Raw genomic sequence first — 55443 nt, 5'->3', positions numbered from 1 at the left:
CGTCCAGCCCGATGGACCGAACAGCTTCCAGCAGAACATCAATATCGGAAACATCCCTCTGATGTGTGAAATACGCGTCAAACAGAGCTAGTTTCAATGGATGCTGCCGACCAAACCCTTCCGTCCAATCCAGCAACTGATGCGCCGCGAATGTATTCACCATTCTGCTGTCTTCGTCGAAGTTGAAGGTAAAGCCGAGCTCAGCGCCGATCGAGGTAAGCCTGTCCCGGGCCTGCTGGCTTTGGTCACCGGTCGTGCCGTATTTCTCCATGATATGCTCGCGCAAATTCTGGCCCTCGGGCGGCATGTTCGGGTTCAACTCGAACGGATGCCAGCGAAGCCGGGCAAGAACACCCTGTTGCTGCAGCGCTTCTTCAAGCTGCCGAAACCCGACAACACACCAGGGGCACACAACATCCGAGACGATATCGATCTGAACGATTGGGCGGTTATCGGGCGGGGTCATCTGCGGCTCCTGTCAGATCATTAGCGTGTTGTCCGGTAGCATAGATAAGGTCGCGGTGAAGGTTTTTGAACCGGAGTGTTTTTGCCTCTTCACATCGCGCACACCAACGTCTATACGCCGCTTTACCAAGTCATTGGCAGTGCGGTCGTGGCGGAATTGGTAGACGCGCAGCGTTGAGGTCGCTGTGGGGTAACACCCGTGGAAGTTCGAGTCTTCTCGACCGCACCAACTCTCAGTGAAAAATAAGAAATTGATGAAAGGTGCGAAGATTGCATCCGCTCTTTTGTCCACTGAGCGAGGCCCGAAAGGGCTGTCGAAGACAGCTATGCCAAGTGAAATAGACGCTTTCAGAACTTGAATCAGTTCCACTTTGTGGACGTTCATCGGGATGTTGAGGATGCTGTCCGGTAGCGCCCCCCGGGGGTGTTTGCTTGGTCGGCCATTCTGAAACACGAATAGGCCACAGCCTTGCTGAGCCTGACGTTTCAGGTGTTCAGGTGACGGGCCCCGACGTCAGCAGCGCCCGCAAGTTGTAGGCGCAACCTGACCCGTGACCTGAACTCCAAGTCTGTTCCAGCGGGTTCTCTCTACACCTTCTGGAAATAGACACCCACACCATCGATTTCATTGATCGCGGGTGGCTGATACCCCACTTCGTCAAGATAATCATGCACGGCAGCTTTGGCTGCGGGAACCACATGATAGTCGTCAACGATGATCCATCCACCTTTCGAGACTTTGCCGAAAAGGTGCCGCAAAGGATCTATGGTTGATTCATACATGTCACCGTCAAGACGCAGCACGGCGATCTGCTCGCTGGGTACCAGTGGCATGGTGTCTTTGAAGAAGCCTTCAATGAACACAACCTGATCATCCAGAAGCCCGAACTTTTCAAAATTTGCCCTTACTGTATCAGCTGACACGGCCAGGGCGTCGTACTTGTGAAAGTCAGACCCTTTGTCCTCTGGGTAAAGCTCTTCATTTGGCTCGGGCAGGCCCTGAAACGAGTCGCATAGAACGACACGTCGGTCATTCTGGCCGTACGCAAAGAGAACCGCCTTCGCAAAGATGCTGGCACCGCCACGCCATACTCCGGTTTCGACAAAATCGCCGGGAACCCGGTTGCCAATGACGGATTCTACCATGGCGCGAACATTGGCCAATCGCTTGCTGCCCACCATCGTGAACGCAACAGACGGCCAATCCCAGCCGTATTCACGGTTTTTGGAGTCATAATCCGGTTTGGTGTCTCCAAACAGAATTGGTGGGTCTTCATAGATCGTGCCATCCAGGGCACGGGCAACCGTGGTCAGATATTGTTCCCGAAGTTCCGCGAGCATAAATTATAACCTTGCATAGATGTCTGGCTGGTTCTGACCTCTCTGCTGTAAAGTTTCAATAAGAATCGCGGGAAATCGCCTGGAGGGTTGGCTAAATGGAGTCACATTTCCTGTGAACTGCGTTTTTTTCAACTTAGACGTGCCTTAGCTTCCAGCTCTGACGTGCAGAGTGAAACATATCGTTTTTGACGCTACGAATTACGCGAATGTTTGCGCCAACTTCAGCATCAGGCTTGGCGAATATGATCTGATCCGCCCCATTTTCGAGGTCGTGAAACAACTGCCCTGCGTTTCTTTCTGCCTTGGATGTTCAGGAAGCTTGTAAACTCAAGCCTTTCAGGTGATGAAGCAACAATCCATCAGGTAAGGGCATTATGGTGAACAAATTTAGGGAGGCTATCTCAACTGCCTTGCACTCAATTTCAGGCGGTTCGAAAAAGAAGAAAGTTCAACCGATTGTCTGGTCAGAGCGGAACAGGTGCACCGTTGGTGGCGTCAGTTTTTTCGCCACTGTCGAGCGTGCAGAATACCACGACATCACATCGAACGATAACGAGTTTCTGCTGGTGAAAACCCGCGAAATGATCGAGGCCGAACTCGATTGTACTTCTAAGATTGATGTTCGCAATATCGTCGATATCGGAGTATGGCAGGGCGGGAGCGTCGCGCTCCTCGATCGTGTTTTTCAGCCTGAAAAATTGGTTGCAGTTGAATATTCGACGCGCGAACTGCCTCATCTTGACGCCTATATCGAAAGGTATTCGCGGCAGGATAACGTGCGCCTTTACAAGGGGATAAGTCAGGCGGACATCAGTCGGTTTGGTGAATTGCTGGACGTAGAGTTCGGCGACGAGAAAATTGATCTCGTCATAGATGACGCTTCGCACCAGTATTTGGAAACCTTGTTGTCATTTAACCTCGTTTTTCCGCGCATGTCGGAAGGGGGCGTCTTCGTCATTGAAGACTGGCAATGGTCCACGATGGAAGAACACTACAATTCGGACTATTTCGACGGGAAAGAGGGGCTGGCGAACCTGGTGCTTCAGTGCGTCATGTCCTGCGCCTGTCGCCCGGACATCGTTCGTGAAGTCATCGTCAAAAATCACTCTGTGATGGTTGTTCGGGGCTAGGCTGAACTGCAAAGCGGTGCTTTTGACATTACCGACATTGCCCGCAACAAGGGCGAGGTTATTCCCCTGGTACTATAGAGTCGCGTTGTGTCGGTGGGCGTGCTCTGCTGTCACGATGCCAATTGTTGTAAGGCTGTGTTTCTCGGATCCGGCTTGGTGAGATGGCGGGCGAGACGCATGAATGGAACTTCGACAGCGTAGTAGATAACAGTTGCAACTGGTATTGTTACGGCAAGGGTAATCGCGCAGACGACGGGCACCACAAGATCCGGATTGTCCGTAAGTGTTGCAGCCCATCGGGTCAGGTTTGTGTTATAGATAAGAAACGGATGCATCAGATATAGGCTGTAACTGATCTTTCCAAGAAAGCGGGTAAAAGGGTTATAGAGAAAAAAAACGGGTCGAAGTGCCTGCGATAGCGCTAGGCTTGCAAAGGCAAAGCCCCAGCCCAAAACCAGTGCGAGTGGAACCGGTTTGTTTAGCGTTTGTGCTTGGTCAAGAACCGGACCAAACAGATACATGTAAATCAACCCGGCGACCCCGGCACCGAGCGCTAAATAGCCGACGGGGCGCTCGTATGACTTAGGTGTCCAACGGTAGGCGCACCAAACGATCAGGCCCAACGCAAAGTACGGGGCGTTCGTGAAAAAACTGGTCCAATAGTAAAAATCGGGAACTTCACCCTGACCAGATAAGTTTACATACGCCCATCCCAAGCAGGCGAGCAAAAAGAGAAACATCGCTGACCAAATGCTCCGCCAAATCCAAAGGAAGGGGAACAGAAGATAGAAGATTGCTTCGACGCCGATTGACCAACCCGCCGGAACAAGACTGGTTTGTTCACTGGGGACAAACCCGAACAGAAATGTAATATTCCTGATGATCGTACCTGTTTCGGCCTGGACCCCTATATACAGCCAAGCAAAGAGCATCAGGTAGAAGAGTGGGGCAATTCGAAAAAAACGGCGTAAGGCATAGGCCCAGCTTCGATCAAAGGACACTCCCTTTTGGTAAGCCAGCGACATAGACATCGCGCTTATTATGAAAAACAGCGGCACTCCCATCGCATAATAGTCGGCACCCCAGTTCTTGTAGTAGACGCCGAGTGGATGAATGTGCACTGCGTGTACAAACACGACCGCAGACGCTGCGATACCGCGCAGTGAATCAAGGCCATGCGCCCTTTGATCTTTTAGATTACCTGTCATGATCCACTCGAGGTACCGCATCCTTGCTGCCAAAAACCTTTGGCGACATTGAAGGTCAGCTATAAATGGTTGGCGCCCGAAGGCAATCAAATTGTCGTTTTCAAGCACAAAGCCGCACGCAACGGACGCGACCCGCGAGGCTGTGATCGTCTGCGGAGTTTGGGTCTGGCAATTGGTGAACCGGCGGGCTCGTCCACTTGCAATGCAATTCCGGGGCCCGTAACAAAGCCGCAGGCAGGGATGCGCGCTATACATCTGCAAAGATGCGTTTTTTCCCGCTATCCTGAATTTGCGGGCCACGGGTGCAGGTAGATGCGATGAGACTTGTCATATCCACGATGAAAGACGAAGGGCCGTTCATCCTGGAATGGATTGCATACTATCTTTCGATCGGCTTCACGCATTTTATAGTCAATTCAAATGATTGTTCCGATGGCACCGACGCGATCCTTCGGCGATGCGAGGAGCTTGGATTCCTGGCGCATATCGACAATCCCGGCCCGTGGGAGTTTGGACCTCAGGCTTCAGCTTATGCAAACGCCATGGAACACCCCTGGAGCAAAGAGGCCGAATGGATATTGGTCTGCGACGTAGATGAATTCCTTGATATTCGCATCGGCGACGGGACGCTGGACGATTTATTTCGTGCATTGCCGCACGCAGATGGGTTTGCTGCAATTTGGCAGTTGTTCGGGCACAACGGAATCGTCGAGTTCGAAGACCGGTTCGTTGTCGAGCAATTCACCCGTGCAGGCGAGCTTGGTGCCGTCAGTCCCCATAACTTGCGGGCGTTCAAATCGCTGTTCCGCAATAACGGATCGTATCGGACGATAAGTACGCATCGTCCGCGGGGTCCGGTACCAAACAAGGCGGATCGATTCGCGTGGGTAGATGGGGATGGTGACCCGTTGCCGCCAGCAATGCGAAGACGCGGGTGGGCGTATTCATCAACGGGCGCAGGGTTTGGGCGCAGGCTTTTTCGGATGAACCACTATGCGGTGAGGTCTGTGGAAAGCTATCTGATGAAACGGCTGCGAGGGGATGTGAACACCTCGAGCTTTCACCCGAAGATGGAGGCAACCGGTCAAGCTTACTGGAAACTGCATTGTTATAACGACGTCGAAGAAACCTCGGTCCTGTCCAAAGTCACACGCCTTCGCGAGGTTTTTGAAAAACTGCGATCAGATCCTGTTTTGGGGCAACTGCATCGTCAGGCGGTTGCATTTCACAAAGAACGTATTGCAAGCCTCCGAAAAACCGAGGTAGCGCGGGATTTTATCGCAAAGTTCAGCAGCTTTCGCAGCGGGCGCTATGTCAAGGCACTGGAGCTCGGGGTGATGGAAGATGGTGATTTGTCCTTCAACGCCGAAATGTACAAGGACCCCGAAATCACATTTGCCCAGGTCGCGAAGTGGACCCGCCTTGGCAAAATGTCCAAACCCGAGAACTCCAAGCCAAACAATTTCCCCTGGTTTGTTCGGCTCGATGCCCTCGAAACGTCGTTCGATTACGAAGAGGCCGCCGCGCAACACGCGCAAATTACGGATGCCAAACAGGTTTCGGTGCCGTTTGATCCAAAGGATCCTGTTTTCCTGCCTGCTGTCCCTCCTGAAGTTGAAAGAACAAGAGACCAGCGGCAGAGTTTTCTTGGATCAATCAGTGGCAAGAAGAAATGGGTGCTGATCGGACATGTTGAGGCTGAAATCATAGAAGAAATTCTTGGCCTGGACGCTGTCGAAAAATTGACGGTCATAGGGCCGTGGGGGCTGTCTTGGGACGGCTTCACCTGTGCGGATGTAACTCAGGATCCCGAGCTACAGGCATTGGATCGCACGTTTTATGCACTGCTGGAATATTTCCGCGACCCCATTCTTGCCGGACGATTGCATGTCTACCGGGCGCTGCCCCCCTTGATGCTGAAGCTGTTTGAAGACGAAAGCGTCGGCGTCGTCATCATTCGCGGAGTTCGGGCAGAGCAGGTGATGAACCAGCTTTTGCGCCGCATCGACCGGGTTCTCGCACCCGGGGGCAGTATCGCGTTCACATCCTATCGCCGTCATGGAGGTGGGTCGTATACCGGTATGAATGCAGCGATAAACAGTTTTCTGGGGCGCAATGCCGCACGGTACCGGATAACCAGCTTGCAGCCACCGTGGCTTGGTATCGACAAGTTGCCACCACTTGACAAAAAGGATGCATAGCTTCTGGTTCTTGAGCCGACGGCGTGGTAGCCATGTTTCAATAAACAAAACGGGTTTTGCGTGAACAGGACACCCGTCTGCAAGTGAGGTCGAGATGTCAAACGAACCCAAGGTTATCGGTGTTGCGCCCGGCAGCCAGAAGAAACCGAAGGCTGACAAGGCGACCAAGCGCAAGAACAGCAAGGAAGCAATCCGTCGCACATTCCTTTCGCGTCTGCCAAAGGGCGGGGTGGCCGTTGAGATCGGTGTCTGGCAGGGCGAATTCTCTCCGACCATTCTGAAGTTGATTGAGCCCAGTCAGCTGTTTCTGATCGATCCGTGGAAACACATTGGTGAGGATTCGCATACAACTGCGTTTGTGGGCCGGACCGAAGACGAAAAGATGGAGGCCATCTTCCAGAAGGTCGTAAAGTCTTTCGAGGCCGAGATCGAAGAGGGCAAGGTCGCTATTATCCGGGATTTCTCGGTGCCCGCGCTTGAGCTTTTCGATGATGACAGCATCTCGTTTGCCTATGTTGATGGGGATCATTCATATGAAGGCGTGACCGCCGATCTGGCCGCTTTGTTTCCCAAGATCAAACCCGGTGGGATCATGGCATTCGACGACTACCACCGCCGCGGCTGGTGGGGCGATGGCGTGATCCGTGCGGTCAACGAATTTCTGGGCCAGCACCCCCGAGAGTTGCGCATTCGCGCGATTGCCGGCGCGCAGATCGCAATCGAAAAGATTGTCCCGCAAGATGACAGCAAAGGTCAGAACGACTAGGCAGCGGGGATAAGTGGCAGCGATGGAAAAGCCTGAAAAAGTCCTCATCACTGCGATGAAGAACGAGGGTCCCTATATTTTGGAATGGGTGGCCCATCACAAGGTGTTGGGGTTTGACCGGATCATTGTCTACACCAATGATTGTACAGACGGCACCAACCAGATTCTGAGACGCTTGCAGGACTTGGGCCATGTGGAGTTTCACACAAACCGTGTCGGAACCGGCGGGATTCATCGATCTGCGCTGAGGCAGGCGCGACGCTTGCCGGTGGTGAAAGACGCAAAATGGATATATGTCGGCGACGCGGATGAATTCCTGAATATTCACGTTGGAAATAACAGGGTTGATGATCTGATCGAGGCAACGCCTGGCGTTGACGTCATTTCCATCCCCTGGAAGATATTCTCGAACAGTGGTCGGCATGTTATGCGCGATACGCTCGTAACGCGGCAGTTCTACGATTGTGAACTGGATTTTGAACAAGGCGGGGCAGGGCGCCGGTTTGTCAAATCCCTGTTCAGACAGGGGGATTTTTATCTTCGCTACGGGTTGCACAACCCGCACCCCCGCCCCGAACTGCAGGCCGGCGTGTTCCGGTCAGTGCCCGGAGGGCACGCCACGGAATCTGCCCCATTCGGTAACCACGTGGCGCCCCCATTTGGTTTTGAAGTCGCACAGATCAACCACTATGCCGTGAGGTCTACACAGGCCTATCTGGCCAAGCGCAGCCGAGGTCGGGCAAATCATTCGTCGCAGACTCTGGGAACCGAATATTGGGACCGCTGGAACCGTGGTGGTGCCAAAGATGAAACAATCTTGCGGTACAAGGATGAAGTGGATGCGGTGCTGGAAGAGTTTCGCGCTGACGACAGGCTTCGACGGTTACACAGAAGAGCGTTCCGCTGGCACAAAGCCCTGATCAACGATCTGCTGAAACTGCCAGAGTATGATGAGTTGTATCAGAAGCTTCTTGAAAAACCTGCTGTGGATTTTGTCGCAAAAGACCGCGGCGTGCGGGAACGTCTGTCTGCCGGCGCACCGTCTTCGTCTGACGAAAACCGGACAGAGTCCTGACAACACAGCCCTCGGAGAAATAGACTAATGGTTGCGGATCGCTCTCTTCCGACAATTGGGATGCTGTGGATGGAAGGCAGCCTGAGCTTTCTGGAGCAGATGTGCATGCTGTCCTTCGTGGAATGCGGTCACAGGGTCGTTTTGTTCCACTATGGACAAGTCGACAATGTTCCGGATGGTATCGAACTGGTGTCGGCAAACGAAATCCACGAACCCAAGCAGTTCATCGTAAACAACCAGTTCAAGACGCCCGTGCCCCAATCCGATATCTTCAGATTGCACCTGATGAAGAAAACGGACTTTCTGTGGTGCGACACGGATGTGTTGGCGCTTGCCCCGATACCAAGGGCAGATCATGTCTTTGGGTATTTCAACCGCGATACCATCTGCAATGCCGTCATGCGGCTGCCATCCGACAGCCCCACGTTGAATGCGTATTCCGAATACTGTCAGGATCCTTATCCGATCCGCCCGTGGGTTGAAGGTGAAGAACGGGAGGAACTGGAACGTCAGAAACGCGCGGGTGAATTGCCGCATGCGTCAGATCAGGAACACAGCGTCTACGGCCCCGGTGTCATGACGTGGTTTCTTCGCCACCACGACGAACTGAAACATGCCAGCCCCATACCGGTCTTTTTTCCTTTGCCTTTCAGACGGGCAGGACAAGCCAATGATATTCACGTCCGAGAGTTCAGGGACGCGTATATCAAAGAAGAAACGCTTGCCGTACATCTGTGGGGGCGTCGGATGCGATGGTGGATTGCAAACGGTATTAAGCGGCATTCGTTTCTGGACCGACGTCTGAGGAATCTGGGCGTGCGACCCGGCGATGCGCCTTTGCCACGCCACGGCAGAGGGGGCCTGAAACCGGTGGAGTTTCCGGCAAATCTGCCCGCATTGCGCGCAACGACAGAAGAAATCCACGTCGCCACCGGCGGCGCTATGTCAGTTGCCCTTCTGTCTGACCGGGAAGACTATCTTAAGGCGGCTCAGGCTGAATTCGACGCGATCACAACTGACGATCTGCACGGTGTGAACAATCCCCCACGCGTCGGTTTTTCGCGCGGTTGGGAACACTACGGCAGTGACCCTGCACGGCTGAATGCGCTTGGCATGTCACTTTACAACTATGCGGATAGCCATAGGTCTTTACCCGACCTGGGCGCCCCAAAGACATTTGCCGAAAAGCTGGTGGTCATGAAGCTGTTTGGCGAAGTCCCCGATACGTTGATCTCTGACCGGTCCAAATTCGTGGGAAATGCCTCGGAACTGCTTGCCTGCCCACAGCGCATGTGGGAGGCGCATATTCCGGAATTGCCGGAAACACCCGACATAGGGCCCGGCCAGTATTGGTTGAAGGGAACATTGAGCCAGGGTCACACGCTGGCCCTGTCGTTTCCGCTGAATGGCCCGCAGCGCGACGATGCCAACCGGCAACTGGCCGCGTGGCATAAGACCAAAACGCCCGAGGGCTTCTGGACAGGCGAATGGTGGCGAGTCACAAGGCAGCCCCTCTATTACATCGAAGAGGATCTGACGAACGGAGACCGACAGTGCGGCACCTGGAAATTCTGGGTGATCGCCGGGAAAGTACAACTGGTGCAGGTTGAACGTGACCGGGGGAGAGGGCGCGTTCAGATGCTCCATGATCGCGACTACAGGTATGTCGAAGATGAGTTGTCTTCACCAACCAGCAGCGCCGTTGAACTCCGGCCTGAGCGCTTTGATGACATGATCCAGATCGCTGAAGCCCTGGGGCAGGACCTCGAATGCGCGTGCGTAGAGCTTTTCCCGGTCGGTGACAGGATTTGCTTGAGCGACATCATGCTGTCCCCGGTTTCAGGCAAGCACAAGATACGGTCGGATGCGCTGGATCAGCGTCTGGGTGCTGCGTGGACCGGAACTCGGCTGTTTCCCGGTTGAAGCAAGGTGATCCTCTGATCTTTCATGCCGCCGGAACAGGCAGCAGGGCCTATTCGATCGCGATCTCCTGGCGCAGTTTTCCCGTTGTTTTGTCAAAGATCAGAATGCGATTGTCATCGGTAACGACGGCATACCAGTTTGACCCGATGGTCAAGGCCTGCGCCCGGGCACCATCGGGCAGCTCGATCTGATCCGGTAAGCTGGGGGTGCGGTCCGATAGGCGGATGACAATCAGGGCGAATGTCACTAGAACCCCGCCAATCATCACCGCGGTCAACAGCATGACCATCCGCCGCAGCAATCGCAGTTGCGGAGTTTCCTGCGGTTCTTGGGGTTCGGAAGGGACAGTCATGGGCACCCGCCAGATTGAGTTTTACATCGCGGCCAATCCGCCGCCTCGCCTTGATAAGGCGCTTTCCCGGGATGTGCCAGATGGGGAAAACCTGTCGCGCACCCGGCTGGCCCGTCTGATCGAAGAAGGTGCGGTTCAGATCGACGGTGCCGAGACATGCGATTCCAAGGCCAAGGTGGTCGAAGGGGCGCGGGTCACGATTGTCGTGGCCGAGGCCGAAGACAGCCATATCGGCCCCGAAGACATCCCACTTGAGGTCGTTTTCGAGGACGCAGACCTGATCGTCGTCAACAAACCCGCAGGTATGGTCGTACATCCTGCGCCGGGATCACCCGGCGGTACTCTGGTGAATGCTTTGCTCCACCATTGCGGAGACGATCTGTCGGGCGTCGGCGGGGTGAAACGCCCCGGTATCGTGCATCGAATCGACAAGGAAACAAGTGGCCTTCTGGTGGTCGCTAAGTCCGATGCGGCGCATCACGGTCTGGCTGCGCAGTTCGCGGCGCATAGTGTCGAACGGTATTATCGCGCGGTGTGTTACGGGGTGCCGGATGCCAACGATCCTCGTTTGCGCGGTGTCAAAGGGATCAGCTTTGAACCCGGCAACATCATGCGCGTGACAACGCAACTTGCGCGGCACAAGACTGACCGTCAGAGACAGGCGGTTCTGTTCCACGGTGGGCGCCATGCCGTGACGCGTGCGCGTGTTGTCGAAACCTTTGGAGCTCCTGCGGGTCTTGCCCTGATCGAATGCTGGCTTGAAACGGGCCGAACCCATCAGATCCGCGTTCATTTGGCCCACGCAGGGCACGGGCTGGTGGGCGACCCGGTTTATGGTGGCAAGCGAAAGCTTTCTGCCAAGGCGTTTTCCGCAGCCGCCGCCGGGTCTGTAAGCGCTTTTCCGCGTCAGGCGCTTCATGCAGCCGTTTTGGGATTTGAACACCCGGTCACTTGTGAAACCCTGCGGTTTGAGGCTGATTTGCCGCAAGATATGCAGAACCTTATTGAACGTCTGCGCACACCGCTGTCATAATAAGCAAAGTCCTGTGAATAAGGGCTTTTTATCTTTCCTTAACGTAAGATTAATTCCAGACTGTTAGCAGCACCTCTTGAATGGGAAGGGTTCCTTACCCATATCCTATGTTAAAGACTTAAACATTTGTCGGAGGGACATCATAATGGCAAACTACGCAAATCTCCCCGCACCGACGCCCGAGGGCGGCCTGAATCGCTATATGCAGGAAATCCGCAAGTTTCCCCTGCTGGAGCCGGAAGAAGAATACATGCTGGCCAAGCGCTGGGTCGAAGAGCAGGACACTGAAGCCGCACATAAGATGGTGACATCTCACTTGCGTTTGGCAGCCAAGATTGCCATGGGCTATCGCGGCTATGGGCTGCCGCAGGCCGAAGTGATTTCCGAGGCCAATGTGGGCCTGATGCAGGCGGTCAAAAAATTCGACCCCGAGAAAGGCTTCCGTCTGGCGACTTATGCCATGTGGTGGATTCGCGCCTCGATTCAGGAGTATGTCCTAAGGTCTTGGTCGATGGTCAAGTTGGGCACGACTTCGGCTCAGAAAAAGCTGTTTTTCAACCTGCGTAAGGCCAAGGCCCGCATCGGAGCGCTGGAAGAGGGTGATCTGCGCCCCGAAAACGTCAAGAAAATCGCGGAGGATCTGGGCGTCACTGAAGACGAAGTCATCAGCATGAACCGCCGAATGTCCGGTGGCGATGCGTCCCTGAACGCCACGGTCGGGTCCGAAGGCGAAGGCACCATGCAATGGCAGGACTGGCTTGAGGACGAAGATGCCGATCAGGCCGGTGATTACGAAGCACGCGATGAGTTGGAAGCGCGTCGGGAACTGCTGGCAGCGGCTTTGGATGTGCTGAATGATCGGGAAAAGGATATCCTGACCCAGCGCCGTTTGATGGATCAGCCTGTCACGCTCGAGGAATTGAGCACACAGTATAACGTGAGTCGCGAGCGAATTCGCCAGATCGAAGTACGCGCGTTCGAGAAGCTGCAAAAGAAAATGCGGGATCTGGCGCGGGAAAAAGGCATGCTGGGCGTCAGCTGACAAATAGGCCCTTGGGCCGACCCTGTCGCGTTTACGCGAAGATAGAAAACGCTCTCTGAAGATCAGGGGGCGTTTTTTTTGCAATTATTGGCAGCCACTGACGCTGAGGCGCGAAAAAGTGGCTGAAGGCCGGAAGCTGTGCTACGAGAAAGAACAGTTTTTCTTCTTTGATATTGTGGCAGGTCGAGCCTTCGGGGACCCTTTGGAAGCGCACAATCTGAAACGAGACGAGTACGGAGGGCGCAATGCAAAAACCGGTTCAATTTGGTGTATTGGGTGCTGCGAAATTTGCCCGTGAATACATGGCCCCAGCGATACACGCCGCCAACGGGGCGCGTTTAGCCGCGCTGGCAACGTCCGATGCCGCAAAGGCCGAACCGTTTCAGTCTTTTTGCCCAGATTTACACGTGTATGACAGCTATGATGCGCTGTTGGCAGACACCGGAATTGACGCAGTCTACATCCCGTTGCCCAACCATATGCATGCGGAATGGAGCCTGAAAGCCTTGGAAGCTGGCAAGCACGTTCTGTGCGAAAAGCCAATGACCATGAAGGCGGATGAATTCGACCCGTTGATCCAAAAGCGGGATGAAAGCGGCCTGCTGGCCGCCGAGGCATACATGATCGTCCATCACCCTCAATGGCAGCTTGCAAGGAAACTGATCGCTGATGGTGCCATCGGCAATTTGGTACATGTGACCGGTGCATTCAGTTTCGACAATCGCTCTGACACTCGGAACATTCGAAACCGTGCGGAAACGGGCGGCGGAGGTTTGCGTGACATCGGGGTCTACGTGATCGGTGGAGCACGCTTTGCAACCGGGCAAGAGCCTGTGTCAGTGCAGTCAGCGATCCGGTGGCAGGATGGTATCGACATCTTCACTGAAATTCGCGCCCAGTTCCCCGGTTTTACCTATTCCAGCTATGTGTCCATACGGATGCATCCCCATCAGGAGATGGTGTTTCACGGCGAAAGCGGTTTGATCCGTCTGACGACCCCGTTCAATGCACGTGTGTTCGGAGAGGCTCGGGTCGAGTTGCACCGGCCGGGGCTTGAAGTTCAGGTTACCCGCTTCCCCGGAGCAGACCATTACAAGTTGCAGGTCGAGGCCTTCTGCCGATCAACCCGGGACGGGGCGGAATACCCCTGTTCTTTGGAATTTTCCCGCGGGACGCAAGTGGTGATTGATTGTGTATTCGAAGGCGCGGTTTCGCTGTAACTTGCGTTGCGGCCAACGGCTCAGCTATCCTGCATGTCACAATTTCAGGAGATGACCGATGGCCGGAGGTTGGGCACGCGACGGCGCTGTGAGCGAACAGATCGAAGCGTCGATCTCAGATGAACTGGCGCGGATGCAGGCGCAAAAACGGCCCCAGGGCGAAAGCCTGACCCATTGTGCCGAATGCGAAGAACCCATACCGGAAAAGCGTCGCGCCGCGTTGCCGGGAGTAAAGCTGTGTCTGGATTGCCAGCAGGAACGGGACGGCGCGTTCAAGGCGCGCGGCGGCGTCAATCGGCGTGGATCGAAAGACAGTCAGTTGAAGTGATCTTGGGTATGGCCGCTATGAGCCCAAATCGACATCTGCGTTTCATTGTGCGGTTTAATAGTTATGGTTCAAAATTAATGACTATGGCTCGTATCTATAAATCAAATCTATGCCAGCAGCCTGATGAGCACACGACTCGTAGCTATTTCGCTGTAGGAGAGCAACTTGACTCAACACATGACGCTCAGAGATGGTAGAACGCTCGCCTTCAGCACTTACGGCGATCCAAATGGAACACCGGTGATTTTTAGCCATGGGTTTTCCGACTCTCACGTCATTCGTCACCCCGACGACTGTCTGACCGCTTCGCTTGGCGTACGGTGGATTGCAGCCGACGAACCCGGTGTCGGCGGGTCGAGCCCGAAGAAAGATCGGAGAATGGTCGATTGGGGCGCTGATATGGAGGCTCTGGCTGACCATCTTGACCTCGATACCTTCAATGTCGCGGGCCATTCCGGAGGCGGCCCTCACGCATTGGCAGTGGCATTCCACATGCCCGAACGTGTGCGCAAGGTCGCGCTCGCTTCTCCTGTGGCTCCGTTTGATGAGCCCGGCGTTACCAAAATGCTGGTATTGAAGGACCTGAAGACCATCGCGAAACTGCGCCACCTGACCTTCCTGATCCGCTGGGCAGAGCGTGCTGGTGCCAAAAGTGCATTGAAAGACATCCCTTCATATGTGGAGTCCGTCGTTGACCAGATGCCCAACGAGGCCAAAACAATACTCCGTACTCCCGAGCAACAAGCCCTGTTCGAAGAAAACTTTCGCCTTGGGTACCGACAACACGAGGAGGGTGTTTTCGAAATGACGATGGCCCTTTGGGATTGGGGCTTCTCGCCAAGTGATATCGCGCAACCCGTGGAACTCTTTTATGGTACTGCGGACGACATTATTTCACCGGAAATGCCACGACACCTATGCTCTGAGCTTCCTAATTGCACAGCGCATGAGTGGCCGGGTGCAGCACACTATGGGTTTGTGGACCGCGCGCGGTGGACCAAATTTGTCGGCGCGGTCGCTAGTCTGTCTTAGAAAGCCAAAGGCAGATTTGTCCGCGCAGTGGGCATTCAAGAGCCCCTTGGGCGCGACAGTGCCGAGGAAGGAGGATTTCCACAAGGCAGATGTCGCCACCCTCTGTTACGGGCGTCTCACCCCTCCATCGCCTCCAACTCGTCAATGAAGCCTGAGATCATCGACAGGCCCTTGTCCCAGAATTTCGGGTCGCTGGCATCCAGCCCGAACGGGGCCAACAGTTCCTTGTGGTGCTTTGATCCACCTGCGCGCAGCATTTCGAAATACTTGTCCTCGAACCCGTCCGCGCCGCTTTCGTAGACCGAGTACAGCGCGTTCACCAACCCATCGCCGAAGGCATAGGCATAGACGTAGAAGGGCGAGTGAACAAAGTGCGGGATATAGGCCCAGAAGGTCTCGTACCCGTCCATGAATTCAAACGCGGGGCCAAGGCTTTCGGCCTGAACGCTCATCCACAAGGCGTTGATGTCGTCCGGGGTCAGTTCCCCCTCGCGCCGGGCGGCGTGCAGCTTGCATTCAAAGTCGTAGAAGGCGATCTGGCGGACCACCGTGTTGATCATGTCCTCGACCTTGCCGGCCAGCAGCACCTTGCGCTGTTCGGGCGTTTCGGCCTGGTCCAGCATCTTGCGGAAGGTCAGCATCTCACCGAAGACGCTGGCGGTTTCGGCCAGGGTCAGCGGCGTTGAAGACAGCATCTCGCCCTGATCGGCGGCCAGCACCTGATGCACGCCGTGGCCCAGCTCGTGGGCCAGGGTCATCACGTCGCGCGGTTTGCCCAGGTAGTTCAGCATCACATAGGGGTGCACATCGGTCACGGTGGGATGCGCGAAGGCGCCCGGGGCTTTGCCGGGTTTCACCGCAGCGTCGATCCAGCCTTTCGAGAAGAATGGGGCCGCGATGTCGCCCATGCGGGGATCAAAGGCGTTATAGGCATCCATTACCGTCTTTTCGGCTTCGTCCCAATTTACAATGCGCGTATCTTCCATTGGCAGCGGTGCATTGCGGTCCCAGACCTGCATGACGTCCAGACCCAGCCATTTGCGCTTCAGCTCATAATAACGATGGCTCAGTTTGGGGTAGGCGGCCACAACCGCCTCGCGCAGGGCCTCGACCACTTCGGGTTCGACATCATTCGACAAGTGACGCCCTGTTTGCGCGGTTGGCATACTGCGCCAGCGATCGACAATTTCTTTTTCTTTGGCCTGCGTGTTGTGAACACGTGCAAATGTTTTGATGTTCTCCTGAAAGACCGAGGCTAATTCGCGCGCCGCAGCCTCACGTTTGGAACGGTCCTGTTCGGTCAGCAGGTTCAGGGTGCCTTCGATGTTCAGTTCATTACCGTCCACATTGAACGTCAGACCGGCAATGGTTTCATCAAACAGGCGTTCCCACGCGTCGCCGACAACGCCCAGATCGTGCAGGAATTTCTCAAGCTCATCAGACAGCTGATAGGGCTTCATCGCGCGGATGCGGCGGAACACGGGCTCGTATCGGGCAAGATCCGGGTTGGCAGCAAAATGTTCCTTGAGCACATCATCTTCAATCCGGTTGATCTCGAGCGTGAAAAACACCAGAGGCGTTGTGAAAATCGTGACTTTTTCCTGCATGTCCGACAGGAACTTGGCCCGCTCTGCGTCGGTGGTCAGTTGATAATAGCGCAAACCGGCAAAGGACATGATCCGGCCTGCGATGGCGTTGATCTTTTCATTGCGCTGAACGCAGGTCAAAAGGGCCGCTGCGTCCAGTTCTGCCAGCTTGCCTTCATAGTCAGCAGCGAAAGCCGCACATTCGCCTTCCAGCCAGTCCAGGTCGCGCGCCAGTTCGGGCGCCTCTTCGGATGCGTAGAGATCCGTCAGATCCCATTCGGGCAGATTGCCCAGATTGTCGGCACCGCCCATTGCGTTTGCGTCACGGACGGGAAAGGGAAGGTCGCGCATGGATCACCTTTTGTAGACTGCTTTTGCAAACATCTAGGGTTGGCGCGCCCGGATCACAAGCGGCCAATCCCGAAGGTGAAAAGGTTTACGAGGAAACCAGCTTGGCCGCTCCATTTGATTGGTTGGCCAGGAAATGCTTGGAAAGCTGGTCCAGAACCGGTCCCCGAACGTCGGGTGCTTCCATCAGTACCTCGTGTTCTCCGTCCGGGATTTCGATCAATGTGCCGTTCGGCCAATTGGCCATACGTGCCCTTATGGCCTTGCGATCGACGATTTGCTCGTGGCTGCCCAGAAAAGTCAGACAGGGTGTCTTTGGGGCAGGCTGCTCCATCAACCATTCACATTCGTCCAGCGACTCGCGCAGCCAACGGTTGGAAGGCGCACCAAGTGCAAGTTCGGGATGCGCATTCAGCTGATCTTGCATCATCCGGTACATGTCCGGGTCGCGGGTCAGCATATTCCCGTCGAAAGGTTGAGATAGGACATAGCTTTCAAGCGTTGTGGTCGGGGGAGTGCGTTCGCCAAGGCCAAGCGCCGTGCCCCAATATGCGGTAACGCGGCTCAGGGGTTTCATCACCGGAGTGAAGAAAATTCCCCACATCGGGCCCGTGAACGCGCAAGCGGCAAAGCACCCTTTTTCGATGACGGCACGCAACCCGATGGCGCCGCCCATCGAATGCCCCACGACGTACCACGGTTTCGGCAAATCCAGAGCGTCAGCAAGGTCCAGGGTTGCCTGAACATCGTGCTGGTAATCGGTGAAATGATCGACATGGCCGATGCGTGGGTTTTCCAGCAGCCGATCCGCAAGACCCTGACCGCGCCAGTCTACGGCCAGCACCGCGAACCCCCGATTCACGAATTCTCCGGCGGTATTGCCATACTTTTCTATGTATTCCGTGCGTCCGGGAAACACCATGACGGTGCCATGGGCGCGACCAACCGGACGCCAGTGACCAACGCGAATGCGTTTTTGGTCAGACGTCGTCAACCAGTGGGCCTTTCCACCGGCAGGTCCGCCGGCCACGTCTTCAAAAAAGGGGGCCGGCGACAACTCCATCAGGCCAGCACCGAGGCAAGCTTCATGGCAACACCCATGTCGCCATCAATGCTCAGCTTGCCGGACATGAACGCACCGGTAGGGTTCAATTCACCGCTGAGGATCTGTTCGAATGTGTCGGCGTCAGCACTCATGGTAACGTCAGCGTCGTCATCACTGACCCGCGCGCCATTCTCGTCCAAAACAATTGCGCCCAGATCGGCGATATCAAACTTGGCCGAGGCATCGAACGCGCCGCCTTCCAGTTTTTCGTTCAGCGCGGCAGCTGCCTTTTCAAGAATCTCGCTCATGCTTTTCCTCATATTGTTAGTGCGCCGTGAATGGACATCCCCGGTCGCAACGCTACACTGACTATTGTTATGAGCATTGCAATTCACAATCTCAAAGGTACCGTTGCGGCACTTTTTGTCCTAGTCACGTTTTCCACCAATTGCTTCGCGCAACAGGCGGACTCGCGGGACGAGGGCGAGTTGTTGCAAAAACTGGCCCACTCGACGCCCGAACAGGCATTTGCCATTGATAGGCAATTGCAGGCTCTTTGGTCGCAATCCGGCTCGCCGTCAGCTGATCTGTTGCTGGAACGGGGTCGTGAAGCATTGGATGATGGCGAAGTCGACGCTGCACTGGATCACCTGACGGCACTGACGGATCACGCTCCTGATTTTGCCGAAGGTTGGCATCTGCGCGCGTCTGCCTTTTTCGGCGTTGAGCGATTTGGTATGGCGGCTGCCGACCTGGAACATGTGCTGACCCTGAATCCAAATCACTATGAGGCGATTTACGGTCTGGGGCTGATCTTCGAAGTTATCGGGGAACCTCAGAAAGCCTACGAAGCATATTCTCGGGCCTTGGCTATACATCCCCATCATGAAGAAGTAACCAATGCCGTGAATCGGCTGAAGCCTCAGGTTGAAGGCAAGGCGCTGTAAGGCTCAAGGCGCAGGGGGCGAATGTGAGCGGGTCATCCCGAATCGTGGCCGTACTGGGCCCGACCAACACTGGTAAAACCCATTACGCTATTGATCGCATGCTGGGCCATCGGACCGGCGTGATCGGTCTGCCGTTGCGCCTGCTGGCGCGCGAGGTCTATGACAAGATCGTTGCGATCCGTGGGCCGTCGGTCGTGGCGCTGGTTACGGGTGAAGAGCGGATTGTGCCGCCTCGCGCTCAATACTGGGTGTGTACCGTTGAAGCGATGCCAGAGGGCATGGGCGCTGATTTTGTTGCCATCGATGAGATACAGCTCTGTGCCGATCCTGAACGGGGTCACGTCTTCACCGACCGTCTTCTCAGGTCACGCGGTACGAACGAGACATTACTCCTGGGCTCGGACACAATGCGTGGCCCCATTTCGGCGCTGGTCCCCCGGGCACAGTTCGTGCGGCGAGAGCGGATGTCGCAACTGGTTTACTCTGGCTCCAAGAAGATCAGCCGGATGCCCCCGCGCAGCGCCATCGTCGGATTCTCGGTAGAAAACGTCTATGCCATCGCCGAATTGTTGCGCCGCCAGAAAGGTGGTGCAGCGGTGGTTATGGGCGCGCTCAGCCCGCGTACACGGAATGCACAGGTAGACCTGTACCAAAACGGCGAGGTTGATTACCTGGTCGCCACGGACGCTATTGGGATGGGGTTGAATCTGGATGTGAACCATGTTGCGTTTTCATCCCTGTCCAAGTTCGATGGGCGCCGGATGCGTCCACTTGCGCCAAATGAGCTGGCGCAGATCGCGGGCCGGGCAGGTCGCGGTATGTCCGATGGTACCTTTGGCGTGACCGGAGAGGCCCCACCGCTGGACGAAGGGTTGGCTCAGGCGATCATGGACAGCCGGTTTACGCCGATGAAAAAGGTGAACTGGCGGAATGCTGCCCTGAGGTTCGGCTCGATTGACGCGCTGATCGGTTCTCTTGAAGTCAGCCCAGATGATGAACACCTGATCAAAGCCCGCCCCGCTGACGACCTGAACGCGTTGAAATCGCTGTCGCAAGTGACCGAGGTCATAGCCCGTGCAAGCGACGGCCCGTCCATCCGCTTGCTGTGGGATGTGTGTAGAATCCCTGATTTTCGCGGTATCAGCCATGCAGAACACGCCAGTTTGCTTGAGGTGATCTATGGCCACCTGCATGAACGGGGATCTATTCCCGACGAATTCATGGCACGGCAGATCCGGCGGATCGATCAGACCCACGGCGATATCGACGCTTTATCTAAAAGATTGGCATATATTCGCACGTGGACATATGTTGCGCAGCGAAAAGGTTGGGTTCGTGACGAATCACATTGGCGCGACGAAACCCGCACTGTAGAAGACAGACTGTCTGACGCTCTGCATGAGCGTCTAACGCAAAGATTTGTGGACCGGCGCACGTCTGTGTTGCTGCGCCGGCTCAAGCAGAAGGAGGCCCTTTTGGCCGAAGTAAATGATAAGGGTGAAGTGACCGTCGAAGGCGAATTCGTAGGTCGTTTGGAAGGGTTCCGGTTTACTCCGGACAAAAGCGCGCAGGGAACCGAGGCGAAAGCTCTGAAATCGGCATCCCTGCAAGCACTCGCGCCGCAATTCCATCTGCGCGCCGATCGCTTCTACAATGCGCCCGATACAGAAATTGATTTCACTGATCAGGGTGGCCTGATGTGGGGCGAATATGCCGTTGGCAAACTAGTTGCCGGGGCAGAACCTCTCAAACCTATTGTCGAGGTATTCGTTGACGAAGCCGCAGGGCCGGACGTCGAACAGAAAGTGCAGCGCCGGTTGCAGCATTTCATTGACCGAAAAGTAGCGGCATTGTTTGAGCCGTTGCTGAACCTGTCACGCGATGAGGAACTCAGCGGTCTTGCCAGAGGTTTTGCCTTCCGCATGGTCGAAGCGCTGGGCGTTCTGCCGCGCGCTCAGGTCGCACAAGAGGTCAAGGATCTCGATCAGGATGCCCGTGGCGCCTTGCGCAAACATGGTATCCGGTTTGGCCAGTTCACCATCTTCATGCCGCTATTGCTGAAACCAGCCCCGACGCGTCTGCGTTTGGTGCTGTGGGCGTTGTCCAGTGGATTGCAGGAGTTTCCCGAAGCGCCACCACCCGGGCTGGTCACCGTGCCGGTCGCCAAGGATGCGCCGCAGGGTTATGACACCATGTGTGGCTACCGCGATGCAGGCGAGCGCTCGATCCGTATCGACATGCTGGAACGCTTGGCCGACATGCTGCGTGCTGAAGACAGCCGCGGCGGTTTCGAGGCCAAACCCGATATGCTGTCGATCACCGGGATGACGCTGGATCAGTTCGCCGATCTGATGCAGGGTCTGGGCTACAAGGCAGAACGTGGCGAGCGCGCGAAAGTCAAACCTGCACCGGTCGAACAGCCTGCGGCAGATGCGGCTGACAAACCGACCGCCGAAGAGGCTCCAGCGAGTGAAGTCGCGGCGGAAGAGGTCGCCACACCCGCCGAGGCGGCAGCCGAGGTTTCCGCAGAGAGTCTAGCCGCAGAACCTGTGTCAGACGAACCCGAAGTTGAAGTGTTCTATACCTTCACCTGGGCCCGTCAGCGACAGCCCAACCGGGCCCCGCGCCGTGAACAGGGACAGGGCAAGGGCAAACCGCGTGGCAAACCGCAGGATGGCCGTGGCAAACCTCATGGCAAGAAGGGCGGCAAACCTCAGGGGGCCAAGACCTTCTCGTCACGGCCTCCGAAAAAGGAAAAGGCCATCGATCCCGACAACCCGTTTGCTGCTGCGCTGATGGGTTTGAAGGACGGTAACTGATCCGAAATGGCCGAGGCCAGGCTGCGGATCGATAAATGGTTGTGGCAGGCACGGTTCTTCAAGACCCGTAGCCTGGCCGCCAAACAGGTCAGCGGCGGTTATGTCAGGCTGAACGGAGACCGGGTGCGGAAACCGGCGCAAGCTGTGGCTCCCGGTGACGTTCTGACGTTTCCACAGGGCCGCATCGTTCGTGTCATACGCGTGGAAAAACTGGGTGAACGCCGTGGTCCGGCACCCGAAGCGCAAATGCTGTATTTCGATATGACCGAAAAACAGGACGTCCCGCCTAAAAATCCGGGGTTCGAGGGAAAAGGTCGTCCGACTAAGAAGGACCGTCGCGCACTTGATCTTTCTCGCACAGAAGATCGCTGATCTTATCTTGAAGAGTAGGCCAGACTGAATTAGCTAAACGCTCAAACCGCAAACGGGAATCCGATCATGACCTATGTTGTCACCGAAAACTGTATCGCTTGCAAATACACCGACTGCGTCGAGGTGTGCCCGGTGGACTGTTTCTATGAAGGTGAGAACACATTGGTCATTCACCCCGACGAATGCATTGACTGCGGTGTTTGCGAGCCGGAATGTCCGGCAGATGCGATCCGTCCCGATACCGAGCCGGGCATGGAGCAATGGGTCGAATTCAATCGCAAGTTCTCGGAAATATGGCCCGTGATCGTTACCAAGAAAGACCCGCTTCCCGACGCCGAAGAACACGATGGTGAAGAAGGTAAGATGGAGAAGTATTTCTCGGAGGCGCCTGGCGAAGGCGGCTAAGCGATTCGCGCTCATATCCCTGTTTTCTGCACAAGGAATGCAACATAACCATTTGAAAACAGGATAAATATGAAAAATTCCCGTGGGGTAAACTTTCGGGTGTCGTGTTTTTGTGATATACTCTGTACCTGTATGATGACCGAGATTGGGATGCGCTCCACAAGTATGCTCACTTTGGAGTTCTGAATTTTTGACAATATCGCCGCCTGTCGGGGCTGAAACAGTCCCCGCATGTGGTGTTTTTGTTGTCTGTGTCCCGTCCGTAAGCAAGGAAAAAACTGAATGACAAAGTCGAAAAAGCTCGAGTTCCGCCCGAACGACTATGTTGTCTACCCCGCACATGGCGTAGGCCAGATCATCTCGATCGAAGAACAGGATGTCGCGGGGTTCTCTCTGGAGCTGTTCGTCATCTCATTTGAGAAAGACAAGATGACGTTGCGTGTGCCGACGAACAAGGCTACCGAATCCGGCCTGCGGTCGCTCAGCTCACCCGATGTGATCAGCCAGGCGATGAAAACGCTGAAAGGCAAGGCGAAGGTTAAGCGCGCCATGTGGTCCAGGCGTGCGCAGGAATATGAGCAGAAAATCAACTCTGGCGACCTGATCTCGATTGCGGAGGTGGTCCGCGATCTGCACCGCACGGACGATCAGCGCGAGCAGAGCTATTCCGAGCGTCAGCTATACGAAGCGGCCTTGGAGCGTCTGACCCGCGAGGTCGCGGCCGTTTCTGGTGCAGGCGAAGTATCCGCCGCCAAACAGGTAGACGAAGTTCTGACCTCACGCGCTGCCTGATAGCGAACTCTGTGAAAAAACGGGCCGCTCCAAGTTTGGGGCGGCCTTTTTCGTGACTTGGTGAATTGCCCAAGTGCCGCTAATTTCACTGTAGATGCAGCAAGCTACAGGGCGGACATGAAGCAGACAGTTAGATATCTGTATATCGGACATGACCCGATTTCGGTCTGGTTTCGGTACGCGCTGATCCTGTTCGATGTTACGACAATCGTTTTCTTTGTCGCGACGGCACATGTCCCTCACGGTCCCGGCTTGGTCCTTGCAAGCCAGTTGATCGGTTTTTTGATTTTGTTGGATTTCTCTGCGCGGCTTTGGATTTCAAAAGACCGCTGGAAGCTGCTGCGCCAGATTTATACGCTGGCGGATATTGTCGTTATCATGTCGTTGGTTCTGGATCCGTTTCTGACGGGCAACCTGGCTTTCCTGAGGATTCTGCGTGCCTTGCGCCTGATCCATTCATACCATCTGCTCAGGGACTTGCGACGCGACAGCAGCTTTTTTCGCACCCATGAAGACGCGGTGATTGCAGCGATCAATCTAATGGTTTTTGTCTTTGCCACCTCTACGGCGGTTTTGGTGTTCTTTATTCCGGAAGACGCACAGACGCCTTACATAGACGCGCTGTATTTCACCATGGCCACCCTGACCACAACCGGGTTCGGTGACATCACGCTGAGCACCCCCTGGGGGAAGCTGTTCTCGGTTTTCATCATGGTCGTGGGTGTCGCGTTGTTTGTCCGTTTGGCGCAGGCGATCTTTATGCCGCAGAAAGTACGTCACAAATGCCCAAGCTGCGGGTTGTATCGGCATGATCCGGATGCCGTGCATTGCAAGCATTGTGGTGGAACACTGCGGATCGAAACTGGCGGCGCGTCCTAAATCCGGGCGCTGATGGCAAGCAGAAACGCGATCTCTGCCAGTTGTTGCGATGCCCCAAGTATGTCCCCGGTCTGGCCACCGATTTTCTTGCGCGCTATCAACGCCAAGATGGCTGCTACCAAGGCAGCAGAGAAGATGGCGGTGATCGCCATACCACCGCACAGGAAAACGGCGATTAGAACGGCCAGGCCCAGGGACATGCTGACTGAAATCGTGCTGGGGGTTCCCACCGAATGGCTCAGCCCGGATTTTCTGGCGTTCGGCAGGGATGCCATCAAAACCGGCATCAGGGCGCGTGAACACGCGCAAGCCGCCAGAATCGTCCAAATCGATCCGCTTGCCAAAATCGCGGCAACTGCCAAAACCCGAGCAAGCTGAGAGATAACCAAAGCAAGAACACCATAGGTTCCGGTCTGGCTGTCTTTCATGATTTCAAGTCGGCGTTCGGGGGTGAATCCGCCCCAGAGGCCGTCGAACGTATCTGCCAGACCGTCCTCGTGCAGTGCACCCGTCATCATGATCAATGTCGCAACCAACAAGGTCGCAGCAACCAACGGGGACAGATGAAAGACCATTGCCAGCCATCCAACCATACAGGCAATCCCTCCGACGACCAGCCCGGCGACGGGGAAGGCCCATGCCGCCTGTGCCTGCCGTCTGAACACAGGTTCAGGCAACCGGGGCAGGGGCAGGCGGGTCAGCAGCACCAGCGCCAGCGGAATATCCCACAGGGAAAAGGGTTTGGTGTCGTTTTTTTGCACGCCCGTGCCTTTCGGGGTCTTGTTGGATTCAATGCTTCGGTTAAACACACAGGACCACTCTGATGCAATGAGGCTTTCATGTTGCCTGAACTGAATGATTTGAACGCGTTCCGCGCTACGCTCGCAGCTGCTCCGGGGCCGGATGCCACCGCGGCGCAGGGCGCGGCAGAGCGAAACGGACAACTGACGAAACCCCCCGGTGCGCTGGGGCGACTTGAAGATTTGGCTATCTGGTACGCAGGATGGCGAGGAGATGCCCGGCCACAGATAACGGCGCCACAGGTCATTGTCTTTGCCGGAAACCACGGAGTCACTGCACAGGGGGTCTCGGCTTTTCCGTCGGAAGTGACCGTGCAAATGGTGATGAACTTCGAACATGGCGGTGCGGCGATCAACCAACTGGCCCGGGCGGCGGGTGCGGCGATGGATGTACACGCACTGGATCTGGACAACCCGACCGCAGATTTCACCCAGGCACCGGCCATGGCGGAAGCCGAATTGCTGGACGCGCTGCGTACCGGCTGGCAGGCCGTGGATCAGCAGGCTGACCTGTTGGTCGTGGGCGAGATGGGCATTGGCAACACCACCCCGGCTGCCGCCATTGCCTGCGCGCTGTTCGGTGGTGACGCGTCCGATTGGACGGGTCGCGGGACGGGCGTCGATGATGCAGGTCTGACCAACAAGACCCGTGTTGTGGCCGAAGGTGTAGCGTTGCACAGGTCAGAGGATGGCCTGGAAATCCTGCGCTGCCTCGGAGGGCGTGAGATCGCAGCGATGGCCGGGGCGATTGCCGCGGCGCGAGTATTGCGCATTCCTGTGATCCTTGATGGGTTCATCTGCTCGGCCGCCGCTGCCTGCCTGTGGAGACTGTCGGATACCGCACTGGATCACGCCGTGGCAGGCCACCAAAGCGCCGAGGCTGCGCATGGCGCCGTGTTGGCGAAGCTGGGCAAGGAACCGCTGTTGAGCCTTGGTCTCCGGCTGGGTGAAGGGTCGGGCGGGGCTCTGGCGATCAACATTCTCAAAAGCGCCGTGGCCTGCCATTCCGGTATGGCGACCTTTGCCGAGGCAGGGGTGTCTGACGGCTGAGTACTTGCGTGACCCGGGCACAGACCTGGGTCAGGCGGATTTCTTGGCGTGCTTTTCAGCCAGTTCCAGCAGCGCGGTTTCCAGATCTTTTTCCAGTTGCTGCGCGCGCTCGATGTACTTCTTGTTTTCCGCTGTTGGCAAACCCGGGACCCAAAGCTCGGCCAGATCGCGAACTGACATCCGGTCATGGTGGTAAAAGGTCTGCTCCGCCTGCGCGGCTTCGTATTCACTCAACCCGATATTCTCCAGAACATAGCGGCCTGCGCGCAGCGAGCTGTCGAACAGTTCCCGCACGATGTCATTGGCACCAGCCTGATAAAGCTCATACACATGGGTACGATCTCGGGCGCGGGCGATGATGTGCAAGTCAGGGCGCTGCCGTCTGGCAAAACTGACGAGCCGTGTGACTTGTTTGTGGTCATCCATAGCAGCCACAAGAACCGACGCTTTTTCCAACCCCGCAGCGCGCAGCAACTCGGGGCGAGTGGGATCACCCAGAAAGCCTTTGACGCCGAAACGGCGCATCAGCTGAATTGTTTCGATGTTGTGGTCCAGTACAACCGTCTTGAAACCGCTGGCCCGCACCAGCCGGTTTACAATCTGTCCGAACCGGCCAATCCCGGCAATGATGACGGGGCCTTTTTCATCAATCTCGTCCGGTACAGGTTCTTTGGAGGTGTCGCCGATCTTTCGAGACAGAAGATCGTAGAGGATAAACAGAAGCGGTGTGATCAGCATCGTCAGAGCGATGATCATCAGCAGTTTTTGGGACAGGTCGGGGGGTATGACATTCTGTTGCGTTGAAAATGCCAGCAGGACAAAGCCAAACTCACCGGCTTGCGCCAGCCCCAACGTGAACAGCCAGTGATCGCGCGCATGCAGCTTGAACGCCTTGCCAACGAGATACAGGATGATCCCTTTTGCAAGGATCAAAAGAAGCGCCAGACCGATCAGGTCAAGGGGGTCATCGAAGAAATACGCAACATCAATACCAGCACCGACCGTAATAAAGAAAAGTCCGAGCAGTAGCCCTTTGAATGGCTCAAGGTCGCTTTCCATTTCGTGTCTGAACTCGGAACTGGCCAGAACCACGCCCGCCAGAAAAGCGCCAAGGGCAGGGGAAAGGCCGACGAGGGTCATCAGGAAGGAAATCCCGACCACGATCATTAGCGCCAGAGCGGTATACATCTCGCGCAGGCGGGTCGCGTGGATGAAGCGAAACAGCGGGCGGGTCAGGTAGACACCGGCCAGAATGACAAACACAACTGCGCCGATCGTGACCAGCGTGACGGCCCAACCCGGCAAACCTTCGACCAGAGAAAGGCTGTGATGGTCCGCGCCGTGAAGATCACCGGCCCCGCGGTCGATCGAACCATCCGATTCGATATGAGGCATGGCCGGCAAGGCCAGAAGTGGCAGCAAGGCCAAGATCGGAATGACCGCAATGTCCTGTGTCAGCAGCACCGAAAATGTAGCTCGACCGCCATTTGTCTGCATCAGGCCCTTTTCCGACAGGGTCTGAAGAACGATTGCTGTAGAGGACAGCGACAAGGTCAGCCCGACGGCCAGAGCAACCGACCACGGGTGGTTTGCATAGATTGCCACGGCAGCGATCGCAGCCGTTGATAACGCAACCTGCAACCCGCCCAACCCCAGCAACTTGTCACGCATATCCCACAGCGCGCGCGGCTCCAGTTCAAGGCCAATCAGGAACAGCATCATCACCACGCCGAATTCGGCAACGTGCTGAAGGTTTTCCGTTTCCGCGCCGACAAGCCCGAGAACAGGGCCAATGATGATCCCGGCGGCCAGGTATCCCAGAACCGATCCCAAGCCTAGCCTCGCAGACAGGGGAACGGCGATGACTGCCGCTGCCAGATAGATCGAAGCCTGGTATAGGAAAACGTCCATTTGTGTCCTCTCGGGCCCGTTCAGGTGGGCAGGGGCGCGTCGCGTTTCAGTTGATCCATTACGATCTGGCTCTGAACTCTTGCAACGGCAGGATGCGGCAGGATGACCGAATGTAGCAAGCTGTTGAGGGCGGAAAGATCGTCACAGTAGATATGCAGCAGGTAATCTGCCTCTCCGGTCATCGTCCATGCGCTGGTAATTTCGGGACGGGTATCGACCATGCGGGCAAAGCTTGCGGATTGTTCAGGGCCATGAGTACCCAGATGAACCTGAACAAAGCCTTGCACGTGAAGACCCAGTTTCAGCGGGTCAAGCCGGGCGGCATACCCGGTGATGTACCCTTCGGCCTCAAGCCGTTGTCGGCGACGTCCTGCCTGACTGGGCGACAGGTTCAGCATCTCGCCCAGTTGGTGTGCGGTCAGATGCGCGTCCTTCTGCAGGGCGGAGAGCAATCGCTTGTCGGTCGCGTCCAGCATGTGCGGAAGAATCCTGACTTTAATAACTTTTATGCGCGTTTTGCGCGTCTAACGGCAGTCTACAAGAAAACAATGCGCAGAAACAGCGTCAAAAAAGTCGTATTTTTGAATCAGCAAAGAAATTCCTGTTCTCGAAGGAGACGCGCCATGGGTCCTTTCCCGCACAACGCACCGAAATCTGTTATCAGCAAAGAAAACCCTGCCGGTACCGATGGGTTTGAATTCGTCGAGTTTGCCCATCCTGAACCGCAGGAGCTGCGTGATCTGTTCGCAAAGATGGGGTTCGACCTGGTGGCCCGCCATAAGGACAAACCTGCCATCGAACTGTGGCAGCAAGGGGATGTCACCTATATTCTCAACGCTGACCCTGACAGTTTCGCGGAAAAGTTCGTGGCTGAACACGGCCCGTGCGCTCCTTCTATGGGCTGGAGAGTCGTGGACGCGCAGAAAGCATATGACCATGCGGTATCAAAGGGTGCAGAACCTTACGACGGTGCCGACAAGACCATGAATGTGCCTGCGATCAAGGGCATCGGCGGATCATTGATCTATTTCATTGATCAGTACTACGACACGTCGCCCTACAATCAGGAATTCGAGTGGATCAAAGAATCCAAACCACGGGGTGTGGGGTTCTTCTATCTCGATCACCTGACGCACAACGTCTACAAGGGCAACATGGACAAGTGGTTCAAGTTCTACGGCGACCTGTTCAACTTTCGCGAAATCCGCTTCTTTGACATTCAGGGCAAGTTCACCGGGCTTTTCAGCCGCGCGCTGACATCTCCCTGTGGCCGCATCCGTATTCCGATCAACGAAGATCGCGGTGAAACGGGTCAGATCGTGTCTTATCTTAAGAAATACAAAGGTGAAGGCATTCAGCATATCGCCGTCGGCAGTGACGACATTTACGCCTCGACCGATGCAATTGCGGAAAACGGCCTGAAATTCATGCCGGGCCCGAACAAGGCGTACTACGAAATGTCCAAGACCCGCGTGTCCGACCACGATGAGCCGCTGGACCGGATGATGAAACACGGCATCCTGATCGATGGCGAAGGTGTCGTTGACGGAGGTGAGACGCGGATCTTGCTACAGATATTCTCGAAGACTGTCATCGGTCCGATCTTCTTCGAGTTCATTCAGCGCAAAGGTGACGAGGGTTTCGGCGAGGGGAATTTCCAGGCGCTATTCGAATCCATCGAACGCGAACAGATCGAAAGCGGCGAGATTTCCGCAGCCTGATTGAAACGCACTGGCAAGCCGGGGGCTGTTCGTCTGCCTCCGGCGCTTTTATGTGACAGTTGTTGCGTCAAAAGATCGATTGCCGGTTTCAGCTGCGCGGCATCGCCAGCGTCACGTTTCGACCCTTTTTCTGATACCGAAGTTCACTGTCACTGATCGCAATGACCTTGCCGCCGTCAATGCGGTCTCCGACTTTCAGCTTCTTGTAACGCCCGCTGGGAAGCCGCACCAATGCGCGTCTGTTGGCTGGCGTTCCGTAGACTCCGATCAGGTTCAGCCTGCGCAGATTGATTGCGTTGTCGATCGTGGCTTGTCGTGCGACGGACGCGGTCGAGGGGATTTTGGGTGCGACGGTCTTTGGTTGGAACGACCCTGCTTCATCAGATGTCTGATCCAATGCTGCCGTAGACCCCAGATTTGAACTGCTTGAAGCGGGTGTTTTGGCAGGGGCCAATCCGGCTGGACGGGACTTGGGGCGCGGGACTCTGACGACAGCCAAAGCGGTTGGTGCTTCGTCAACTTGCGGCTGAACCTGAAGGCTTTCGGGGCGCGCTTTGGGCCGCTTGCTCGCCAGCTCTTCCAATGACCGGCCACCCAGCTGGCCGCGCTCAAAATTCTCAACCAGATCGGAGGGGCGTGGCTTGGGGCGAATTCCGGCCAACCTGCCGTCGGCTTCGTCAACCAGCGGTTCTTCTTCGAAACGAACCGGAGTTTCAGGCGGAACCTTGGAGGGGCGCCCCAAAAAAACAATGACCCCATCCGGATTCACGGTGCCATCCGGTGTTGGCACGACCAGGCCGTTCTCATCCAGGTCAAATCGTGTGCCAGCAATGTTTGGGGATACGTCGGGTTTGAAAGGAGCGTCAGTGTCAAAACTGGGGTCGGGAGGCAAGGCAACCGCATCGGTGAACAGATCGGAGTTGTCAAGCGATGCCAGATAAAACTCCTGCGGTTCCACGGTCTCCGGTATTTCCGGTGCTGCAGGCGCGGTTGTGTTGACGCCCGTAACGGCCTGTATATCCTTCTGTGTCGCGGGGTCCTGAGCGACGGATTCCACCGGGGTAGGGGTAATCTTGAGGGCTTCCAGAATTGCTGCGTCTGTAGCGGTCAGATCCGGCTGCGCATCGGTCTCCGCCTCTGAGACGTTGGTTCGAGGCTCTTCAGGATCATCGGTGGCAAGATCCGGAACTACTTCCTGCGGGTCCTCCAGCGCGGCCGTGTCCGGCTCTGGTTCGGGCGTGGGTCCTGGGGTTGGTTCTGGGGTCGAAACCTCGACCGGCGCAGGGCTCTGTTCCGCCTGATCCTTTTCAGAGCCGAACCCCATTGCCAGCCAAGAGCCAACAAGTCCGCCAACAAGCAGCACAGCGGCAAAGACAGGAATGGCAGACCGGTTTACCCCCGCAGGCCCATCAACGTTCTTACCCGTGGTTTCCGGGGGCACGCGGAAAGCCTCGGGCGCGGTGGTGCCGGCAATAGGATGGGTGGGCAGGCCGGACGTATTGGCCTGTTCAGGAGCGTCCGTTTCTGCCAGTGCAGGCTGGTCTTCCGGGTGTGAACCCTCGGAACTGTCTGAGGTTTCGCGGAACACCGCCTCGCGCGGGAACGCGCCCTCGTGACCTTCGGCGGTGAACGTCACCACCACAAAACCATGTTCCGAGGCAAAGGTTCGCGCTTCGGCCAGAGTTTCAACCGCGACGGCAGAAACATAGGTCGTATCACCTTCGGTCTGGCTGTCATAACTCAGTTCTGACAGGGCGTAAGGTGTGGCTTCCACCAGAGCATTCTTGATACGTTCCGTCCGGTTTTTTGGGGGCAACCCATCGGTCGATAGCTGTAGAAACCGAACCTGATCCGCCGGTAGCACAAGCTTGCAGCTCAGATCATTTTCCAGCGCAAACGCCTTTTCCCGCAACGCCTGCATCTGTCCGGACAAGTCCGGAACATCCAGCGGAATCGTACCGATGACGAACCAGTCGTCATCCGAACGGTGGTGCAGTGTTATTCCGGTCGTAGAAAAAGACAGCGCAAAGGCGGGTTTCATATTCCGGAGGAACCATAATTATCAACGTCAATGCAAACGACTTTGCGTGTGCAGGCCGACATTAAAGCAGGAACCCGCCGAGGGAAAGAAAAAGGCAACCTCTCCTCTTGTATGGCCAAGCCCTGCCAACCCATCTTGGAACAGAACAAATTGGAGTGATAACCTTGAAGACATTCGCTTTTCTGGCCGCGATGATGGCGGCAACGGCCGCTGGAGCAGCCCATGCGGAAGAACGTCGCATCAACGTTGATGCAACCGGGACCGTGCAGGTCGCACCCGATATGGCGACGATCACGCTGGGCGTAACAAACGAAAACGTCGAAGCCTCGGCTGCGATGCAGGCAACGTCGGATGCCGTTTCCAAAGTCCTGGCGCGCCTGACCGAGATGGGTATCGAAGATCGTGACGTCCAGACACGGGACCTGTCGTTGTCGCCCGTTTGGTCGGGTCGTCATGGACAGAATGGGGAGAAGCCTGAAATCACCGGCTTTACAGCGTCCAACCGCGTGTTTGTGCGCGTGCGCGATCTGACCCAATTGGGGAAAATCATGGACGCGGTCATTCAGGACGGCGCCAATGATTTCGGGGGCTTGAGCTTTGGCGTACAGGATCCCAAACCGATCGAAGCGCAAGCCCGCGCCAAAGCCGTCGGTGAAGCCACTGCCAAGGCAGAACAGTTGGCGCAGTCAGCGGGCGTAACGCTCGGCCCGGTTCAATCCATATCCGAACAAACGGCCGGTATCCGTCCGATGGCCGAAATGCGCGCCATGAGCATGGCGGATGCGGGTGGTGTTCCCGTTGCAGGCGGAGAGGTCTCGGTTTCCGTCAGTGTCTCGATGGAATTCGAGATTTCGGAATAAGATCAAGCTTTCGCACGGGCCATCAGCGGTTTACGCTGCTGGCCCTTGCTGTCAAAATTGTCGGGCGACAGCCAGGATTCGAATGCATCGCGGATGCGCGGCCATTCAGTGTCGATGATCGCGTACCATGCCGTGTCCCTGTTGCGGCCCTTGTAATGGGTCGCCTGCCGGAACACCCCTTCGAAAGTAAATCCCAGCCGTTCAGCGGCACTGCGTGACGGTGCATTCAGCGCATCACATTTCCACTCATACCGGCGATAGCCAAGCTCGTCGAAAACCCGCTTCATCATGAGGTACATGACCTCTGTCGATTGCGGCTTGCGCTGCAGCAGCGGGGAAAAGTGGATATGCCCAACTTCGATGGCGCCAGCTGCGGGTTCGATCCTCAGATAAGAGGCCATGCCCACCGGCACCTCGTCCGCATCCAATACAGTATGAAACATCGGGTCCGCATCCATGCAGTTGGCACGGACCCAGTCTTCAAACTGCGGCTCACTGTCAAACGGGCCATAGGGCAGGTATGTCCAGTTACGACCATCCCTGTCATTTGCAAACGCCCGGAAAAGTCCGGGCGCATGTCTGTTCACATCAAGTGGCACGACAGAACAATACTGTCCTTCCATCGGTGTATACGGCGGTGTCGGGCGCGGAAATTCACCCGAAACCGGTAAACCGATGGGCTGGCCAAGGTCGTTTGTGTCGTGCCCGGTCATCGTCAGGCGCTGGCTTTAGCCAGAGCTTGATCAAGATCCGCGATCAGATCGTTCACGTCCTCGATCCCGATGGAAACACGCACCACGCCCGGACCTGCGCCGGCAGCCTCCTGCTGTTCCGGCGTCAGTTGTCGGTGGGTGGTCGAGGCCGAGTGAATGATCAGCGAGCGTGCGTCACCCAGATTGGCCACATGGCTGAAAATCTCAAGGGCGTTGACCAGTTTGATACAGGCGTCATAGCCACCCTTCACCGCAAAGGTGAACAATGCACCGGCGCCACGTGGATATTGTGACTTGACCCGGTCCTTGTAAGGCGATGACGGCAATCCCGCATAGGTGACGTATTCCACCCGGTCGTCCGCTTCCAGCCACGCAGCGATTTTCTGGGCGTTTTCAACGTGACGCTCCATCCGCAGCGACAGTGTTTCGATTCCCATCAGCGTGTAATGGGCTGCCTGTGGGTTCATTGTCATACCCAGATCGCGCAGGCCAATGGCAATACCGTGGAACGTGAAGGCCAGCGGGCCAAAGGTCTCGTGGAACTTCAGGCCGTGATACGCTGGTTCAGGTTCGCTCAGTGACGGGAATTTGTCATTCGCGGACCAGTCGAACGTGCCCGAATCCACGATGCACCCGCCAGTGACAGTGCCGTTGCCGGTCAGGTACTTGGTGGTCGAATGCACAACCAGCGTCGCACCGTGCTCAATCGGGCGGCACAGGTAAGGCGTGGCTGAGGTGTTGTCGACGATCAGCGGGATGCCCGCAGCATCAGAAACGTCTGCCAACGCACGGATATCAGTCACATAACCGCCAGGGTTGGCGATGGATTCGCAGAAAACCGCGCGGGTGTTTTCGTCGATGGCAGCTTTCACTGCATCCAGATCATCGGTGTCCACGAATTTTGCCGACCAGCCAAAACGTTTGATCGTCTGGCTGAACTGCGTGACCGTGCCGCCATACAGACGGGTCGAGGCGACAACGTTGCAACCCGGTCCCATCAACGGGAACAGCGCCATGATCTGTGCTGCATGCCCGGACGAGCAGCAGACTGCGCCGACGCCGCCCTCAAGCGTCGCCACGCGTTCCTGCAGAACGGCGACGGTTGGGTTGGTCAGGCGGGAATAGATAAAGCCCACCTCTTGCAGGTTGAACAAGGCCGCTGCGTGGTCCGCATCGCGGAACACATAGGCAGTTGTTTGATAAATCGGTGTCTGGCGCGCTCCGGTCGCCGGGTCGGGGCGGGCGCCCGCATGAATTTGCAATGTGTCGAAACCGTAGGTCGGGCCGTCAGACATCTTGAAAATCTCCTGTTGGTATCTGTCTTGCGGAATCTGTAGGCCATTGCCCGCCTGCGCACAACGATCCTGTCAGCGCAGCCAGAGGCCTTTGCTTTTGATCGCGTTGCGCAGCGCTTGCTCCCGTCGCGGCAGGTTGTCCTGATCAAACAGGCTGCGGATTTTCGCGCCTTTCCCCTGAAGAACCAGCTTTTTCAGCGGGTCATATTGCTTGAGCACTTTTTTGACCTTGTTGGGGGCCACGACGGTTTCCAGAACCTCGATCACGTGATCGCTTTCGCGGGCATAAAGCAGAGGAAATAAACGATAGTGGCAGCTGACGGACCCATCCAAAAACCCGTCAGGCAATGCATCCCGCCCACCGCCTAAAGAATGAATAACCAGCGGCAGGGCTGCCTGATCCAGCCATGGGTCAAGGTTCTGGCCCGTCAACTCGGGAATGTTTTCATCTCGGATCGTTCTTGCGTAGTCCAGGTACCGTTCACCGAAAATCCTGGGGCATTTGTAAAAGAAGTAACCCGCGTTGAAGTAAAGGTAGCGCCGCCAGTAACCATCGGGTTGGTCCGGATCCACCGAGCTTTCGAAATCCAGCCCGAAGCGCGCATAAAGCGCCCGCCAGATACCGTCAAAGCCGGGGCCGTACAGCGTCGGCTTTGGCCACGTGCCCTCGACCCTCAATGAGGCTCCGGGGCGGTCGAAATCGAACGGAACGCTTGTGATGTCGCCGGTGATCAGCGTGTCCGTATCGAAGAACACAAAGGGTTCACCTTCCGGCAGGGCCAACAAAGCCTCGATCTTGTTGCCATAAGGGTAGCTTTCACCAAAAACATGCGAGTCGAATGGCAGGATTTCGACATCCAACTGGTTCAGGGCCCTCAGAACGTCCTCGTCCTGAATGCTGGGGTCGTGCTTCCAGCGCGGGCCCGGGTTGGGTGTGGCGACAAACAACCTGCCCTTGAACTCAGGTGAGCAATGGCGAAGCGAGGCCGCGAACAACAGGGCCTCGTATTGCAGGCGGTTGTTTTGCCCGACAACCGCGATGTTGAAATTCTGAGAACTTGCCTGCATCTGTGCCCATTCCTGAAAGCTGCCGGAACCGGCACCCTTGGTCCGGATTACAGCAAGCGGAGTGGGGCGTCAAAAGCCGATAGTTTGATTTTTCATCATCTATGTCATTCCCTGCACCGGGCCGAGGAAGGGTTCGCGCAAGGTGATCTTTGCAGACATCTCGAGGGTTTCACAGTCCATATGGAAGGGAGAAATCGGCGACGTGCCATGCTCAGGGGTCCGTTTTTTTGATCCCCGCACAGCCTGAAGGCGGGTGTATTTCTGTCAAATCCGAACACCGGCCCCAGTTATACGTCGTTTTTTGTGTTCAGTTCGCGGGTGAAGCGACTGAGAATGCAGGTGTTTTTACTGGGCTTGTCATTTTTTGACCATTTGGCAAATTTTACCAATTGATAAAAAATTTATTTGTGGCAAGCTGAGAGCATAACAAACATATCTACAGGGAGTAGAGTGATGGCACAGGGCCAGATGGCACCCGGTATAGTAGCCGGGCGGCTTTCAAGCGATGAGCTGACCTCAAATTTCACCGATCTGCATCCGCCACTTGCGCAGCATGAGGCCGCAGTAGCCGCAGATCGCTGTTATTTTTGCTACGACGCACCATGCGTTACGGCCTGTCCAACGGATATCGATATCCCGTTGTTCATTCGCCAGATTCAAGCCGGTCAACCGCAATCAGCAGGGCGCACGATCCTGGAACAGAACATTCTGGGCGGAATGTGCGCTCGGGTCTGTCCAACCGAAACACTGTGCGAAGAGGCCTGCGTTCGCGAAGCCGCCGAAGGCAAACCGGTTGAAATCGGGCGCCTGCAACGTTTTGCCACCGATGAAATCATGGCCTCGGGTGTGCATCCGTTCGAACGTACGCCTTCGACCGGTAAGACAGTTGCGGTTGTGGGGGCTGGGCCTGCGGGTCTGGCATGCGCCCACCGGCTGGCCATGCTGGGCCATGATGTGGTGATCCATGAAAGCAAGCCCAAACCCGGCGGCCTGAATGAATACGGTATTGCGGCCTACAAATCGACCAACGATTTTGCACAGGCCGAGGTGGACTGGCTGCTGAAAATCGGCGGGATTGCAATCGAGACCGGTTCGGTTTTGGGCGAAAGCATCTCATTGGATGGGCTGGTCGAAAACTACGACGCGGTGTTTCTGTCCATTGGTCTTGCTGGCGTCAATGCCCTGCGTGCAGGCGGTGTCGATAAAGACGGAGTACGGGCTGCGGTCGATTTCATCTCGGACGTGCGGCAGGCCAGTGACCTCGCCAATCTGCCCGTTGGGCGGAATGTGGTCGTTATCGGCGGAGGCATGACCGCGGTGGATGCTGCTGTGAAGTCCAAGCTTCTGGGCGCGGAACATGTGACCATTGCCTATCGTCGTGGCCGCGACGCTATGGGGGCCAGCCGGTACGAGCAGGATCTGGCAGCGTCGCACGGTGTTCGGATTTTGACAAATGTTCAGCCAGTGGCCGTACACGGCAATGGTGCAGCGGCCGAGATTGAGTTGGAATATACATCCAGCCAGAACGGTCAGCTCACTGGAACCGGAGAGATGATCCGCCTGCCAGCAGATCAAGTGCTCAAGGCTATTGGGCAGACGCTGGAAGGCACACCGGACGGGCTGACGCTGGACGGCAACAAGATAGCCGTCAGCGGGGTTGGCCGAACCTCCTTGGCTGGTGTCTGGGCTGGTGGTGACTGTGCTGCGGGTGGCGAAGACCTGACCGTAACCGCTGTTGCCGAGGGCCGGGACGCAGCGATGGACATCCACGCGACGCTCTTTTCGTGATAGGGTGGGGTATTCACCCCATTCCTTTCGCTGCTGAGGTATTCTCATGTCCCAGATCGAACAAGCTGTTGCTCAACATTACACTACCGGTGCCCTAACCGAACGCGTCCGCGCGGCGCTGGAGGCCAGCGGCATTGACCCGGATGCGGCCACCGTTGCGGATCTGAAGGCTGGGGATGAATTCCACACAGGTGGTGTTCTGGCGACGGACAATTTGTTTGCCCAACTGTCGCCGACCCATGCAACGCGCGTTCTGGACGTAGGCTGCGGTATTGGGGGCACCTCTCGGTACATCGTGGATCGCTATGACTCGACGGTGACCGGGGTTGATCTGACACCGGAATTCGTTGAAACGGCGACGGCGCTGAGCGATCTGGTCGGGCATTCCGGAAAGGCTGACTTTCATGTGGGCAGCGCTCTGGACATGCCTGTGCCGGATGCGGGGTTCGACCTTGCGGTCATGATGCATGTGGGCATGAACATCGAAAGTAAGGCCGGGCTGTTTGCGGAAGTGTCGCGGGCGCTCTCCACGGGCGGAACCTTTGCCCTGTTCGACGTCATGGGCGGAGAGGTGGATGAGCCGCTGGCTTTTCCGCTTCCCTGGTCCACTTTGCCAGAAACCTCCTTTGTTCACGCGCCGGATGTCTATAAGGACGCCGCAAAGAAGGCTGGTCTTGAATTGGTCACCGAAACAGACCGCACCGCGTTTGCGATCCAATTCTTCGAGGACGTGTTTGCCAAGATAGCCGAGACCGGACCAGCACCGCTGGGTATCCATCTGATGATGGGCGAAACGGCGCCCGAAAAGTTCCAAAACTACGTCAAAAACCTCAAGGCCGGGCGCATTCGCCCGACCGAAATGATATTCAAAAAAACCGGCTGAGCCGGGAAGGGAGAAGCCATGGCCGATCTGACGACAAACTTTCTGGGCATTTCCAGCCCCAACCCGTACTGGCTGGCCTCTGCGCCGCCGACGGACAAGGAATACAACGTTCGCCGCGCGTTCGAAGCGGGATGGGGCGGCGTTGTCTGGAAAACTCTTGGGTCCGAGGGACCTCCGGTCGTGAACGTGAATGGCCCGCGTTATGGCGCAATTTATGGCGCTGATCGCAGATTGCTGGGCCTTAACAATATTGAACTGATCACTGATCGTCCGCTTGAGGTAAACCTTGAGGAAATGGCGCGGGTCAAATCAGATTACCCGGACCGTGCTCTGATCGCGTCAATCATGGTGCCATGCGAGGAAGAGGCGTGGAAGGCGATACTGCCGCGTGTGGCTGAGACTGGTGCCGACGGGATCGAGCTGAACTTCGGCTGTCCGCATGGGATGAGCGAACGCGGTATGGGCTCGGCCGTTGGGCAGGTTCCTGAATATATCGAGATGGTCACACGCTGGTGCAAGAAATACTATGACCGCGCGGTCATCGTGAAGCTTACGCCAAACATAACTGACATCCGTAAACCGGCTGCGGCCGCCAGAAATGGCGGCGCGGATGCGGTGTCGCTGATCAACACAATCAATTCGATCACCAGCGTCAATCTGGACACGTTCAGCCCTGAACCTTCGATTGACGGCAGGGGTAGTCACGGTGGGTATTGCGGCCCGGCAGTAAAGCCGATTGCCCTGTCGATGGTGTCCGAGATCGCACGGGCCGAGGCGACGCGAGGCCTGCCCATTTCCGGCATCGGCGGCGTCACCACATGGCGCGATGCGGCCGAGTTCATCTCGTTGGGCTGTGGCAACGTTCAGGTGTGTACAGCCGCGATGACCTATGGCTTCAAGATCATCGACGAACTGACTGCGGGTCTGTCGGAATGGATGGACGAAAAGGGATATTCAAGCGTCGACGAGGTGATCGGGCGCGCGGTGCCCAATGTCACCGACTGGCAGTATCTGAACCTCAACTACATCGCCAAAGCCAAGATCGATCAGGATCAGTGCATCAAGTGTGGCCGGTGTTACGCGGCCTGTGAAGACACCAGCCATCAGGCGATTTCCATGTCCGAGGACCGCGTCTTCGAGGTGATGGATGACGAATGCGTCGCCTGTAACCTATGCGTCGATGTTTGCCCGATCGAAGGCTGCATCGATATGGTGCCGATGGCAGCGGGCGAGGTTGATCCCCGAACCGGAAAAGAAGTTCAGCCAACTTATGCGAACTGGACGACGCATCCGAATAACCCGATGGCCAAAGCGGCCGAATGAGGGGATTGCGACAGATCGTCAAGGGGCCGTTTTTGCGGCCCCTTTTTTCAGGGGCTCAGAAGTTTTCGGTACAACGTATCAACAAAGGTTTCTGCGCCCTCGAACGGATCTTCGTTGCCCAGAATTGCACGAACCTGAACATCGAAATCGGCATAGTGCTGTGTCAAGGCCCAGATCGAAAACATCAGGTGGTAGGGATGCACTCGTGCGATTTTTTCCTGATCCATCCAGCCGGTAAGGATCGTGGTCTTTTCGTCGACCAGTGCCTTGAGATCATTGGACAAAGCATCATGAATGCGCGGCGCGCCCTGCACAAGCTCGTTGGCGAAAAGGCGGCTTTCGCGTGGTAACTCCTGACTCATCTGCAACTTGCGCCGAATGTATGCTAGGATTTCTTCCATTGGATCGCCGTTTGCGTCCAGGTCGTGCAGCGGGGCCAGCCAGGTCTCTAACAACCCGGAAAGCAGCTCTGTATGGATCGCCTCTTTTGAAGGGAAATAATACAGCAGGTTCGGTTTGCTCAGACCCGCTTCGGCCGCAATCTGATCAACGGTTGCTCCGCGAAACCCGTGAGCAGAAAACACGTTCAGGGCAGCCTCTAGAATCGCAGCACGGTTCTTTTTCTGAATGCGAGTCGGTGCGCGGTCTTTTGGCATGTTTTCAACGTGTCTCTTTTTTCGTCGAACAGGTGCGGAATACACTGAAAATTTCAGCCGTGCCGCGCAAATTCTTGACTGATACCGAACCCGTGATAGCGTGAGTTTGACCATATGGTCAAATCAAGACACCAAAAGCGAGCTAAATCGCAAGCAAACAGGGAAGATGAACATGGCAGCTCCGGCGCAGAATCTCAGGATCAATGGCGACAGGTTGTGGGACAGCCTGATGGAGATGGCCAAGATCGGCCCGGGTGTCGCCGGTGGCAACAATCGCCAGACCCTGACGGATGAAGACGCGGAAGGCCGCGCCCTGTTCCAGAAGTGGTGCGAGGAAGCGGGCTGTACCATGGGGCTCGATCAGATGGGCAACATGTTCGCCCTCCGCGAAGGCACCGACCCGGACGCGTTGCCGGTTTACGTGGGATCGCATCTGGATACGCAGCCTACGGGAGGTAAATACGATGGTGTGCTGGGTGTCTTGGGTGGGCTGGAACTGATCAGGACGCTGAACGACCTGGGGATCAAGACAAAACATCCGATCGTCGCCACCAACTGGACAAACGAAGAAGGCACGCGTTACGCACCGGCTATGCTATCCTCGGGCGTGTTTGCAGGGATGCACACGCAGGATTGGGCATATAACCGCGAAGACGCTGAGGGCAAAAAGTTCGGGGATGAGTTGAACCGTATCGGCTGGCGAGGCGATGAAGAGGTGGGCGCCCGCAAGATGCATGCGTTCTTTGAGCTGCATATCGAACAGGGGCCGATCCTTGAAGCCGAAGGCAACGATATCGGCGTCGTCACCCATGGACAGGGGCTGAGTTGGACGCAGATCACGGTAACGGGCAAGGATGCTCATACCGGATCGACACCGATGCCGATGCGCAAGAATGCCGGGCTGGCCATGGCGCGGATCCTGGAAAAAGTCGACGAGATCGCCTGGTCTCATGCTCCGCATGCGGTGGGTGCGGCGGGGCATATCGATGTCTATCCGAACTCACGCAATGTGATCCCGGGCAAGGTGGTGTTTACGGTCGATTTCCGCTCGCCCGAGCTGGAGGTGATCACCGACATGGAAAACCGCCTGCGGGTGGCTGCCGAGGATATCGTTGACGAGATGGGCCTTCAGATCGAATTCGAGAAAGTCGGTGGGTTCGATCCGGTGAAATTTGACGAAGCTTGCGTGTCTGCCGTGCGAAACGCAGCCGAACGGCTGGGATATTCGCACACCGATATCATTTCGGGTGCGGGGCATGACGCCTGTTGGATCAACCGGGTTGCTCCGACCGCGATGGTCATGTGCCCCTGTGTTGATGGGCTGAGCCATAACGAGGCCGAGGAAATCAGCAAGGAATGGGCGGCAGCCGGGGCGGATGTTCTGCTGCACGCCGTGGTCGAGACTGCCAAAATCGTGGAATAGGGGGCGCTGCCCCCGTCGCCCCGAGGGCGACTCCCCCGGGATATTTTTGGCCAGATGAAGCAAGCGGCGTAGACCGCATCAGGGAGTTCAAAATGAGTACTGTTATCAAAAACGGAACCGTTGTCACTGCGGACCTGACTTACAAGGCGGACGTATTGGTCGACGGTGGCGTGATCACCGAAATCGGTATGAACCTGACGGGGGATAAGGAGCTGGACGCAACCGGCTGTTTTGTGATGCCGGGCGGGATTGATCCCCATACCCATCTCGAAATGCCGTTCATGGGCACTTATTCCAGCGATGACTTTGAAAGCGGGACGCGGGCGGCCTTGGCCGGCGGCACGACGATGGTTGTCGATTTTGCTCTTCCCAACCCTGGTGAAAGCCTGCTGGATGCACTGAAACGTTGGGACAACAAGTCGACACGGGCGAATTGTGACTATTCGTTCCACATGGCGGTGACCTGGTGGGGAGAACAGGTGTTCGACGACATCAAAACCGTGATCGAGACGCGCGGTATCAACACCTTCAAACATTTCATGGCCTACAAGGGTGCGCTGATGGTGAATGATGATGAGCTGTTCGCCTCGTTCAAGCGTCTTGCGGAGCTTGGCGGTACTGCCCTGGTTCATGCCGAGAACGGGGATGTGGTGGCAGAACTGAGTGCCAAGCTGCTTGCCGAAGGGAACACCGGCCCCGAAGCACATGCGTATTCGCGCCCGCCGCAGGTGGAAGGTGAAGCCACCAACCGGGCGATCATGATTGCGGACATGGCGGGTGTGCCGCTTTACGTTGTACACACCTCGTGTGAAGAGGCGCATGAAGCTATCCGCCGGGCGAAAATGCAGGGTAAGCGAGTGTGGGGAGAGCCCCTGATCCAGCACCTGACATTGGACGAAAGTGAATACTTCAATCAGGATTGGGACCACGCGGCGCGACGGGTCATGAGCCCTCCGTTCCGGAACAAACAGCATCAGGACAGTCTGTGGAACGGCCTGCAATCCGGAACGTTGAGCGTGGTTGCAACCGATCATTGCGCCTTCACAACCGAACAGAAACGCTTTGGCGTTGGGGATTTCACCAAGATCCCGAACGGCACCGGCGGGCTGGAAGATCGGATGCCGATGCTGTGGACGCATGGGGTCAACACAGGGCGCCTGACGCCGAATGAATTCGTAGCTGTTACTTCAACAAACATTGCCAAGATTTTGAATTGCTATCCTAAAAAGGGCGCAGTTCTGGTAGGTGCAGATGCTGATCTTGTCGTTTGGGATCCTGAGAAATCCAAAACGATCAGTGCCGGTTCCCAGCAATCCTCGATTGACTACAACGTGTTTGAGGGCAAGGAGGTCAAAGGTCTGCCACGCTTTACCCTGACTCGGGGACAGGTGGCGGTGCATGACGGTGAAATCCGCACGCAGGAAGGTCATGGGGACTTTGTCGCGCGCGAGGCGAACACTACCGTCAACAAGGCGCTGAGCACCTGGAAAGAACTGACGGCCCCAAGGCCTGTCGAGCGGACGGGAATTCCGGTGACCGGTGTTTGATCAGTTAGGGCGGCCTTGCAGGCGGCCCTGGCACCACTCTTCTCAAGGCAATAAAATGAACACTGAAAGCACGACCCGGCCCGTCATCGAGGCAAGGCAGCTAGACCTGACATTCCAGACCAACGATGGGCCAGTACACGCCCTCAAGGACGTGAACCTGACAATTGAAAAGGGCGATTTCGTCAGTTTCATCGGTCCGTCCGGTTGTGGCAAAACCACCTTTCTGCGCTGCATCGCAGCCCTTGAGATACCTACGGGCGGGACGCTGACCGTCAATGGCATGACCCCCGATGAGGCGCGTCGAAACCGGGCGTACGGGTATGTCTTTCAGGCTGCGGGCCTTTATCCCTGGCGCACAATTGCCAAGAACATAAAACTGCCTCTTGAGATAATGGGATTCACCGCTGTCGAACAGGATGAGCAGGTGAAAAGGGTACTGGAACTTGTTGATCTGGAAGGGTTTGGCGGCAAGTTTCCCTGGCAGTTGTCGGGCGGGATGCAGCAGAGGGCCAGTATCGCGCGTGCCCTTGCCTTCGATGCGGATATCCTGCTGATGGACGAGCCGTTCGGGGCGCTGGATGAGATCGTGCGGGACCACCTGAACGAGCAGCTTCTTGAGCTCTGGGCGCGGACGGAAAAGACGATCGGATTCGTGACACACTCCATTCCCGAGGCGGTTTACCTGAGCACAAAGATCGTGGTGATGAGCCCGCGGCCTGGGCGGATTGCTGATGTGATTGACAGCCCGTTGCCCAAGGAGCGGCCGCTGGATATTCGTGACACTCCGGAGTTCATTGAGGTCGCGCATCGCGTCCGGGAAGGTTTGCGGGGTGGGCATTCCAATGACGACTAAGCTGAATGCGGATAGGATCCGGCGCGCGGCTCCAGGTGATGTGCCAGCCTGCGCCAGGGTTGTTCATGACTGGGTCACGCAAACAGACTGGATGCCCGATGAACTGCCGGTAGAAGAGTTGGCGAAACTGATCAGCGACGCATTCGACGACCGTGAAATGTGGGTCGCCGGTGATCCGGTCGATTGCTACATGTCAGTGGACCCGACACAGAACAAAATCGGTGCGCTGTATTGCGGCCGGAGGGGACAGGGTATCGGCAAGCGCTTTGTCGACAAAGCAAAAGAGGGCCGCGATTTTCTCTGTCTGACGACGCACCGGCCCAATACGTCGGCGCAACGCTTTTATCGCCGCGAAGGGTTCGAAGTGACGGCCGAAGAACCCCCCGTGCCGCCGGATACCGTGCCTGTCTATAGGATGGAGTGGCGTGCATGAAGCAGGTCATTGCCGTATTCACCGTCGTCGCCGCAATTGTTCTGTTCTGGTACGTGGCCTGCATTCCGATGAACATAAAGGGCGTGTTGACCGAACAGGAACGTGCGGGGGCCGTGGTGCAGCCGCCATCCGCCAAGGACCGGCGTGACATGTCCGAGGTTGGTCTTGTTTTGAACAACGCCTTCGCCATCCCGGCCACGTGGGAACAGGACAGGCCTCGACTGCCGGCCCCGCATCAGGTCGCCATCGAGATGTGGGAGACGACGGTCCAGAAAAAGATCACCTCGAAACGGTCGCTGATCTATCACGGCTGGGTCACGCTGAGTGCTACGATGCTGGGATTTGCGATTGGCACCGGGCTGGGCATTCTGCTCGCAGTCGGGATCGTGCATAGCCGCGTGATGGATTTGTCGGTCATGCCCTGGGCGATTGTGAGTCAGACTATTCCGATCATCGCGCTTGCGCCGATGATCATTGTTGTTCTGTACTCCATTGGTATTCAAGGGATCATTCCCAAGGCGATTATATCGGCCTATCTGAGTTTCTTCCCGGTTGTTGTTGGCATGGTCAAAGGATTGCGCAGTCCTGATGCGATGCAACTGGACTTGTTGCGGACGTATAACGCAAGCCGGTCTCAGGGTTTCTGGAAGCTGCAATTGCCTGCGTCGATGCCGTATCTGTTCACGTCGCTCAAGATTGGGATCGCTGCATCGCTGGTCGGTGCCATTGTTGGTGAGCTTCCGACAGGCGCCGTCGCAGGTCTGGGCGCGCGGTTGCTTGCCGGCAGCTATTACGGGCAAACGGTACAGATCTGGTCGGCCCTGTTTGCTGCAGCCATTCTGGCGGCGTGCCTGGTCGGGCTGCTGGGGCTGATTGAACGGGCCGTGCTGAAACGGATGGGGATGGCGCAATGATACTGGTTTTCTGTGCTATCCTGCTTTGGCTTTTTGGCTGGTGGTTGAACAGTCGGTTGGCCAGTGGGCCTTACGCCGATACCCGAATGGTGCGGTTTCTGGCCCCCTTGATCTTTGGGCTGACTGTCATCGGGATCTGGGAACTTTTGGTGCGCGGCCTTGAGGTTCCCCTGGTCATCCTGCCAGCGCCATCGGTGATTGCGGTGCGGTTTGCGGACAGCCTTCCGATCCTGTGGGCTGACTTTGTGCAGACCATCATCAAGGGCGCGTTAAGCGGCTATGTCATCGGGTGCTTTGCGGCCTTTCTGATGGCGATTGCGGTGGATCGCTGGGATTTCCTGCGTCTGGGCCTGTTGCCGGTCGGCAATTTCGTGGCCGCCCTGCCGATTGTCGGGACTGCCCCCATTCTGGTGATGTGGTTCGGGTTTGACTGGCATTCCAAAGCGGCGGTGGTGGTTGTGATGGTGTTCTTTCCGATGCTCGTGAACACCGTGGCCGGGTTGCGTGAGGCCACCTCGATGCAGCGCGACCTGATGGAGACTTATGCCGCAACCTATTGGCAGAGCTTTTTGAAGTTGCGACTGCCTGCGGCGATGCCCTTCATTTTCAACGGGCTGAAGATTTCCACCACTTTGGCGCTGATCGGCGCTATCGTGGCTGAGTTCTTCGGTTCACCGACACTTGGTATGGGGTTCCGGATATCTACCAGCGTCGGGCAACTGTCATTAGACATGGTCTGGGCCGAAATCGTTGTTGCGGCACTCGCAGGTACAGCTTTTTATGGTCTGGTGGCGGGGGTCGAAAAAGTGGTGACCTTCTGGCACCCGTCACAGCGCGGATAAAACAAGGAAATCAACAGACCCCGAAATTGGGGCACAACAAGCAACTAGGAGAATTGAAGATGAACAAGCTACTCAGCGGGGCGGTTGCCGCCTTTGGTCTGGCAGCCAGTGCGGCGCTGGCTGCGGACGAGGTGACATTGCAACTGAAGTGGGTCACGCAAGCACAATTCGCGGGCTACTACGTTGCCAAGGACAAGGGCTTTTACGAAGAAGAGGGGCTGGACGTCACCATTCTTCCCGGCGGACCTGACATCGCTCCGACGCAAGTGATTGCAGGCGGTGGCGCTGATGTCACCGTCGAATGGATGCCCGCCGCGCTTGCTGCTCGTGAAAAAGGGCTGCCGCTGGTGAACATCGCTCAACCGTTCAAAAGCTCTGGCATGATGCTGACCTGCTGGAAAGACGCTGGGATCTCGTCGCCCGAGGACCTCAAGAACCGCACGCTGGGTGTCTGGTTCTTTGGCAACGAGTTTCCGTTCATGAGCTGGATGAGCCAGTTGGGCATCAGCACTGATGGCAAAGGCGAAAACGGCGTGGAAGTTCTGAAGCAGGGCTTTAACGTGGACCCGTTGCTTCAGCGTCAGGCGGATTGCATCAGCACCATGACCTACAATGAATACTGGCAGGTCATTGATGCCGGTGTCAGCCCGGATGAACTGGTGACCTTCAAATACGAAGACCAGGGCGTGGCGACGCTGGAAGATGGTCTTTACGTTCTGGAAGAGAACCTGAGCGATGCGGCCTTCACTGACAAGATGGAGCGGTTCGTTCGCGCGTCGATGAAGGGTTGGAAATATGCGGAGGAGAATCCAGACGAAGCGGCGGAAATCGTTTTGGAAAACGATGCAACCGGTGCCCAGACGGAAGAACACCAAAAGCGTATGATGGGTGAGATCGCCAAGTTGACCGCAGGGTCGAACGGAGCGCTCGACCCGGCTGATTTCGACCGCACTGTGAACACTCTGCTGGCAGGCGGTTCCGATCCGGTTATCACCAAAAAGCCCGAAGGGGCTTGGACGCATCAGATCACCGAAGCTGCGCTGAATTAACTTCAGCCCTCTATTCACGAATTGAGACGCGGTCCCAATCGGGGCCGCGTTTTTCATTTAGAATGCCGGATATGTGTCTGTACTCAAACCAAAAACAGAGTAGTATTTGCTTGTAAAAGAGCGCATTTCGTACGGAATGCAGAAAAAGTGGAAAAAAATGCAGGGTTTTGCATCAGAATTCAGTTCTGCGATCGCTCTGATCTTTGAGGGAGACTCAGAGCTTTGGGCGATTGTGCTGTTGTCCCTTAAAGTATCCGTGTTTGCGGTTCTGATTTCTGCCCTGATTGGCATGCCTGTCGGTGCTTCTTTGGCTGTGGCCCGGTTTCCGGGACGGCGGATGCTGATCGTTCTGATGAACGCCTTGATGGGGTTCCCGCCCGTGGTTGTGGGGTTGCTGGTCTATCTGATGCTGTCCCGTTCTGGCCCGCTGGGTGCGCTCGAGCTTTTGTATACCCCGACGGCCATGATCATCGCTCAGGTCGTGTTGGTCACTCCTATTGTTGCCGCGCTGACCCGACAGGTGGTCGAAATGCTGGCCGAGGAGTACTCTGAACAGTTGCGATCACTGGGCGTGTCACGGCTTGCATCGGTCCCTGTGCTGCTGTGGGATGCACGGCTGGCATTGGTCACGGCCTTGCTTGCGGGGTTTGGGCGCGCCATTGCCGAGGTGGGCGCGGTGATCATTGTGGGCGGCAACATCAACCATGTTACGCGCGTGATGACCACAACCATCGCGCTGGAAACCTCGAAGGGAAATCTGGCGCTGGCACTGGCCTTGGGGGCAATCCTGATCGGGATAGCGGTGGCCGTGAACGCGATGGTGAGCGCGGTCAGCCTGCGGGCCGAACAGGAGGGGGTGCGTCATGCGTGACCTGCTATGCGACATGGTGAATTGCCTGAAGGTCGAGAACCTGCAAATCCGCAGTAGTGGCAAGGCGTTGTTGGACGTCTCGTCATTGGTATTGGATGGGCCGGGGCCAACCTTGATCCTTGGCCCCAACGGTGCAGGCAAAAGCCTGTTGCTGCGCTGTCTGCACGGGCTGATCACTCCGGATCGGGGGCAGGTCGTCCAGGATGGAAAACCGCTTGGCGCGGCACAAAAAGCCCGCCAGGCCATGGTGTTTCAGAAACCGGTTCTGCTGCGTCGATCAGTTGCGGCAAACCTTGACTTCGTTCTAAAGCGTCAAGGCATGGGGCGAACGGCACGAAAGGCCCGCACTGCCGAATTGCTGACCGAAGGCGGGCTCGACGGCAAGGCCAGACAACCCGCGCGATCATTGTCCGGAGGGGAGGCGCAGCGGTTGGCGATTCTACGGGCGCTGGCATTGAGCCCCGAGACTTTGTTTCTGGACGAGCCCACCAGCGCACTGGATCCAAGCGCGACCCAGATGATTGAACGAATGATATTACGGGCTTCGGCTCGGGCTGTGCGGATCGTGATGGTGACACATGATATCGGTCAGGCACGCCGTTTGGCCTCGGACGTGGTCATGATGCAGGGCGGACATGTCGTGGAACACGGTGCAGCAAAACAGGTTTTGGATTCTCCCGAAAGCGATGCGTCGCGCCGCTATTTGGCGGGCGGATTGGTTACCTGAAAAAGAGAAAGAGGAGAGTGTGATGTTCCGGAAACCAATTCGGGCAGCGGTGATAGCTTTGGGCCTGTTGACCAGCGCGGTTTCAGCAGAAGACCCATTTATTGTGGTGCAGTCGACAACGTCAACGCAGAACTCGGGACTGTTGGATTACATCCTGCCGTGGTTCGAAGCCGAATCAGGTATCGATGTTCGTGTTGTGGCAGTGGGCACCGGTCAGGCCATTCGCAACGCCATCAACGGGGACGGGGATGTTCTTTTGGTTCACTCCAAACCGGCCGAGGAGAAGTTCGTTGCTGACGGTTGGGGCGTGGAGCGGAAGGATCTGATGTACAATGATTTCGTTCTGATAGGCCCCAAGTCTGACCCTGCTGGAATTCGCGGCGGCACCGATGTGTTGGCCGCGCTCTCAAGAATCGCCGAGGCGGAAGTTCCGTTTGCATCTCGTGGTGACGACAGCGGAACGCACAAGGCCGAGCTGAGCCATTGGTCCGCGGCCGGGCTGGACCCTGCCGAGGCTTCAGGTGCTTGGTATCGCGAGACCGGATCTGGTATGGGGGCGACGCTGAACGTGGCCAGTGGAATGGATGCCTATACGCTGACGGATCGGGCCACGTGGTTGTCTTTTGGAAACCGGGGAAACCTTGGCGTTCTGGTCGAGGGGGATCCGCGCCTGTTCAATCAATACGGTGTGATCCTCGTGAATCCTGAAAAACACCCGCATGTGCGGGCAGCTGCCGGTCAACGCTTTATCGACTGGCTGACGGGGCCGGACGGGCAGGAGGCGATCGCGTCGTTCAGGCTGGACGGGCAGCAGGTTTTCTTTCCGAACGCCCAATAGATGGCCTGCGGCAGAAGTACCATGACAAGGAACAAGGTGGGTGATAGTTCACCCGCTGGCACCGTTGTGGTGTATCGTGCCCAGGCCTGACAGGTCGTAGCCACCGAATTCACGGGCCCTTTGCGCAAATTGATCCGAGCGCAGCAGCGTTATCAGTTTTTGCATTGGCGGATCAAAATATGACCTGCGCCAAATCGCCAAATCCAGCCTCTCGGAATGCGTGGGGACGAAACCCAGGTTGTAAAGCCCTGCCAAAGCACCCAACCCAAAGCCAACCTCGGCCTTTTGGTCGTGAAGGGCGATGGCCAGTTCCTCTTCGGTGCGTGCGCAGCCGGGGGTTACGTCCAGATCGTCTCGGCACATGCCATGTGCTTCAAGCTGTGTTTCGAACAGGCGTTGGCTGGCTGCACTGTCCTGACGCATGATTAGGCGGCGCGACTTGAGATCTTCGAATGTTCTGATATCCGATACGCCCGGGGCAAGAAGCAGCCCGCGCTTGCGCCGGGCGACTTCGTACAGGATCACCGGTGCTTCGCCAAGGGCGCCCCGAAGAGAGTCTTTGTTGAACCCTCCATCTTCGTGGATGTGCAACACCGCAGCCTGTGCGTTGCGTTCACTCAGCCTTGTCAGCCCGTCAAAAGAACCGTCGTAATAGGTGGCAAGCCCCGAACCGCTTTCGCGCAGCGCCCAGTCCAACAGGGGATCGTGGCTGCCGGCAACAATCTGGGGCAGGGGCGGTTCGGCAACCTGTGGACCGGATCGCGAAGCGTTGAGCCAGGCAAGAACCTCGGCGCGCGGGAACAGCAGTTTGCCCATGGCGCGTACGCAGGGCACCTCGCCTGACGAGGCGAGATCATAGGCTTTGCGCTCGCCAATGCGCAGCAGATCGGCCAGTTCGCGGGTGGTCAGGTATTGCGACATTCAGTCGAGGCGCACGGCAGAGCCGGATGTGGCGTCGGCGGCGCTGAATCCGATCTGCTCCAGCACAAAAGGCGCTGCTACAGCAATGACGACCATTGCGGCGACTGCGGCAAGAAAGGCTTTCATGGTCTCCTCCAGTTCAGTTCCGGGCACCCGTTGCGCGGCGTAGAAAAGCAATAAGATCCTGACGATCCTGAGCTGCCGTAATTCGCTGCATCGGCATCTTAGACCCCGGAATGTAATGGTCAGGCCCTTCGTCGAAAAGAGCATTTATTGTTTCGTCATTCCAAATGATGTCAGAGCCTTGCAGCGTGTCCGAGTATAAATATCCGGGCGACGTACCGGCCCGTCTGCCGAAAACCCCGTGTAAGGTAGGACCTGCGCGGCGTTCGCTGTCGGGTGTCAGGCTGTGGCAGATTGAACATTTGCGCGCGAACTGACGCTCACCATTGTCCATCTCGTCAGGGTTTTTGAGGAAACTCGGCTCTGCTGCCGCCATTTGTTGCTGGTCGGAAAAGGCGGTTACGGGCCAACTGTACATGGCCTCGTCTATTCCGCCCGCATGGATGTTTTCACCATCGACGGAAAAGGCCAAGGCCCAGACTGGCCCTCGCAACGTCGCGCGAAAATCCCGCGTGATACGCCATTCGGCGGTATCGATGACCATGATATAACCTTCGCCGTCACCCACGGCGAGAAGCCTGCGATCCGGGCTGAGTGCCAAGGCAAGGATGGGTCGGCGATCCAGCGTAAAATCACGTTCTTCACCCGTGGAAAGGTCCAGTATTCGGGTCACGCCATCAACAGCACCGTAAGCGATCCAGTTGTCTGGTTCATTCAGGACCAGTTCGTTGATGCCGAACCCGTGTTCGATGAGACGGGTGATCTCTTGTCCACTCATCACGTCCCAGATGCGCAGCGATCCATCCATACCTGCCGAATAAAGCTGTGTGCCGTCAGAAGAAAACACCACGGCGTTCACACCGCTTCCGGTTGGCCCAAGAGTAGTGGGGCCGGTTCCGTTTACGGGCCACACCCCGATTGTTCCGTCCCAACTGGCGGTCGCAACGTGTGTCTTGGACGCTGCCAGACCAACGATCTTGCCCTGATGGCGCCCAACCACGTCGCCACCGGGCCACTTGCGCAGAGTGAAGTCATCTCCGGCGGAATAGATGGCAGTACCATTGAAGGCAACAGCGTTCACAGCGGCTTCATGGCCCTCCAGCCATTCGGGGTTCTGATCAGCCCATAGCCCGACGGAATTGTCGAAACTGGCGGTTGCGATACGCCCGTCCGGGGCTGTGGCGATTCCCATGATTGGGCCGCCGTGCCCTTTGAGTGTGAAGAATTCGGCCAAGGCGGGCAGCGGGATCAGCGCCAGGGCCAGAACCAGCCCCCGCATCTATTCAGCGGGTGAGGAGGCGGCCTTGCCTGCCTCTTTTTCCTGAACTTCCTCCAGCCACAGCGAGTGGTGTTCGCGCGCCCATTGTTCTTCGACCTCGCCGGTGCCCATGGCGTCAAAGGCGCCCTCCATTCCGACAGAGCCGAGATAGATATGCGCCACGATGATCGCAATGAACACATAAGCCACCATCACATGCCAGACTTGGGCGTATTGCATCTCTTCCTGCGGCGACATCTGCACCGGCAGGTTCAGGCCCATCATTTGCGGAATACCGGTCGAATTGGCGATCTGGAAGGTTTTTGCAAACAAGGGCATCTCGAACGGGAACAACAGCGACAGACCCGACAGGCTGATCGATGCGCCCAGCAGGATGCACGCCCAGAAGATGATCTTTTGGCCCGCGTTGAACTTCTTTGCCGGCGGGTGGCTGTTCTTGGTGAACAATCCGCCGCCTGCGGCCAGCCATTTCAGATCTACGCGGTTGGGGATGTTATGGGCGATCCAGTTTACCGTGACGATGATCAGGCCAAGCATGAAGGCCCAGGCCAGATTGTTGTGCAGCCACTTGCAACCTTGCGCAATGGTGGCAAACCCTTCCTTCCCGAACAGCGGGATCAGGAAGTCACGCCCGTAAAGCGTCAGCAGGCCAGTTGCACCAAGGATCAGGAACGACCCCGCAAAAAGCCAATGACCAAACCGTTCAAACCCGTTGAAACGCGTGACCGTACGGCCGGTTTTTTCACCGTCGATGCGTATTTTGCCACGGATCAGGAAAAACAGCAGGATGATACCCAGCATCCCGGCAACGATATAGGTGCCGTATTCGCGTAGTGGCCCGGTGCGGAAGTTCAGCCACCACATGCCGCCATCCTGAATCAACACGCTCGCCGCAGGGCCATGCGACGACACCGTCACATCAGCCGAGCCGTAGCGCAATGCGCGGTATACGTCGCTGTCCGAGGCCACGCCGCGCGTGCCAAGCTGGCCCAGCAACCCCTCTGCATTGCCCTGACCGGTATTCTCAGAGCGATAGCTGTTGTCGACATTCTCACCACGTTGCCGGGCAAGAATATCTTCCAGGGTTGTCGCTCCGCCGGTCGAGGTGCGCTCATCCGCCGTGGGTTCAGAGGTCTCTTGCGCCCATGCGGCTCCGGTTAGAAAAATCGAAACGAGCAGGTACTGAATCAGGCGCATAGGGGTATCCTCCTGTGCATTTTCATATCAGCGGTCAAATCCACCGATTTGCTGGTGAAAAACGGCGCCGACTGGCGTGAGTGCTTCGCGAAGATCATCCTTGGCCGGACCATAAACGTCCAATCCCACTGGCGTCAGAAGGGCCAGAAAACGTTCAGCAAAATGCGCACCGAAATTCTGCATATGTATCATGGCATCTTCGGAACTGGCGTAGCGTTCGAAGATATGGACGGCCGAACCGGTCATGTGCCATTCATAGCTTCTGGCGCCGGTCTCCTGCTGCGTGGCCGCGACCATCTCTGCCATAAGCGCTTCGAACTCACCCTTTTTATCCAGATCTAGGTCAAGTTTCAGCAGCCAGTAAACATCATTGGTCATGTGCGCCTCTAAAATAGATTGTTGTGCCAATGCAGGAAACGGATCCCTGCTCGAAGCATCCGGAAAGCCTCCCGCACGTGGCGGGAGGCCATTTTTCTAAGGCCGGGTTTTACCCGTCTTTCTGGTCGTAGGCAGTACCCCAACCCCAGGCGCCCGAGCCGAAACCGCGCGCCACGACGCGTTCACGGTAAACTGCGGACACCACGTCGCCGTCACCAGCGAGCAGGGCCTTGGTGGAGCACATCTCGGCGCAGATGGGCAGTTTGCCCTCGGCGATCCGGTTGCGACCATATTTGGCGAACTCTGCGGTCGAATGTGTTTCCTCGGGGCCGCCGGCACAGAAGGTACATTTGTCCATCTTGCCACGCGATCCGAAGTTACCAGCCTGCGGGTATTGCGGCGCGCCAAATGGGCACGCGTAGAAGCAATAGCCGCAGCCAATGCACAGGTCCTTCGAGTGCAGGACGACCCCTTCTTCGTTCTGATAGAAGCAGTCGACAGGACAAACCGCCATGCAGGGCGCGTCGGAACAATGCATGCAGGCCACCGAAATCGAGCGTTCGCCCGGATTACCGTCATTGATCGTCACCACCCTGCGGCGGTTGATGCCCCAGGGCACCTCGTGCTCGTTCTTACACGCAGTTACGCAGGCGTTGCACTCGATGCAGCGTTCAGCGTCGCAGAGAAACTTTGCTCTAGCCATTTATCGTCCTCCTTACGCTGCCGAGATCTTGCAGAGAGTCGCTTTGGTCTCCTGCATCTGGGTCACTGAATCATAGCCATAGGTCTGGGCGGTGTTGGAACTTTCACCCAGCACATAGGGATCAGCGCCTGCGGGGTATTTGTCCCGCAAATCCTGACCCTGGAAATGGCCGCCGAAGTGGAATGGCATAAACGCCACGCCGGCACCGACCCTGTTGGTCAGCATCGCCATCACCTTGACCTTGCCGCCTTCGGGACCTTCCACCCAAACCTGCGCCCCGTCCCGAATACCAAGGTTGTTGGCATCGCGGGGGTTGATCTCGACGAACATGTCCTGTTGCAGTTCGGCCAGCCACGGGTTCGACCGGGTTTCTTCGCCGCCGCCTTCATATTCGACCAGACGACCTGACGTGAGGATTATCGGATAATCCTTTGAAAAGTCGTTCTTTTGAATTGAGGCATACAGGGTCGGCAGACGATAGGCCTGACGGTCCTCGTAGGTCGGATAGTCCTCCACCAGATCGCGCCGGTTCGTATAGAGAGGTTCGCGATGCAGTGGGATCGGATCCGGGAAGGTCCAGACAACCGCGCGGGCTTTGGCGTTCCCGAAGGGCGCACAGCCATGGGCGATTGCAACCCGCTGGATACCGCCGGACAGGTCGGTTTTCCAGTTGGTCTCTGGTCCTGCCACGGCATCAATCGCCGCGCGTTCCTCAGCCGTCAGATCGCCATCCCAGCCAAGGTCCATCAGCATCTGCATCGTGAATTCAGGGTATCCATCCTGAATTTCAGATCCGACGCTATAGACCCCTTCGGCCAGCAGGTTGTCACCATCGCGTTCTACACCGAAGCGGGCGCGGAAGGTCAGGCCGCCTTCGGCCACCGGTTTGGACATGTCATAGAGGTTTGGTGTCCCCGTATGACCCAT

At 56.7% G+C, this 55443-nt stretch carries 54 protein-coding genes and 1 tRNA gene (2 of these 55 cut by a window edge); 33 read left to right on the top strand and 22 right to left on the bottom strand.

The window, feature by feature from the left end:
- Positions 1 to 466, bottom strand: partial view of a DsbA family oxidoreductase gene (locus AC2FJB_RS05670; protein ID WP_496717277.1) — the 5' portion only. It extends 194 nt beyond the left edge of the window; the window shows 466 of its 660 coding nt (coding positions 1-466); the start codon lies at positions 464 to 466; the stop codon falls past the left edge of the window.
- Positions 467 to 607: 141 nt separating this feature from the next.
- Between AC2FJB_RS05670 and AC2FJB_RS05665 the strand changes: the two genes are divergently transcribed.
- Positions 608 to 694: transfer RNA gene (locus AC2FJB_RS05665), tRNA-Leu, on the top strand.
- Positions 695 to 1053: 359 nt separating this feature from the next.
- Here AC2FJB_RS05665 and AC2FJB_RS05660 read toward each other — a convergent pair.
- Positions 1054 to 1806, bottom strand: a complete 753-nt coding sequence (locus AC2FJB_RS05660) for a TylF/MycF/NovP-related O-methyltransferase (RefSeq protein WP_299896176.1) — start codon at positions 1804 to 1806, stop codon at positions 1054 to 1056.
- A 566-nt stretch (positions 1807 to 2372) separates the two neighbouring features.
- Between AC2FJB_RS05660 and AC2FJB_RS05655 the strand changes: the two genes are divergently transcribed.
- Positions 2373 to 2936, top strand: coding sequence for a class I SAM-dependent methyltransferase (locus AC2FJB_RS05655; protein ID WP_496817939.1), 564 nt, complete (start codon positions 2373 to 2375; stop codon positions 2934 to 2936).
- A gap of 110 nt (positions 2937 to 3046) precedes the next feature.
- Here AC2FJB_RS05655 and AC2FJB_RS05650 read toward each other — a convergent pair whose 3' ends face one another.
- Positions 3047 to 4144, bottom strand: a complete 1098-nt coding sequence (locus AC2FJB_RS05650; protein ID WP_496681725.1) for an acyltransferase family protein — start codon at positions 4142 to 4144, stop codon at positions 3047 to 3049.
- A gap of 317 nt (positions 4145 to 4461) precedes the next feature.
- On the opposite strand from AC2FJB_RS05650, the gene AC2FJB_RS05645 reads away from it, so the two are divergent.
- The 4 genes from AC2FJB_RS05645 to AC2FJB_RS05630 all read left to right on the top strand — a co-directional run bounded on the left by AC2FJB_RS05645 (position 4462) and on the right by AC2FJB_RS05630 (position 10109).
- Positions 4462 to 6345: a glycosyltransferase family 92 protein gene (locus AC2FJB_RS05645; protein WP_496717279.1), complete on the top strand. Its 1884-nt coding sequence runs from the start codon at positions 4462 to 4464 to the stop codon at positions 6343 to 6345.
- Between the two features lie 94 nt (positions 6346 to 6439).
- Complete coding sequence (locus tag AC2FJB_RS05640) at positions 6440 to 7111, top strand: class I SAM-dependent methyltransferase (protein WP_496681730.1); 672 nt, start codon at positions 6440 to 6442, stop codon at positions 7109 to 7111.
- A gap of 22 nt (positions 7112 to 7133) precedes the next feature.
- A complete protein-coding gene (locus AC2FJB_RS05635) occupies positions 7134 to 8186 on the top strand; it encodes a glycosyltransferase family 2 protein (RefSeq protein ID WP_496817936.1) in 1053 nt (350 codons plus the stop codon).
- Between the two features lie 27 nt (positions 8187 to 8213).
- The gene (locus AC2FJB_RS05630; RefSeq protein WP_496717281.1) at positions 8214 to 10109 is read left to right on the top strand and encodes a glycosyltransferase family 32 protein; all 1896 of its coding nucleotides are present in this window, start codon (positions 8214 to 8216) and stop codon (positions 10107 to 10109) included.
- 49 nt (positions 10110 to 10158) lie between these two features.
- Here the strand turns inward: AC2FJB_RS05630 and AC2FJB_RS05625 are convergent, their stop codons facing one another.
- The gene (locus tag AC2FJB_RS05625; RefSeq protein ID WP_496717282.1) at positions 10159 to 10461 is read right to left on the bottom strand and encodes a DUF6476 family protein; all 303 of its coding nucleotides are present in this window, start codon (positions 10459 to 10461) and stop codon (positions 10159 to 10161) included.
- Between AC2FJB_RS05625 and AC2FJB_RS05620 the strand changes: the two genes are divergently transcribed.
- From AC2FJB_RS05620 to AC2FJB_RS05600, 5 genes are all read left to right on the top strand, one after another.
- A complete protein-coding gene (locus tag AC2FJB_RS05620) occupies positions 10460 to 11494 on the top strand; it encodes an RluA family pseudouridine synthase (RefSeq protein ID WP_496717283.1) in 1035 nt (344 codons plus the stop codon). The two genes, AC2FJB_RS05625 and AC2FJB_RS05620, sit on opposite strands and share 2 nt — an antisense overlap.
- Positions 11495 to 11639: 145 nt before the next feature.
- Positions 11640 to 12536, top strand: coding sequence for an RNA polymerase sigma factor RpoH (gene rpoH / locus AC2FJB_RS05615; RefSeq protein ID WP_299643484.1), 897 nt, complete (start codon positions 11640 to 11642; stop codon positions 12534 to 12536).
- Positions 12537 to 12781: 245 nt separating this feature from the next.
- Positions 12782 to 13756, top strand: a complete 975-nt coding sequence (locus AC2FJB_RS05610) for a Gfo/Idh/MocA family protein (protein ID WP_496717284.1) — start codon at positions 12782 to 12784, stop codon at positions 13754 to 13756.
- Between the two features lie 58 nt (positions 13757 to 13814).
- Positions 13815 to 14084: a DksA/TraR family C4-type zinc finger protein gene (locus AC2FJB_RS05605; protein WP_496717285.1), complete on the top strand. Its 270-nt coding sequence runs from the start codon at positions 13815 to 13817 to the stop codon at positions 14082 to 14084.
- Positions 14085 to 14249: 165 nt separating this feature from the next.
- Positions 14250 to 15116 (top strand): alpha/beta fold hydrolase, encoded by an 867-nt coding sequence (locus tag AC2FJB_RS05600; protein WP_496817933.1) that lies wholly within the window; start codon positions 14250 to 14252, stop codon positions 15114 to 15116.
- Between the two features lie 116 nt (positions 15117 to 15232).
- On the opposite strand, the gene AC2FJB_RS05595 is transcribed toward AC2FJB_RS05600, so the two are convergent.
- The 3 genes from AC2FJB_RS05595 to AC2FJB_RS05585 form a co-directional block, all read right to left on the bottom strand.
- Complete coding sequence (locus AC2FJB_RS05595) at positions 15233 to 17053, bottom strand: M3 family oligoendopeptidase (RefSeq protein ID WP_496717288.1); 1821 nt, start codon at positions 17051 to 17053, stop codon at positions 15233 to 15235.
- 85 nt (positions 17054 to 17138) lie between these two features.
- Positions 17139 to 18113: an alpha/beta fold hydrolase gene (locus AC2FJB_RS05590; RefSeq protein WP_496717289.1), complete on the bottom strand. Its 975-nt coding sequence runs from the start codon at positions 18111 to 18113 to the stop codon at positions 17139 to 17141.
- Positions 18113 to 18403, bottom strand: a complete 291-nt coding sequence (locus AC2FJB_RS05585) for an SCP2 sterol-binding domain-containing protein (protein ID WP_299642517.1) — start codon at positions 18401 to 18403, stop codon at positions 18113 to 18115. The genes AC2FJB_RS05590 and AC2FJB_RS05585 overlap by 1 nt, the downstream gene beginning before the upstream one ends.
- A gap of 30 nt (positions 18404 to 18433) precedes the next feature.
- On the opposite strand from AC2FJB_RS05585, the gene AC2FJB_RS05580 reads away from it, so the two are divergent.
- The 6 genes from AC2FJB_RS05580 (at position 18434) to AC2FJB_RS05555 (ending at position 24309) form a co-directional block, all read left to right on the top strand.
- Positions 18434 to 19042: a tetratricopeptide repeat protein gene (locus AC2FJB_RS05580; protein ID WP_117869286.1), complete on the top strand. Its 609-nt coding sequence runs from the start codon at positions 18434 to 18436 to the stop codon at positions 19040 to 19042.
- Between the two features lie 23 nt (positions 19043 to 19065).
- Complete coding sequence (locus AC2FJB_RS05575) at positions 19066 to 21861, top strand: helicase-related protein (RefSeq protein ID WP_496717292.1); 2796 nt, start codon at positions 19066 to 19068, stop codon at positions 21859 to 21861.
- Positions 21862 to 21867: 6 nt separating this feature from the next.
- The gene (locus AC2FJB_RS05570) at positions 21868 to 22233 is read left to right on the top strand and encodes an RNA-binding S4 domain-containing protein (protein ID WP_496671701.1); all 366 of its coding nucleotides are present in this window, start codon (positions 21868 to 21870) and stop codon (positions 22231 to 22233) included.
- 66 nt (positions 22234 to 22299) lie between these two features.
- On the top strand, positions 22300 to 22638 hold the full coding sequence (fdxA, locus tag AC2FJB_RS05565) for a ferredoxin FdxA (protein ID WP_117869283.1): 339 nt from the start codon (positions 22300 to 22302) through the stop codon (positions 22636 to 22638).
- Between the two features lie 282 nt (positions 22639 to 22920).
- Positions 22921 to 23430 carry a CarD family transcriptional regulator gene (locus tag AC2FJB_RS05560; protein ID WP_117869282.1) on the top strand — a complete coding sequence of 170 codons (510 nt, stop codon included), beginning with the start codon at positions 22921 to 22923 and terminating at the stop codon, positions 23428 to 23430.
- A 117-nt stretch (positions 23431 to 23547) separates the two neighbouring features.
- Positions 23548 to 24309, top strand: a complete 762-nt coding sequence (locus AC2FJB_RS05555; RefSeq protein WP_117869281.1) for an ion channel — start codon at positions 23548 to 23550, stop codon at positions 24307 to 24309.
- On the opposite strand, the gene cobS is transcribed toward AC2FJB_RS05555, so the two are convergent.
- Positions 24306 to 25070, bottom strand: a complete 765-nt coding sequence (gene cobS, locus AC2FJB_RS05550; RefSeq protein WP_496717295.1) for an adenosylcobinamide-GDP ribazoletransferase — start codon at positions 25068 to 25070, stop codon at positions 24306 to 24308. The genes AC2FJB_RS05555 and cobS overlap by 4 nt on opposite strands.
- Positions 25071 to 25148: 78 nt before the next feature.
- Here cobS and cobT point away from each other — a divergent pair, with 78 nt between their 5' ends.
- The gene (cobT, locus tag AC2FJB_RS05545) at positions 25149 to 26159 is read left to right on the top strand and encodes a nicotinate-nucleotide--dimethylbenzimidazole phosphoribosyltransferase (RefSeq protein ID WP_496717297.1); all 1011 of its coding nucleotides are present in this window, start codon (positions 25149 to 25151) and stop codon (positions 26157 to 26159) included.
- 30 nt (positions 26160 to 26189) lie between these two features.
- Here cobT and AC2FJB_RS05540 read toward each other — a convergent pair whose 3' ends face one another.
- Both AC2FJB_RS05540 and AC2FJB_RS05535 read right to left on the bottom strand, forming a co-directional pair.
- Positions 26190 to 28070 carry a monovalent cation:proton antiporter-2 (CPA2) family protein gene (locus AC2FJB_RS05540; protein ID WP_496717299.1) on the bottom strand — a complete coding sequence of 627 codons (1881 nt, stop codon included), beginning with the start codon at positions 28068 to 28070 and terminating at the stop codon, positions 26190 to 26192.
- A gap of 20 nt (positions 28071 to 28090) precedes the next feature.
- The gene (locus AC2FJB_RS05535; protein WP_117869278.1) at positions 28091 to 28546 is read right to left on the bottom strand and encodes an Lrp/AsnC family transcriptional regulator; all 456 of its coding nucleotides are present in this window, start codon (positions 28544 to 28546) and stop codon (positions 28091 to 28093) included.
- A gap of 147 nt (positions 28547 to 28693) precedes the next feature.
- On the opposite strand from AC2FJB_RS05535, the gene hppD reads away from it, so the two are divergent.
- The gene (gene hppD, locus AC2FJB_RS05530; protein ID WP_496717300.1) at positions 28694 to 29791 is read left to right on the top strand and encodes a 4-hydroxyphenylpyruvate dioxygenase; all 1098 of its coding nucleotides are present in this window, start codon (positions 28694 to 28696) and stop codon (positions 29789 to 29791) included.
- A gap of 88 nt (positions 29792 to 29879) precedes the next feature.
- Here hppD and AC2FJB_RS05525 read toward each other — a convergent pair whose 3' ends face one another.
- Entirely contained in the window at positions 29880 to 31832 is a 1953-nt protein-coding gene (locus AC2FJB_RS05525) for a hypothetical protein (RefSeq protein WP_496717301.1), read from the bottom strand.
- Between the two features lie 164 nt (positions 31833 to 31996).
- Here AC2FJB_RS05525 and AC2FJB_RS05520 point away from each other — a divergent pair, with 164 nt between their 5' ends.
- Complete coding sequence (locus AC2FJB_RS05520) at positions 31997 to 32692, top strand: SIMPL domain-containing protein (protein ID WP_496817926.1); 696 nt, start codon at positions 31997 to 31999, stop codon at positions 32690 to 32692.
- Positions 32693 to 32694: 2 nt separating this feature from the next.
- Here the strand turns inward: AC2FJB_RS05520 and AC2FJB_RS05515 are convergent, their stop codons facing one another.
- From AC2FJB_RS05515 to AC2FJB_RS05505, 3 genes are all read right to left on the bottom strand, one after another.
- The gene (locus AC2FJB_RS05515; protein WP_496717303.1) at positions 32695 to 33405 is read right to left on the bottom strand and encodes a GNAT family N-acetyltransferase; all 711 of its coding nucleotides are present in this window, start codon (positions 33403 to 33405) and stop codon (positions 32695 to 32697) included.
- A gap of 2 nt (positions 33406 to 33407) precedes the next feature.
- Entirely contained in the window at positions 33408 to 34700 is a 1293-nt protein-coding gene (locus AC2FJB_RS05510) for an O-acetylhomoserine aminocarboxypropyltransferase/cysteine synthase family protein (RefSeq protein ID WP_299896258.1), read from the bottom strand.
- A gap of 72 nt (positions 34701 to 34772) precedes the next feature.
- The gene (locus tag AC2FJB_RS05505; protein WP_496717305.1) at positions 34773 to 35768 is read right to left on the bottom strand and encodes a GT-B fold glycosyltransferase domain-containing protein; all 996 of its coding nucleotides are present in this window, start codon (positions 35766 to 35768) and stop codon (positions 34773 to 34775) included.
- A 453-nt stretch (positions 35769 to 36221) separates the two neighbouring features.
- On the opposite strand from AC2FJB_RS05505, the gene AC2FJB_RS05500 reads away from it, so the two are divergent.
- Genes AC2FJB_RS05500 through preA form a run of 3 tightly spaced genes read left to right on the top strand, consistent with a single transcriptional unit; the run spans position 36222 to position 39762 of the window.
- Entirely contained in the window at positions 36222 to 37556 is a 1335-nt protein-coding gene (locus AC2FJB_RS05500) for an NAD(P)-dependent oxidoreductase (protein WP_496717306.1), read from the top strand.
- 46 nt (positions 37557 to 37602) lie between these two features.
- Positions 37603 to 38439 carry a class I SAM-dependent methyltransferase gene (locus AC2FJB_RS05495; RefSeq protein WP_496717307.1) on the top strand — a complete coding sequence of 279 codons (837 nt, stop codon included), beginning with the start codon at positions 37603 to 37605 and terminating at the stop codon, positions 38437 to 38439.
- Positions 38440 to 38457: 18 nt separating this feature from the next.
- Complete coding sequence (gene preA, locus AC2FJB_RS05490) at positions 38458 to 39762, top strand: NAD-dependent dihydropyrimidine dehydrogenase subunit PreA (protein WP_496717308.1); 1305 nt, start codon at positions 38458 to 38460, stop codon at positions 39760 to 39762.
- 47 nt (positions 39763 to 39809) lie between these two features.
- Here the strand turns inward: preA and AC2FJB_RS05485 are convergent, their stop codons facing one another.
- Positions 39810 to 40418 carry a TetR family transcriptional regulator C-terminal domain-containing protein gene (locus AC2FJB_RS05485; protein ID WP_496717309.1) on the bottom strand — a complete coding sequence of 203 codons (609 nt, stop codon included), beginning with the start codon at positions 40416 to 40418 and terminating at the stop codon, positions 39810 to 39812.
- 172 nt (positions 40419 to 40590) lie between these two features.
- Here AC2FJB_RS05485 and AC2FJB_RS05480 point away from each other — a divergent pair, with 172 nt between their 5' ends.
- The 10 genes from AC2FJB_RS05480 (at position 40591) to AC2FJB_RS05435 (ending at position 49915) form a co-directional block, all read left to right on the top strand.
- Complete coding sequence (locus AC2FJB_RS05480; RefSeq protein WP_496717310.1) at positions 40591 to 41841, top strand: Zn-dependent hydrolase; 1251 nt, start codon at positions 40591 to 40593, stop codon at positions 41839 to 41841.
- A gap of 92 nt (positions 41842 to 41933) precedes the next feature.
- Entirely contained in the window at positions 41934 to 43388 is a 1455-nt protein-coding gene (gene hydA / locus AC2FJB_RS05475; RefSeq protein ID WP_496717312.1) for a dihydropyrimidinase, read from the top strand.
- Between the two features lie 55 nt (positions 43389 to 43443).
- Positions 43444 to 44241, top strand: a complete 798-nt coding sequence (locus tag AC2FJB_RS05470) for an ABC transporter ATP-binding protein (protein ID WP_117869266.1) — start codon at positions 43444 to 43446, stop codon at positions 44239 to 44241.
- Positions 44231 to 44674: a GNAT family N-acetyltransferase gene (locus AC2FJB_RS05465; protein WP_496717313.1), complete on the top strand. Its 444-nt coding sequence runs from the start codon at positions 44231 to 44233 to the stop codon at positions 44672 to 44674. Before AC2FJB_RS05470 ends, AC2FJB_RS05465 begins: the two co-directional genes overlap by 11 nt.
- Positions 44671 to 45588, top strand: coding sequence for an ABC transporter permease (locus tag AC2FJB_RS05460; RefSeq protein ID WP_117869265.1), 918 nt, complete (start codon positions 44671 to 44673; stop codon positions 45586 to 45588). Before AC2FJB_RS05465 ends, AC2FJB_RS05460 begins: the two co-directional genes overlap by 4 nt.
- Positions 45585 to 46430 (top strand): ABC transporter permease, encoded by an 846-nt coding sequence (locus tag AC2FJB_RS05455; protein WP_496681794.1) that lies wholly within the window; start codon positions 45585 to 45587, stop codon positions 46428 to 46430. Before AC2FJB_RS05460 ends, AC2FJB_RS05455 begins: the two co-directional genes overlap by 4 nt.
- A 59-nt stretch (positions 46431 to 46489) precedes the next feature.
- Entirely contained in the window at positions 46490 to 47479 is a 990-nt protein-coding gene (locus tag AC2FJB_RS05450; protein ID WP_171613730.1) for an ABC transporter substrate-binding protein, read from the top strand.
- Between the two features lie 157 nt (positions 47480 to 47636).
- Positions 47637 to 48350 carry an ABC transporter permease gene (locus tag AC2FJB_RS05445; protein WP_496717315.1) on the top strand — a complete coding sequence of 238 codons (714 nt, stop codon included), beginning with the start codon at positions 47637 to 47639 and terminating at the stop codon, positions 48348 to 48350.
- Positions 48343 to 49077: an ATP-binding cassette domain-containing protein gene (locus AC2FJB_RS05440; RefSeq protein ID WP_496717316.1), complete on the top strand. Its 735-nt coding sequence runs from the start codon at positions 48343 to 48345 to the stop codon at positions 49075 to 49077. Before AC2FJB_RS05445 ends, AC2FJB_RS05440 begins: the two co-directional genes overlap by 8 nt.
- A 22-nt stretch (positions 49078 to 49099) precedes the next feature.
- Complete coding sequence (locus AC2FJB_RS05435; RefSeq protein ID WP_496717317.1) at positions 49100 to 49915, top strand: ABC transporter substrate-binding protein; 816 nt, start codon at positions 49100 to 49102, stop codon at positions 49913 to 49915.
- Positions 49916 to 49963: 48 nt separating this feature from the next.
- Here AC2FJB_RS05435 and AC2FJB_RS05430 read toward each other — a convergent pair whose 3' ends face one another.
- The 7 genes from AC2FJB_RS05430 to AC2FJB_RS05400 form a co-directional block, all read right to left on the bottom strand.
- A complete protein-coding gene (locus AC2FJB_RS05430; protein WP_496717318.1) occupies positions 49964 to 50836 on the bottom strand; it encodes a substrate-binding domain-containing protein in 873 nt (290 codons plus the stop codon).
- A complete protein-coding gene (locus tag AC2FJB_RS05425) occupies positions 50837 to 50962 on the bottom strand; it encodes a hypothetical protein (RefSeq protein ID WP_256369669.1) in 126 nt (41 codons plus the stop codon).
- A 13-nt stretch (positions 50963 to 50975) separates the two neighbouring features.
- The gene (locus tag AC2FJB_RS05420; RefSeq protein WP_299896308.1) at positions 50976 to 52238 is read right to left on the bottom strand and encodes a c-type cytochrome; all 1263 of its coding nucleotides are present in this window, start codon (positions 52236 to 52238) and stop codon (positions 50976 to 50978) included.
- The gene (locus AC2FJB_RS05415; RefSeq protein ID WP_496717319.1) at positions 52239 to 53435 is read right to left on the bottom strand and encodes a formate dehydrogenase subunit gamma; all 1197 of its coding nucleotides are present in this window, start codon (positions 53433 to 53435) and stop codon (positions 52239 to 52241) included. It lies immediately after the preceding gene.
- A gap of 27 nt (positions 53436 to 53462) precedes the next feature.
- Entirely contained in the window at positions 53463 to 53813 is a 351-nt protein-coding gene (locus AC2FJB_RS05410; protein WP_117869256.1) for a putative quinol monooxygenase, read from the bottom strand.
- Between the two features lie 109 nt (positions 53814 to 53922).
- Entirely contained in the window at positions 53923 to 54516 is a 594-nt protein-coding gene (gene fdh3B, locus AC2FJB_RS05405; protein ID WP_010439472.1) for a formate dehydrogenase FDH3 subunit beta, read from the bottom strand.
- Positions 54517 to 54528: 12 nt separating this feature from the next.
- Positions 54529 to 55443 carry the 3' portion of a formate dehydrogenase subunit alpha gene (locus AC2FJB_RS05400; protein WP_496717320.1) on the bottom strand. It continues 1980 nt past the right edge of the window, so only the last 915 of its 2895 coding nucleotides appear in the window; its start codon lies off the right edge, out of view; its stop codon occupies positions 54529 to 54531.

This window comes from Ruegeria sp. CDSC085 (assembly GCF_059610465.1).
This window is presented reverse-complemented; position numbering and strand designations above follow the sequence as displayed.

Bases quoted from the DNA above. Each gene is read 5' to 3' on its own strand.
- AC2FJB_RS05660 (WP_299896176.1), bottom strand. From the start codon at position 1,806: ATGCTCGCGGAACTTCGGGAACAATATCTGACCACGGTTGCCCGTGCC.
- AC2FJB_RS05650 (WP_496681725.1), bottom strand. From the start codon at position 4,144: ATGACAGGTAATCTAAAAGATCAAAGGGCGCATGGCCTTGATTCACTG.
- AC2FJB_RS05645 (WP_496717279.1), top strand. From the start codon at position 4,462: ATGAGACTTGTCATATCCACGATGAAAGACGAAGGGCCGTTCATCCTG.
- AC2FJB_RS05640 (WP_496681730.1), top strand. From the start codon at position 6,440: ATGTCAAACGAACCCAAGGTTATCGGTGTTGCGCCCGGCAGCCAGAAG.
- AC2FJB_RS05635 (WP_496817936.1), top strand. From the start codon at position 7,134: ATGGAAAAGCCTGAAAAAGTCCTCATCACTGCGATGAAGAACGAGGGT.
- AC2FJB_RS05630 (WP_496717281.1), top strand. From the start codon at position 8,214: ATGGTTGCGGATCGCTCTCTTCCGACAATTGGGATGCTGTGGATGGAA.
- AC2FJB_RS05620 (WP_496717283.1), top strand. From the start codon at position 10,460: ATGGGCACCCGCCAGATTGAGTTTTACATCGCGGCCAATCCGCCGCCT.
- AC2FJB_RS05625 (WP_496717282.1), bottom strand. From the start codon at position 10,461: ATGACTGTCCCTTCCGAACCCCAAGAACCGCAGGAAACTCCGCAACTG.
- rpoH (WP_299643484.1), top strand. From the start codon at position 11,640: ATGGCAAACTACGCAAATCTCCCCGCACCGACGCCCGAGGGCGGCCTG.
- AC2FJB_RS05610 (WP_496717284.1), top strand. From the start codon at position 12,782: ATGCAAAAACCGGTTCAATTTGGTGTATTGGGTGCTGCGAAATTTGCC.
- AC2FJB_RS05605 (WP_496717285.1), top strand. From the start codon at position 13,815: ATGGCCGGAGGTTGGGCACGCGACGGCGCTGTGAGCGAACAGATCGAA.
- AC2FJB_RS05595 (WP_496717288.1), bottom strand. From the start codon at position 17,053: ATGCGCGACCTTCCCTTTCCCGTCCGTGACGCAAACGCAATGGGCGGT.
- AC2FJB_RS05590 (WP_496717289.1), bottom strand. From the start codon at position 18,113: ATGGAGTTGTCGCCGGCCCCCTTTTTTGAAGACGTGGCCGGCGGACCT.
- AC2FJB_RS05585 (WP_299642517.1), bottom strand. From the start codon at position 18,403: ATGAGCGAGATTCTTGAAAAGGCAGCTGCCGCGCTGAACGAAAAACTG.
- AC2FJB_RS05580 (WP_117869286.1), top strand. From the start codon at position 18,434: ATGGACATCCCCGGTCGCAACGCTACACTGACTATTGTTATGAGCATT.
- AC2FJB_RS05570 (WP_496671701.1), top strand. From the start codon at position 21,868: ATGGCCGAGGCCAGGCTGCGGATCGATAAATGGTTGTGGCAGGCACGG.
- fdxA (WP_117869283.1), top strand. From the start codon at position 22,300: ATGACCTATGTTGTCACCGAAAACTGTATCGCTTGCAAATACACCGAC.
- AC2FJB_RS05560 (WP_117869282.1), top strand. From the start codon at position 22,921: ATGACAAAGTCGAAAAAGCTCGAGTTCCGCCCGAACGACTATGTTGTC.
- AC2FJB_RS05555 (WP_117869281.1), top strand. From the start codon at position 23,548: ATGAAGCAGACAGTTAGATATCTGTATATCGGACATGACCCGATTTCG.
- cobT (WP_496717297.1), top strand. From the start codon at position 25,149: ATGTTGCCTGAACTGAATGATTTGAACGCGTTCCGCGCTACGCTCGCA.
- AC2FJB_RS05540 (WP_496717299.1), bottom strand. From the start codon at position 28,070: ATGGACGTTTTCCTATACCAGGCTTCGATCTATCTGGCAGCGGCAGTC.
- AC2FJB_RS05535 (WP_117869278.1), bottom strand. From the start codon at position 28,546: ATGCTGGACGCGACCGACAAGCGATTGCTCTCCGCCCTGCAGAAGGAC.
- hppD (WP_496717300.1), top strand. From the start codon at position 28,694: ATGGGTCCTTTCCCGCACAACGCACCGAAATCTGTTATCAGCAAAGAA.
- AC2FJB_RS05525 (WP_496717301.1), bottom strand. From the start codon at position 31,832: ATGAAACCCGCCTTTGCGCTGTCTTTTTCTACGACCGGAATAACACTG.
- AC2FJB_RS05515 (WP_496717303.1), bottom strand. From the start codon at position 33,405: ATGACCGGGCACGACACAAACGACCTTGGCCAGCCCATCGGTTTACCG.
- AC2FJB_RS05510 (WP_299896258.1), bottom strand. From the start codon at position 34,700: ATGTCTGACGGCCCGACCTACGGTTTCGACACATTGCAAATTCATGCG.
- AC2FJB_RS05505 (WP_496717305.1), bottom strand. From the start codon at position 35,768: ATGCAGGCAAGTTCTCAGAATTTCAACATCGCGGTTGTCGGGCAAAAC.
- AC2FJB_RS05500 (WP_496717306.1), top strand. From the start codon at position 36,222: ATGGCACAGGGCCAGATGGCACCCGGTATAGTAGCCGGGCGGCTTTCA.
- AC2FJB_RS05495 (WP_496717307.1), top strand. From the start codon at position 37,603: ATGTCCCAGATCGAACAAGCTGTTGCTCAACATTACACTACCGGTGCC.
- preA (WP_496717308.1), top strand. From the start codon at position 38,458: ATGGCCGATCTGACGACAAACTTTCTGGGCATTTCCAGCCCCAACCCG.
- AC2FJB_RS05485 (WP_496717309.1), bottom strand. From the start codon at position 40,418: ATGCCAAAAGACCGCGCACCGACTCGCATTCAGAAAAAGAACCGTGCT.
- AC2FJB_RS05480 (WP_496717310.1), top strand. From the start codon at position 40,591: ATGGCAGCTCCGGCGCAGAATCTCAGGATCAATGGCGACAGGTTGTGG.
- hydA (WP_496717312.1), top strand. From the start codon at position 41,934: ATGAGTACTGTTATCAAAAACGGAACCGTTGTCACTGCGGACCTGACT.
- AC2FJB_RS05470 (WP_117869266.1), top strand. From the start codon at position 43,444: ATGAACACTGAAAGCACGACCCGGCCCGTCATCGAGGCAAGGCAGCTA.
- AC2FJB_RS05465 (WP_496717313.1), top strand. From the start codon at position 44,231: ATGACGACTAAGCTGAATGCGGATAGGATCCGGCGCGCGGCTCCAGGT.
- AC2FJB_RS05460 (WP_117869265.1), top strand. From the start codon at position 44,671: ATGAAGCAGGTCATTGCCGTATTCACCGTCGTCGCCGCAATTGTTCTG.
- AC2FJB_RS05455 (WP_496681794.1), top strand. From the start codon at position 45,585: ATGATACTGGTTTTCTGTGCTATCCTGCTTTGGCTTTTTGGCTGGTGG.
- AC2FJB_RS05450 (WP_171613730.1), top strand. From the start codon at position 46,490: ATGAACAAGCTACTCAGCGGGGCGGTTGCCGCCTTTGGTCTGGCAGCC.
- AC2FJB_RS05445 (WP_496717315.1), top strand. From the start codon at position 47,637: ATGCAGGGTTTTGCATCAGAATTCAGTTCTGCGATCGCTCTGATCTTT.
- AC2FJB_RS05440 (WP_496717316.1), top strand. From the start codon at position 48,343: ATGCGTGACCTGCTATGCGACATGGTGAATTGCCTGAAGGTCGAGAAC.
- AC2FJB_RS05435 (WP_496717317.1), top strand. From the start codon at position 49,100: ATGTTCCGGAAACCAATTCGGGCAGCGGTGATAGCTTTGGGCCTGTTG.
- AC2FJB_RS05430 (WP_496717318.1), bottom strand. From the start codon at position 50,836: ATGTCGCAATACCTGACCACCCGCGAACTGGCCGATCTGCTGCGCATT.
- AC2FJB_RS05425 (WP_256369669.1), bottom strand. From the start codon at position 50,962: ATGAAAGCCTTTCTTGCCGCAGTCGCCGCAATGGTCGTCATTGCTGTA.
- AC2FJB_RS05420 (WP_299896308.1), bottom strand. From the start codon at position 52,238: ATGCGGGGGCTGGTTCTGGCCCTGGCGCTGATCCCGCTGCCCGCCTTG.
- AC2FJB_RS05415 (WP_496717319.1), bottom strand. From the start codon at position 53,435: ATGCGCCTGATTCAGTACCTGCTCGTTTCGATTTTTCTAACCGGAGCC.
- AC2FJB_RS05410 (WP_117869256.1), bottom strand. From the start codon at position 53,813: ATGACCAATGATGTTTACTGGCTGCTGAAACTTGACCTAGATCTGGAT.
- fdh3B (WP_010439472.1), bottom strand. From the start codon at position 54,516: ATGGCTAGAGCAAAGTTTCTCTGCGACGCTGAACGCTGCATCGAGTGC.